This window comes from Janthinobacterium sp. C22, from assembly GCF_057919405.1.
Map to the genome: position 1 here is coordinate 6,506,159 of NZ_CP193659.1, position 56,743 is coordinate 6,562,901.

The window sequence follows — 56,743 nt, forward strand, 5'->3', positions numbered from 1 at the left end:
TCTTGCCCGTCATGATGGCGGGCTTGGCAAAGTAATAACCTTGGAAATAATCGAAGCCCAGGTCCAGGCCCGACTTGAATTCTTCGCGCGTCTCGACCTTTTCCGCCACCAGTTTCTTGTTTTCCTGCTTGAAACGGGGCGCCAGCGCTGCCAGCACTTTCGGGTCGACCGTGCTCATGTCCATCTTGACGTATTGCACCAGCGGCAACAGCTCCTGCACTTGCGACGTATCGGAGACGACGTTTTCCAGCGCGAAGGTAAAGCCATGGCCCACCAGTTCGCTGATGCGTGCGCGCACTTCCGGCGTGACGGGCATCGATTCGACGATTTCCAACACCACTTTTTCACGCGGCAGGAAGACGAAGATGTCGCTCATGATCACGTCGGCATCGACGTTGACGAAGCCGAGCGCGTCGCCGATGACCTTTTCCATGCCCAGCTGGGAAGCGTGAGCGATCACGGATGCCGTGGCGGACAGGTCGCTGGTAATGTTGGCGGGGCCGACCGGAGCGTTGCGGAATAGCAACTCATAGCCGAACAGGGCCTGGTTGCGGTCGAGGATAGGTTGTCGCCCCAGATAGAACTCGCGCACGCGCAAGGGTTTCGGGGTGATGTCGTTGCTGGAAATATCGATCATTAACTCTTCATCAATCACGTCGAGTGACACCGGCCGCGCGGCGCCCGCATCAAGGTTCACTATTGACAATACTTTAGCTGAATTTCGCCCGCGCTGTGGGTATTTTGGCAGCAATCCAGCGTATTGTCGTCAACAAATTAGGCCGCTGGCGTGTCTTGCACCACCCCGTCGACAAATAATTTCAATTCGCCCGGCGCAAACGCCGTCCATTGCTCATTCGTCGTCAGCGGCTGGGTAACGATCACGGCCACGCGGTCCTGCGGCGTCGTCACCTGGGAAAAGTCCACGCTCAGGTCTTCATCGGAGAGTTTAGCAGTTGGAAACGGATGTTGTCGCACCAGATAGTGCAAGCTGGTCGAGCAATGGGCAAACAGCGCCTCGCCGCTCGACAGCATCATGTTGAACGTGCCGTGGGCCGCGATGCCGGGCAACAGCTCCGCCAGGGCGGCATGCAGTTGCGGCAAGGCCGGCGGAGCATCGCCAAAGCGCGCGTGCAATTCCTGCAGCAGGTAGCAGAAGGCCAGCTCGCTGTCCGTGCAGCCGACGGGGCGGTAGCTGCCCGTCAGCACGGGATGGAACTCCTTCAAGTCGCCATTATGGGCAAAGACCCAGTAGCGGCCCCACAGTTCGCGCACGAAGGGGTGGCAGTTTTCCAGCGCCACCTGGCCTTGCGTGGCCTTGCGGATGTGCGCGATGACATTGCGCGACTTGATGGGATAGCGTTTGATCAGTTCGGCCACGGGCGAGGCGATGGCCGCCTGGTGGTCGACGAAATGGCGCACGCCGGCGCCCTCGAAAAAGGCGATGCCCCAGCCGTCATGGTGGGTATCGGTATGGCCGCCGCGCATGGCGAAGCCGGTAAAACTAAAGACAATGTCCGTAGGGACATTGCAATTCATTCCGAGAAGTTGGCACATGGTCTGTTTGCAGCGGGATAACACGGCCACCATACCACGCCGCCAGGCGGATTGGTATGGCGGCGATCGCCATCAGACAGCCAGAATCAGTGCAACAGGACCGGCTGGCTCATGAGGGAATCATAGCTGCCCAAAAATTCATCGATCTCTTCCATGCTGGGTTCGCTGGCGATCAGCTCCGTGACGTCGCGGCGGAAATGCTGGGCAAGGACTCCCCGATGAAAGTCTCGCGTTTGCCGCCCTTGTCGACGATTTCATAGCCGCCGAAGCGCAGGGCTTCCAGGTCGACGTCGGCGCCGAATTCCACGACGCTGTATTGCTCGCTGTTATAGATCAGGTTCATTTTGCATCCTTCGCTCAAGCAAGAGAAACTCTTGCGGTTTCAGGACAGAGGTGGGGTTCCCACGCCGCCATTTCAAGCGGCCAGGCCACCCTGCGGGCTACAGAGTTGTAACGAGATGCAAACTGCGACTGCGGTAATACCGTCAGGCAACCACGTTCAGGAAACGAGCAGGTCTGGTTCCAGCGCCAGCAGGACATCGTAGGGACTGGCCGTCAGCCAGGTGCGCAGCTGTTCGATGTGCGAGGCGTCAGCCAGGCTGATGAACAGGCGCGCGGGTGGATGGCGCAGCAGACGATTTAATGTTACACGCAATACGAGATTGCCGCTGCAGCACAGGCAACCGGGCGCGATGCGCAACAGTTGCAGTGGAAACGATGGAGAAGGGGAAATTTTCTCGGCCAGGTCGGCCAGGATGGCGTTGCCGTCAGCAAGGCCTTCGAGAATCACGGCGGCCGGCTGGCCAGGCTGCAAGGCTTGCGCGATGGCCGCCTCGCGCCCGGCGGCGCGTCCACCGCTGACCAGGGTCAGCGGCGTCGGACGCCGCACGGATGCCGTCACAGGCCTTTCTTGGCCAGCTTGCCCGGTTCGACGCCCAGCTGTTTCAGCTTGCGGTACAAATGGGTGCGTTCCAGGCCCGTTTTTTCCGCCACGCGGGTCATGCTGCCGCCTTCGCGGCCCAGGTGGTGTTCGAAATACATGCGCTCGAAGGCGTCGCGCGCCTCCCGCAGCGGCAAGTCGAATGACAGGTTGTAGCCATGGCCTTCGGCCACCGCCGGTACGGCGATGCCTGGGCGCACCATCAGCTGTTGCGGCGCGCTGCCGCCAAAGCTGGGCACGGGATGGCTGCTTTCCTCGGCCACCACGGGCGCCACGGGGCGCGGCGCCACGCTCGGCGCGCGCACGGTTTCCTGTGCCCGCGTCAAGCCTTGCTGGACTGCCTTCAGCAGTTTTTGCAGGGCAATCGGTTTTTCCAGGAAGTTCATGGCGCCGATGCGCGTCGCCTCGACCGCCGTATCGATGGTGGCGTGGCCGGACATCATGATCACCGGCATGGTCAGCAAGCCATCGCGCTGCCATTCCTTGAGCAAGGTGACGCCATCCGTGTCGGGCATCCAGATATCCAGCAATACCAGATCCGGCGCACCGGCGGCACGCGCTTCGCGCGCCTGCTGCGCATTTTCGGCCAGCTGGATAGCATGTCCTTCGTCGCCCAGAATTTCCGAGAGCAACTCACGGATACCCATTTCATCATCCACTACGAGTATGTTTGCCATTCGTGTCTTGCCTTCCTCATTTCGCCGGCCGTCGCGCACAAGATGTACGCGGCGGACAACTATGATTTTATTAGTGTTTTAAATACTAAACCAGACCCTCACGCCAGGAATTCCTGGGCACGAGTGTCGGGAGCTAACTTTAACAGCAAAATGACCACCGAAGCGCCATTGCCGTCGACCCGGTTCTCGATATCGATGCGTCCGCCGTGTTCATCGATAATTTTCTTTACCATCGCCAGGCCCAATCCCGTGCCGCGCGCCTTTGAGGTCACATAGGGTTCGAAGGCGCGCGCCAGGATTTTTGGCGCAAACCCAGGACCATTGTCGGTGATGGCCAGCCGTACGGCGATATTCACGCCGCCGTCCGCACTGCGATAATGAATTGCTTCCGTCCTTACGTCAATCCGCGGATGCGGTGAGTCCGGCGGCAGGTCGGTCATGGCGTCCTGCGCGTTCTGCAGCAGGTTATGGATCACCTGGCGCAACTGGGTCGGATCGCCCATCACCATCGGCAGATTCGGCGCCAGCTGCGGGTGGATGATGTCGCCATCGTCGCCGCGCAGGTACAGGTTCAGTATCTCTTCGATCAGCTCGTTCAGGCGCAGGGGTACGAGCACGGCCGGCGGCGTGCGCGCATAGTCGCGGAAATCGTCGACCATGCGCTTCATCGCATCGACCTGCTTGACGATGGTGGTGGTGGCGCGGCTGAGCAGTTCGGCGTCGCGCGGCTCCAGCTTGTCTTCGAGCTTCATCTGCAGGCGCTCGGCCGACAGCTGGATGGGCGTGAGCGGATTCTTGATTTCATGCGCCAGGCGGCGCGCCACTTCGCCCCAGGCGATCGAGCGCTGCGCGGAAATCACGTCGGAAATATCATCGAACACGACGATGTAGCCGCTGCCGGACTCCAGCGGCAGGCGCGAGCCGCGCGCCAGCAAGGTGATGTCATGCTCGTCGGCACTGCTGCCCAGGCGGCGCGGAATCTCGATTTGCCGCTGCCAGTGCAGGCGCTGCTGCCGGCCCGACGCCGATTGCGCGCTTTGCGCCGTGAAGGCGCTGATGATGGCGCCGCCAAACTCTTCCATTCCGGCAATCTGCGCCAGCGGCTGGCCCACCATGCTCATGCCCGAATGCTGGAGGATGCGCTCGACGGACTCGTTGCAGGTGACCAGCTTGAAATCGCCGTCGAGCACCATCACGCCGGCCGACATGTTGGCCAGCACCGATTCCAGGTGGGCCTTGGCGTTTTGCAGCGCGGCGCGGTTGCTTTCCACGGCCGTGCGCGCATCGAGCAGCTGGCGCGTCATGATGTTGAACGATTGCGTCAAGGTACCCAGTTCATCCTTGGTGGCGACGATGGGACGCGGCGACAGGTCGCCCTCGGCCACGGCGCGCGTGCCTTCCGCCAGCAGCAGCAGGGGCTGGGCCAGGTTGCCGGCGATCAGGAAAGCGCTGCCGATGGCGCCAAAGATGGCCAGCAGCAAGGTCAAGGTGAGGATTTCCATGTACATCTTGCGCAATCCCACGCGCGCGACGAAACGTTCCTTGTATTCGCTGTAGGCGGCGCGCAGCACTTCGCCATTCGTCGCCAGCTTGGGCGGCACCGCCTGCAGCAGTTGCAAATAGCGGGGCGAGACGGAGGGGCCCGGCACGGCCACCAGCACCCGCAGGCGCAGGCTGGCCGCCGTTTCCAGCGACGCCGGCAAGCCCGAGCGGAAACCGCCGCCGCCCGACTCCGTGCCATCGTCGTGCAGCTCCAGCCCGCCCTCGGCGGAGGCATAGCCGGCCGGCAAGGCCGCCTGCACCAGCATGGCCGGCGTCGGCAAGTCGGCCGCGCTGTGCGGCCCGGCGCTGGCCAGCAGCACGCCGTCGCCGCTGACGAGCATGACATTTTGCATGCCCTCTTCGCGCAGCAGGCTGGTCAGCACGGCCGGCCCGGCCACCGGGTCGGAGCCCATTTCCTCGACGGCCTTGCGGCCCCGGTGGTCGAGCTCGACCAGGGCCGCATCGAGGCCGGCACGCCCCAGCTCAATCCCCGATTCCAGCGCCGCTTCGATCTTGACGTTGAACCAGGATTCGATGGAATGGGAGACGAATTGCACGGAAACAAGGAAAATCACCAGGCCCGGCAGGATGCCGACGGCGGCGAACAGCATCACCAGGCGCGTCATCAGCTTGGAGCCGAACTTGCCGCTCTTGTAACGCGCATACAGGCGGGCCAGGGAAATACCCACCAGCGCCAGCAGGGACACGGCCACGGCCGCGTTCAGGCCCAGCAGCCAGGTGTAGTAACGGTCGAAAAAGCCGGAATTGTCGGAAGCCGACGCCAGCAGGAATAGCAGGATACTGACTATGCCGCCGCCCACCACCAGCAGATAGCGCAATGCTTGACTCACTACTCCGCCGTATACAAGAAGGTTTTTTTATTCGAAGCCAGGCGCCAGTCGCTGTTATTGAAGGCATTGACCTGTATCGGCTTGGGCAGGTAGTCGCGGTCCATGCCCATGCGCAAGGTGACGTTATACGTCTGCCCCACTTTCAGCTCGCCGCGCCGCGCCACCAGCCAGCGGCTGGGACGGCGGATCAGGAACAGTGCATCGTCGAGCGTGGGAAAGCTTTGCTGCAAGCCGCCGCCCGACACATGATATTGGCGCGTGAGCACGTTGTATGACAGCTTGCTGGTCTGGCGCGCCACGATGGCTTTTTCATCGAACCAATACCAGCGGGGCCGGGTCAGTTCGATTTCAGTCGTGAAATACAGCGGTACGCCATGCTGTACCGCATCATCGAGGTCGTGATTGAGCTCAAAGGAATATGTGGCAGCCAGCTTGTAGCCCTCTTCGCTAGCCTCGATGTAGGCACGGGTGATCTCGACCATGTCGGCGGCATGCGCGCGTGGCATGGTACATGCCAGCATCAGCAGCAGGGCCAGGAGTCGGAAGAGTCGTGTTGTCACAAGTGAGCCGGTAGTGTCCGTAGGAAAAGGTTCGACGAATCGCTCAAGCCGCATTTTTTGGAATAGCGCATAGAACAAACCGTCGTGGTCCTGCTCCGCGCTGCCAGTTGGCAACAGCTGGCCAGGCGCTGTCAATCGGGTCGCATTATTGCGCACCGCAAATGCCGCCGCCTGTGCCTCGGACTCTTGCGGCCACAATGAACAAGTCACGAACAGCAATTTACCATCGGGGCGCAGCATCTGCCACAGGTTGTCCAGAATTTTGGATGAAAGTGTTGCAAGTTGGAACGCGTCGCCCTTGCGGCGCAACCAGCGGATATCGGGATGGCGGCGCACAATGCCCGAGGCCGTGCACGGCACGTCGGCCAGGATGCGGTCGTACTGCTGGCCGTCCCACCACGCGCTCGATTGCGCATCCTGCGCCTTCAGGGTGGCGTCCAGGCCCAGGCGCTCGAGGTTTTCCGCGATGCGCGGCAGGCGCTTGGCATCCGCGTCGATGGCCGTCACCTGCACGTCGGCCAGCTCCAGGATGTGGCACGTCTTGCCGCCCGGCGCCGCGCAGGCGTCGAGCACGCGCATGCCGTCCTGCAAGTCCAGCAGCGGCGCGGCCAGTTGCGCACCGGCATCCTGCACCGAGACGACGCCCTGCTCGAAGCCGGGAATCAGCGCCACGCCGATCGGCTTGTCCAGGCGCACGGCGAACGGTCCCACCTGGCGCGCGGCAATGCCCGCATCAGCCAGCACGGCCAGATACGCCTCGACCGTGCTCTTGCGGCGGTTCACGCGCAAGGTCAGTGGCGGCACGGCATTGCCGGCCGTCAAAATGGCTTGCCAGTCGCGCGGATAGGCCAGGCGCAGCGAATCGATCCACCACTGCGGATAATTCCATTGCGCCAAAGGTTGCTGCAGGGCTGCCTCCAGCAAGGACTTGCGCTCGCGCAAGAATCGGCGCAAGACGGCATTCACCATGCCCTTGGCATGCGCCAGGTCAGGATGCGAGGTGGCCACCGTGACGGCCTGGTCGACCACGGTGAATTCTTCGTACGGCTGCTCGCCCGGCTCGGCCGACATCAAGGACAGCGCGCAGCACAGCAGGGCAGCAAGCATCGGCGGCTCCGGCGCCTTCGACGTCATCAGGCCGACCAGGGTTTCGCTGCGGCCCAGCTGGCGCATGGTGCGGTAGGAAATATCCTGGATGGCGCCGCGCGCCTGCGGGCTGGCGTTCGATTGCGCAAACACCTTGGCCAGCGCCTGCGGCAGGGCCGTGCCGGTGCGCACTTGCGCCACGGCATTGGCGGCGCCCAGCAGGCAAAACGCCAGCGAGTCGGCGCGCAAATCGGGCTGGAAGCCTGGCTGCAAGACGGGCTTCAGGTCGGGATGGTAGCTGGGACGCAATTTCGGTGCGGCAGGCGCCTGGCCTGGCGCCGGCTTGGTTTTCAATTTCAGCGTGGGGCGCTTGTTCATAGTTATCCGGTGTGGCTGCGCGCGGCGGGCTGCATGGTGGCAAAGTCGCGGCCGCGCGTCATCAATAAAGGGTCGATTGTAGCGTTTGTGGCGCCCTCTGGCCCAAGCGATTGCAGCGATACCTGTAAATTGCGGCAAAAAACCGCATATATACAAGCAGAATGCACCACGCTGATGTTTTCGCGCACCAACATGGGCATGCTGTCCTGATAATATCGTGAAATGCGCCGGCACGGGAAGCTTGCCGGCAAGCGTATTGTTCCCGGCGGCAAACCAGTATAATTAACGCAGTCTGGGCGGCTTGGGTACTTGCCGTCCGTTTTGCTTTTTGATTCATTCTATTCATTCTTAACGCGGTTCCACCGCCATCCCGCTCATGCTCGCCCAACAGAAACAAGAAATCATCGCCCTGTTCCAGGCCGCCCTCGCTCCCGTCCTGGCCGGCACTTCGCTGACGCCATCCGTGGTGCTCGAGCGACCACGCGATGCATCGCATGGCGACGTCGCCTGCAATATCGCCATGCAACTGGCCAAGCAGCTGAAACAGAACCCGCGCGAACTGGCGCAAACCATCGTGACGGCCGTGCTGGCCAACCCGGCCGGCAAGGGATTGATCGAGGCAGTGGAAATCGCCGGTCCCGGCTTCATCAACGTGCGCGTCTCCGCCGCCGCCAAGCAGGCCGTCGTAAACACCATCTTGAGCGAAGCCGGCAGCTATGGCCGCAGCACGGCAGGCGCCGGCAAGCAGGTCATCCTGGAATTCGTCTCGGCCAACCCGACCGGTCCGCTGCACGTGGGCCACGGCCGCCAGGCAGCCCTGGGCGACGCCCTGTCCTCGCTGTTCGACGCGCAAGGCTACCAGGTGACGCGCGAGTTCTATTACAACGACGCGGGCGTGCAGATCCAGACCCTGGCCAATTCCGTGCAGGCGCGCGCGCGCGGCTTCAAGCCGGGCGACGCCGAATGGCCCGAGTCCGCCTACAACGGCGACTACATCGCCGACATCGCCAATGACTTCAAGGCCGGCAAGACCGTGTCGGCCAGCGACGGCTTGCCGGCGACGGCCAACGGCGACGTGGAAGACATCGATTCGATCCGCCCGTTCGCCGTCACCTACCTGCGCAACGAGCAGGACATCGACTTGCAGGCCTTCGGCGTGAAGTTCGACAATTACTACCTCGAATCGTCGCTGTACGCGGACGGCAAGGTCAATAGCGCCGTCGAAACCCTGATCAAGGCCGGCCACACCTACGAGCAGGATGGCGCGCTGTGGCTGCGCACCACCGACTTCGGCGACGACAAGGACCGCGTCATGCGCAAGACGGACGGCACCTACACGTATTTCGTACCCGACGTCGCGTATCACCTGGTGAAATGGCAGCGCGGTTTCGTGCAGGCCATCAATATCCAGGGCAGCGACCACCATGGCACCATCGCGCGCGTGCGCGCCGGCCTGCAGGCCGTCGATATGGGCATCCCGCAAGGCTACCCCGACTACGTGCTGCACAAGATGGTCACCGTCATGAGGGACGGCGAAGAGGTCAAGATCTCGAAGCGCGCCGGCTCCTACGTGACCGTGCGCGACCTGATCGAATGGTCGGGCGGCGGCGACATCGCCAAGGGCCGCGACGCCGTGCGCTTCTTCCTGATCTCGCGCAAGGCCGACACGGAATTCGTCTTCGACGTCGACGTGGCGCTGAAAACCACCGATGAAAACCCGGTCTATTACGTGCAGTACGCGCATGCGCGCATCTGCCGCATCCTGGAAAACTGGGGCGGCGATGAAAGCACGGTCGCCGGCGTCGACTTGTCCCCGCTGACGGCGCCGACGGAAGCGACCCTGCTGGCGACCCTGGCCGCCTATCCGGAAATGCTGGCGCGCGCGCAAGCGGAACTGGGACCACACCAGGTCGCCTTCTACCTGCGCGACCTGGCCGCCAACCTGCACAGCTTCTACTTCGCCGAAAAAGTGCTGGTCGAGGACGAAGCCGTCAAGATGGCCCGCCTGGCCCTCGTCGTCGCCGCGCGCCAGGTATTGCGCAACGGCTTGGCACTGATCGGCGTGTCCGCGCCAAACAAAATGTAATCGCGAAGGTCTAACCGTCAATGAATCATGCTTCCCGCTTCTCTTCGACCCGGCGCCAGCAGGGCAATACCCTGGTCGGCATCATCATCGGCCTGGTCATCGGCCTGGGCATCGCCGTGGTGGTCGCCCTGGTGATCACCAAGGGCGCCTCGCCCTTCACCGACAAGTCGGGCAAGGCCGGCAAGTCGGCCGAACCGACGGCCGGCCAGATCGCCGACCCGAACAAGCCGATGTACGGCAACAAGGAAGCGGCCAAGGAAGCGGCGCGCGACTTCTCCAAGGAGCCGCGTGAGATCGTCACGCCGACGCAGCCTGCCGCGCCGGCGCCGGCGCCCACCACCGCGCAGCAGCCGAAGGCGCCGCCGCCGGACGCGCTGCAGGAATTGATCGGTACCTTGAAAGACAAGCCGGCGCCGAAAACGCCGGCGGCGGCACCCGCGCCGCAAGCCAAAGCCGACGCGAAAGAGGCCAAGACCGATGCAGCCAGCGACAAATGGATTTATTATCTGCAGGCCGGCGCCTTCCATGACATGTCGGACGCCGAAAGCACGCGCGGCAAACTGGCGCTGCTGGGCTTCGAAGCGGCCATCAGCGACCGCAGCACCGATGCCGGCGTGCTGCACCGCGTGCGCATCGGGCCGTTCAACCAGCTCGAAGCGATGAACCGCGCGCGTACCAAACTGTCTGAAAACGGCATCGATGTCGCCGTCGTCCGCAACCAAAAATAAGGAACCAGCATGCGTTTTCTGAAGAAAATCCTGTTCGCCGCCGCCCTGTGCAGCATCGCCCTGGGCGCGTCCGCCTCGCCGGCCGAGCCGAAGAACGGCGTCGAATACGAAACCCTGGCCGCGCCGCAGGCGACGGAGTCGGGCAAGAAAATCGAAGTGACGGAATTCTTCGCCTATTACTGCCCGCATTGCAACGTGCTCGAACCGCAGCTGGCGGCCTGGGTCAAGAAACAGGGCGACAACATCGTCTTCAAGCGCGTGCACGTGTCGCGCGACGAGAGCGTGGCGCCGCAGCAGCGCCTGTTCTTCACCCTGCAAGCCATGGGCCTGGTCGACAAGCTGCATACCGGCGTCTTCCACGCCATGCACGTGGAGCGCAACCGCCTGAACACCGACGACGCCGTCTTCGACTTCGTCGCCAAGCAGGGCGTGGACCGCCAGAAATTCATCGATACCTACCGTTCGATGGGCGTCTCGGCCCGCGTGCGCCGCGCGGACGCCATGATGCAGGGCTATAACGTGACGTTCTGGCCCATGATCGCCATCGACGGCCGCTACATCACCTCGCCTTCGCAGGCCGACCAGGGCAGCAAGTCGGCCAAGAACGAAGAGCAGCTGAACGCCCAGGCGCTCAGCGTGATGGACGTGCTGGTCGCGAAAGCCAAAGCGGAAAAGAAATAAGCATGACCACTTCCCTGGCGCGCCCGGGCATCGCCTGATGCACAGCGTTTTCATCACGGGCGCGTCGAGCGGACTGGGCGCCGCCCTGGCGCTGCAGTACGCGCGCCAGGGCGCCCAGCTGGGCTTGCTGGCCCGCCGCGGCGACACGCTGCAGCAACTGATCGCTTCCCTGCCCCACCCTGAACGCCACCGCGCCTACGCCGTCGACGTGTGCGACCACGCGGCGCTGAAACAGGCGGCCGATGACTTCATCACCCATGCCGGCCGCATCGACGTCGTCATCGCCAGCGCCGGCGTGTCCTACGGCACCTTGAGCGAACACGCGGAAGACCTCGACGCCTTCGCGCGCCTCATCGCCATCAACGTCACGGCTACCGTCGCCACCTTCGCCCCCTTCATCGCCGCCATGAAAAGCCAGGGCGGCGGACGCCTGGTGGGCATCGGCAGCGTGGCCGGTATCCGCGGCCTGCCCGGCGCCGAAGCCTACAGCGCCTCGAAGGCGGCCGTCATCAGCTACTGCGAATCGCTGCGCCTGGAATTGAAACCGGCGGGCATCAAGGTCGTCACCATCACGCCCGGCTACATCGACACGCCGATGACGCGCCATAACGCCTACCGCATGCCCTTCCTGATGCCTGCCGAAAAATTCGCCGTGCGCGCCGCGCGCGCCATCGCCGACGGCGACAGCTACCGCGTGATCCCGTGGCAGATGGGCGTCGTCGCCAAGCTGCTGCGCGCGCTGCCCAATGCCATCTACGACCGGGCCTTCGCGAATGCGCCGCACAAGGCGCGCAACTGAACCAATCACCATGACGAAGCACGCAGACCTGAACAGCGCGGCCATCGCCGCCCATTGCGCCACGGGCGCCTCCCACGTGGCCATCGAAGTGGTCGACGAAACGGGATCGACCAACGCCGACCTGCTGGCGCGCTGCGCCACCCTGGCCGGCCCCACCCTGCGCATCGCCGGCCAGCAGACGGCCGGACGGGGGCGCGCCGGACGGCCGTGGGTGTCGCAGGCGGACGCCAGCCTGATGTTCTCGCTGGCCTGGCGCTTCAAGGGGCCGCTGCACCAGCTGGTCGGCCTGCCGCTGGCCGTCGGCGTGGCGCTGGCCGAAAGCATGACGGCGCTGGGCGTGCCGGTGCAACTGAAATGGCCCAACGACCTGCTCAAGGATGGCCACAAGCTGGCCGGCATCCTCGTCGAGACGCAGCAGGCGCAGGACGACGATAGCGGCGGCGTGTGGGCCGTCATCGGCTGCGGCATCAATCTCTTGATGCCCGATGCGCTGGAACGGCAGATCGGGCGCAGCGTCTCGGCCGTGCCCTGGCTGGCGCAGATGGAGCGCAATACCCTGGTGGCGGCGCTGCTCAGCCGCCTGGCAGGCGTGCTGGCCGAATTCGACGACACGGGCTTCGCGCCGTTTGCGGAACGCTGGAACCTGCTGCACGCGTGGCAGGGCCAGCACGTGAAAATCCTCGACAACGGCCAGCTGCTGCAGCAAGGCGTGGCGGCCGGCGTCGACCACCTGGGCCGCCTGCTGCTGCGCACCGATGGCGGCCTGCAGGAAGTCATGTCCGGCGACGTGTCCTTGCGCCTGGCCGGGGAGTAAGCGCATGCTGCTGCTGATCGACGCCGGCAATACGCGCATCAAATGGGCGCTCGTCGCCGCCGACAGTGCCGTCGGCGGCTGGCTGGCCAGCGGCGCCGTCGCGCATGCGCAGATCGACACCCTGGCCGCGCAGTGGGCGCCACTGGCCATCAATGAGGCACTGCTGTCGAATGTGGCGGGCGCCGTCATCGGCGCGCGCCTGCGCGCCATGCTGCCGGTGGCACCCAGCGATTTTACCTCGCTGCCGCAGCTGGCCGGACTGAGGAACGGCTACCGCGCGCCGTCGCAGCTGGGCTGCGACCGCTTTGCCGCCGCCATCGGCGCGCACGCGCTGGCGCCTGGGCAGGCCGTCATCGTCGCCAATTGCGGCACCGCCACCACCATCGACGCCATCACGGCCGATGGCGTGTTCCTTGGCGGGATGATCTTGCCGGGACTGGGATTGATGGCCAGTTCGCTGGCGCGCAACACGGCGCAGCTGCCGCACATCGCCAGCGGCGCCATGCTGCCGGCCGGCTTTGCCGACAATACGGACGACGCCATCCTCTCCGGCTGCCTGGCGGCGCAGGCGGGCGCCATCGAACGGGCCGTGCGCATGCACGGCGCCAGCGCCTGCCTGCTGTCGGGCGGCGCCGCAGCGCGCATCGCACCGGCCCTGGCGCTGGCGGTGCCGCTGCACCTGGTGGACAATATCGTCATGCTCGGCCTGCAGGCGGCCGCGCGCGCCGGGACGGCAGGAACACAAGGAAACCACGTATGCTGAAATTCGTCTTCTGGCTGCTGGCCGGCGTCAACCTGCTGGTGCTGGCCATCGGCCAGGGTTATCTGGGCAGTTTTCGCAGCGAGACGCGCGAACCGGCGCGCCTGAAAAACCAGCTGCAGGCGGGCAAGCTCACCTTGCTGACGCAGGAGCAGGCCACGGCGCCCGCCGCGCCGCCGGCTGCCGAAGAAGCTGAGAAGCCGGCAGCGGCCGCGCCGACGCCGCCGACCACGTATGCCTGCACGGAAGTGGGCAATTTCCTGCTGGCCGACGGGCGCCGCTTCGAAGCGCAAGTGGCGGCGCTGGACCTGGGCGACCGCCAGTCGCGCCGCAACGTGGCCGGCCAGGACATTTCCAGCTACATGGTGTACATCCCGCCGCAAGGCAGCAAGGAAGGCGCCGACCGCAAGGCCGGCGAATTGAAGCAGCTGGGCGTGACGAATTACTTCATCATGAATGAAAGCAGCCCGCTGCGCTGGGGCATTTCATTGGGCGTATTCAAGTCGGAAACGAGCGCGCAAAGCCAGCTGGCATCGCTCAACAAACAGGGCGTGCACAGCGCCCGCGTCGCGCCGCGCTACAGCGCCAGCAAGCAGTTCGCCTACCAGTTCCGCGGCCTCGACGCCGCCACGCGCGCGCGTCTCGAGAAGATCAAGGCGCAGTTCCCGGAACAAGACCTGCGCACTTGTAAATAACTACCTTTGGATCACGATGGGCTTGATGCCCGTCGATTCCGGCAAATTCGCCGCCGCCCGTGCCGCCTCGGCGCGGCTGGCAAACGGTCCGCCGTACAGGCGGAACAGGTTACCGGCCTGCACCACGCCCAGGGTACCGAGCGCCGCCGCGTACGGCGCCAGGCGCGAACGGCCCGATTCAGCATTGTCGGCGCGCGAATAGGCGCCCAGCTGCAGATAGAAACCGCTGGCCAGCGCCGCCGGTGCCGGCATGGCCACCGTCGCATCGACGGGCAGCATCTGCGACGACACTTCCGGCTGCACCACGGCGCCCGTTTCCACGGGCGTGTCGATGGAGATGGCCACCACCGACGGCACCGGCTTGGGTGCCGCGCGGGCGGCCAGGATGGCGTCGATATCGGCCGGCAGCAGGCGTTCCACGACCACCTGGTGGCTGCCCTTGCCGAGGAAGCCCAGTTTCAGCGCCGCCGTGTAGGATACGTCGATGACGCGCGTGGCGTGGAACGGACCGCGGTCGTTGATGCGCACGATCACCTGCTCACCGCTGTCGATGCTCGTCACGCGCGCATACGATGGAATCGGCAAGGTCGGGTGGGCCGCCGTCATCTTGTACATATCGTAGATTTCGCCCGACGAGGTGCGCTGGCCATGGAATTTCTTGCCATACCAGGTGCCCGTGCCCTTCTGCGTGAAAGGCTCGTTGTCGGTGATCGGCGTGTACGTCTTGCCGAAGACGACGTAGGGACGGTTCGAGCGCGTCGAATACGGCTCGTTGCGCACTTCCGCGTCGGGCACGTCGCGCAGGTTGGCAGGCGGATTGTCACCCGGGCCATCGTCCTTGTAGTAGCCGCCGCGCCCGGAGCCGGCCGCCGGCAATGCCGGCAAGGTGGGATCCTGGCGCACGGGCACCTTGACCTTGCCGCCCGACGGCAGCGGCACGTTGTTCGATGCGGGCTTGTGCGGCGCGGTGCCGCAGGCGGCCAGGGTCAGCAGGACGACAAGGCTCAGCCCGCGCGTGGCGAAGGTATCGAAAGGCGCCCGCATCAGGTCTGCACCAGCTTGCGGTGGCGCTGAATGCTCATCAGGATGCCGGTGGCCACGCCCAGGGTCAGCAGCGCGGTGCCGCCATAGCTGAGGAATGGCAGGGGGACGCCGACCACCGGCACGATGCCGCTGACCATGCCCATGTTGACAAACGCATACGTAAAGAAAATCATAGTTATCGCTCCTGCCAGCAGGCGAGTGAAAAAACTGGGGGCGTTGGCGGCGATCATCATCCCCCGTCCCACCAGCAGCAAATACATCAGCATCAGAATCAGATTACCCACCAGGCCGAACTCCTCCGAATACACGGCGAAGATGAAGTCGGTGGTGCGCTCCGGAACGAATTCCAGGTGGGCCTGCGTGCCGTGCGTCCAGCCCTTGCCCGTCATGCCGCCGGAACCGATGGCGATGATGGACTGGATGATATGGAAGCCCTTGCCCAGCGGGTCCTTGGTCGGGTCGATCAGCATCATCACGCGGTCGCGCTGGTAATCATGCAGGTGCGACCAGGCGATCGGCAGGCAGGAAACAAAGGTGATCAGCAAGCCGGCCAGCACCTTCCACGACAGGCCGGCCAGGAAGATGACGGTAAAGCCGGCCGCCACCACCAGCAGCGCCGTGCCCAGGTCGGGCTGGCGCGCGATCAGGTACACGGGCACCAGCAGCAGCACGGCCGCCATCAGGAACGATTTCCAGCGCAGGGCGCCCGCATTGTGCTGGAAGAACCAGGCCAGCATCAGCGGCGTGGCGATCTTCAGGAATTCGGAAGGCTGGATGTCGATCACGCCGATATGCAGCCAGCGCCGCGCACCGAGCTTGATGGTGCCGAACAGCGCCACGGCCACCAGCAAGATCACCGACACCGTGTACACCGGCACGGCGATGCGCATCATCATCTGCGGCGTGACGTTGGCCGCCACCCACATGACGAAAAAGCACAGCAGGATATTGCGCAAATGGTCCTCGATCTTGCCGGGGATGCCGATGCTGGCCGAATACAGGGTCAGCAGGCTGGTGCACAGCAGCATCAGGATGATGATCATCAGCGGCGGATCGAACACCGCCAGGTAGGGTTTGGCGCGCCGCCACAGCGAGCGCCTCTCGTTAATGGGCATGTGCTTCCTTATTGCCTGGCAGGCGGCGCCGGGGCGGCCTGCTCGTCGGTGATTTCTTCCAGGGTGCGCACTTCGTCGACATCTTCCTTGGGCACCTTGGTGGTGTCCTTTTCCTTGTCGCTCGGGCGCTTGCCCAGCAGGTAGTAGTCGAGCGCCTTGCGCGCGATCGGCGCGGCCACGCCGGCGCCGAAGCCCGCGTTTTCCACTACGATGGCGATCGCGATGCGCGGCTTGTCGGCCGGCGCGAAGGCCGTAAACAGGGCGTTGTCGCGCAGGCGTTCGGCCAGCAGCTTGGCATTGTACTTCTCGTTTTTCTTGATGCCCACCACCTGCGCCGTACCCGTCTTGCCGCCCACCGTGTACTGCACGCCGGTGAAGATGCGCGCGGCCGTGCCGTCCTGCTCGCTGGTCACGCCCACCATGGCGCGCTTGATGATGTCGATGTTTTCCTGCTTGAGCGCGATGCGGTAGCTTTCCTTGGGCACCGTCAGGGTGCGCACGCGCGTGGCCGCGTCTTCGATGATCTTCACCAGATGCGGCTTCATCACCACGCCGTTATTGGCCAGATTGGCCGTCGCGTGGGCGATCTGCAGCGGCGTGTAGGAATTGTAGCCGGAGCCGTTACTCACCGAAATCGTGTCGCCGCCCACCCATTTTTTCTGCTGCGGCGTCTTGAAGCGGTTGCGCTTCCATTCCGTCGACGGCAGCACGCCCGTCTTTTCGTTATTCAGGTCGATGCCCGTCAGCTGGCCGAAACCGAACGGCTTCATGAAGTCGTGGATGGCGTCGATGCCCATGTCGCGGCCCAGCTGGTAGTAATAGGTGTTGCACGAGACGACGATGGACTTGTGCATGTCCACCGTGCCATGGCCGCCCACCTTGTCGTCGCGGAAGGTGTGGCCGCCGAGGATGAAGAAGCCGGGATCGGAAATCGACTGGCTCGGCGTGCGCTTGCCCAGTTCCAGCGCGGCCAGCGCCATGAAGGGTTTGAAGGTCGAGCCGGGCGCGTAGGTGCCCGACAGGGGACGGTTGACCATCGGCCGGTCCAGCGAGGTATTGAGTTCATTCCAGCTTTGCTGGTCGATGCCGTCGACGAACAGGTTCGGGTCGTAGCCTGGCTTGGAGACGTAGGCGAGGATGTCGCCCGTGGCCGGATCGATCGCCACGGCCGCGCCGCGCCATTCGCCGAACGCTTCCTCGACCACCTTCTGCAGTTCGATGTCGATCGACAGGATCAGGTTGTTGCCGGGGGTGGCCGCCGTGCGCGACAGGGTGCGCATGGCGCGCCCGCCGGCCGACACTTCCACTTCTTCGTAGCCGGTGGTGCCATGCAGCTGCTTCTCGTAGCTTTTTTCCAGGCCCTCCTTGCCGATATGGTCGGTGCCGTTGTAGTTGGCCGCGTCCTCGCCCTCTTCCAGCGCCTTGGCCTCATTGCGGTTGATGCGGCCGATGAAGCCCACCACATGCGAGGCGATTTCGCCCATCGGATACTGGCGGAACAGGCGCGCCTGCACTTCCACGCCGGGGAAGCGGAAACGCTGCGCCGTGAAGCGCGCCACTTCCTCATCCGTCAGGCGCGTGCGCAGCGGCACGCTGACGAAGTTCTTCGATTCTTCCAGCAGCTTCTTGAAGCGGCGGCGGTCCTTGACGTCGATCTGCACCAGGGTCGACAGCTCGTCGATCACCGAATCGAGGCTGGCGCTCAATTTCGACGGCGTGATTTCCAGCGTGTAGGCCGAGTAATTGCGCGCCAAGACCACGCCGTTGCGATCGAGGATCAGGCCGCGCGTGGGCACGATGGGCACCACGGCGATGCGGTTGTCCTCGGCCTTGGTCGCGTAGTCCTCGTGCTTGATCACCTGCAGCCAGATGAAGCGCGCCAGCAGCAGCGAAAAGCAGACGAAGACGAGCGCGCCCAGGATGGTCAGGCGCATGCGGAAAAAATGCAGTTCGCGCTCGGTATTTTTCAGTTCGGTCATGGCAGGCGCCCGTCAGATCGGCCGGTTATGGTCGCGGTCCACGGCGCGGCGCTGCGGCGCCAGCAGGATCCACGTCACGAAAGGCCACAGGGCGACGGCGACGAAGCTCTCGATGAAATTGAGCCAGCCGGGGAAACGGCCCGAGACGATCAGCCGCGTCAGCAATTGCAGCGCCTGCGTCAGCAGCAGCAGCGGCAGCACGTGCAGCGCCTGCGTCAGGATGGGGAACCACAGCACGCGCCGGTGCATCATGATGGCGAAATACGACAGCAAGGTATAGGCCAGCGCATTCTCGCCCAGCAGGGTCGAGTCGTGCACGTCCATCATCAGGCCCATGAAGAACGCCACGCCGATGCCGACCTTGCGCGGCTGGTGGATGCCCCAGAAGACCAGCACCAGGGCGACGAAATCGGGCACGCCGACGAACTGCCCCCATGGCAGCAGGTTCAGCAGAAAAGCGCACAGCAGGGAAAAACCGATGAACAGGGGGCTGACCGGCAGCAGGATGTAATGCGGGCGGTTCATCGTGTCGCTTCCTTCGGTGGCACGGCGGCAGGTGCTGGCGTTGTTACGGGCGTTGGTGCAGGTCCTGCCGGCGCCGCCGGTTTCGGCGCGGCGCTGGCGGGCGGCTTCGCGGCGGGGGCTGTCGCGGCGGCGGCGGCAGGCTCCTTGGCCGGGTCCTTGATCGGCGCCATCTTGCCGGCGATCTTGCGGCCCGTCTTGACTTCCTCGGCGGGTGGGCGCGGCGGAATCTCGGGCGACGTCATCAGGATGAGCAGCTGGGTGTTGCGTTCGATGCCGGCCAGCGGCTGGCACACCACGCGGCCGAACGGGCCATGCGCATTGCGCTCGACCAGGGTCACGCGCGCCACGGCCAGGCCGGCCGGGTACAGGCCGTCGAGGCCCGAGGTAATGACGATGTCGCCGATCTGGATGTCGGCGCTGGGGGCCGTGAAGCGCAGTTCCATGGTGCCGGACTTGCCGCGCCCGATGGCCACGCTGCGCACGCCATTGCGCAGCAGCTGCACGGGGATGGCCTGCTCTTCGTCCGTCAGCAAGGTCACTTCGGAGGTGAACGGGAACACGCGCGTGACCTGCCCCACCACGCCGAGATTATCGATCACGGGGCGGCCCAGTTCCACGCCATGCTGGATGCCACGGTCCAGCACGATCTTGCGCGTGGCCGAGTCGCGCGTGTCATACAGCACTTCGGCCATCATGGTCTTGACGGGCACGCGCTCGCGCGCTTCCATCAGCTTGCGCAAGTGGTTGTTTTCAACGATGTTGAGTTGCGCCTGCTGCAGGATCTGCGCCGAGGCGATCTGTTCGTGCTTCAGGTCGCGCACCTGTTTTTCCAGGGCGGACAGCGAAGAAAAGTAGTTGCCGACGCCCAGCGCCACGTCGCGCGGCACCAGGGCCGCCATCTGCACCGGATACAGCACGGTGCCGACGGCCTGGCGCACGGCCGTCAGCGCGTGCATGCGCGAATCGACCAGCAGCAGGGCGATAGAAATGCCGGCGAACACCATCATCTTGACGCGGGCGGAGGCGCCTTGTTTGAAAAGTGGCGGAGGACTGTATTCCATGACATCCAGTAATCAGGCGCAGTGCGCCAACGTGCGGGCCCCGGGCAAACGCCGGTGCCAAAACCAAAAAAGGCCGGAAACTGAAGTTCCGGCCCTTCTGTCAGATTATTCGTAGGAGAAGATCGAGCCGAGCTTGTCCATACGTTCCAGTGCCATCCCGGAACCGCGCACCACGCAGGTGAGCGGGTCCTCGGCCACCAGCACCGGCAGGCCGGTTTCCTCCATCAGCAGGCGGTCCAGGTCGCGCAGCAGTGCGCCGCCGCCCGTCAGCATCATGCCTTTTTCGGCGATGTCGGCGCCCAGTTCCGGCGGCGTCTGTTCCAGCGCGTTTTTCACGGCCGAGACGATGTTGTTCAGCGGATCGGTCAGCGCTTCGAGGATCTCGTTGCTGGAAATGGTGAACGAACGGGGGATGCCTTCGGACAGGTTGCGGCCCTTGACTTCCATTTCCTTCACTTCCGAGCCAGGGAAGGCCGAACCGATGGCCTTCTTGATGGCTTCGGCCGTCTGTTCGCCGATCAGCATGCCGTAGTTGCGGCGGATGTAGTTGACGATGGCTTCATCGAACTTGTCGCCGCCGACGCGCACGGAACCCTTGTAGACCATGCCGCCCAGCGAGATGATGCCCACTTCCGTCGTGCCGCCGCCGATGTCGACCACCATCGAGCCGGTCGCTTCCGACACGGGCAAGCCCGCGCCGATGGCCGCTGCCATCGGTTCTTCGATCAGGTACACCTGCGAGGCACCGGCGCCCAGGGCCGATTCGCGGATCGCGCGGCGCTCGACCTGGGTCGAACCGCACGGCACGCAAATGATGATGCGCGGCGATGGACGGAAGAATTTCGAGTCGTGCACCATGCGGATGAATTGCTTGAGCATCTGCTCGGTCACGGTGAAGTCGGCGATCACGCCATCTTTCATCGGACGAATCGCTTCGATATTGCCCGGCACCTTGCCCAGCATCTGCTTGGCTTCCTTGCCGACTGCCTGAATGGTCTTCTTGCCATTCGGACCGCCTTCCTGGCGGATGGCGACGACGGATGGCTCGTCCAGGACGATACCGAGGCCGCGTACATAAATAAGGGTGTTGGCCGTGCCCAAGTCAATGGCCAGATCGGTGGAGATATACCTGCGTAAAAAACCAAACATGAGTGTCCTGTAGCGCATCGAGCTGCGCAAAAGCTGTTTATGGGGAGTTTCAAAGCGGGCGCTTTCAGGCACCCTGAAAATCCATGAAGGCGATTTTTCCGGGTTTCGCTTGGCGCTTGCGCAATCTTTTCTATGCTGCGGCAGCGGTCCATCAGCGCCGGCAACGCATTAACCCGCCATTCTACCTTATAATTTGAATGCGATTTGCTCAAAAACCATGGAAAAGTGCGACTCTTGCAGCCGCGAGTTACGCGGCATTCCTCGATTTTTGTGAGCAAAATAGCAGTAAATACCCGCGTTTTATCAAAACGCCAACTTAATACTAATGCGCGGCACTCCGCGCCATTCGCCATGTCCCTGACACTCTCCGACGTAAAACGCATCGCCCACCTGGCCCAACTTGAAATGGCCGACGACCAGGCCGTCACGTCTTTGGCCCAATTGAACAAGATTTTCGCACTGGCCGAACAAATGCAAGCCGTCAATACCGATGGCGTGGCGCCCCTGAGCCACCCGCTGGCCGCCCACATGGACAATATCGCCCTGCGCCTGCGCGAGGACGTCGCCACGGAAACGAATCGCCGCGACGCCTACCAGGCCGTGGCACCGAAGGTACAGGATGGCCTGTACCTGGTGCCCAAGGTTATCGAATAAACACGCCGTTGCGCCGTTCCCGCCTTCTTGCCGAATATCAAAATAGAAACGCCATGCATACAAAATCCATCAAACAGCTGTCCACGCTTTTGCAGAACAAGGAAATTTCCGCCGTTGCACTGGCGACGCATTTCCTCGACCGCATCGAAGCGGACAACTCGAACGCCTTCCTGCACGTCGACCGTGCCCTGACCCTGGCGCAAGCTGCCGACGCCGATGCGCGCATCGCCGCCGGCACGGCCACGCCGTTGACGGGCGTGCCGATCGCGCACAAGGACTTGTTCGTCACGAAAGGCTGGCGCACGACGGCCGGCTCGAAAATGCTGGCCAACTACGCCAGCCCGTTTGACGCCACCGTGGTGGAAAAATTCCAGGCGGCCGGCATGGTCACCTTGGGCAAGGTCAACTGTGATGAATTCGCCATGGGTTCCGGCAACGAGAACTCGGCCTTCGGCGCCGTGCAGAACCCGTGGGACAAGACGGCCGTGCCGGGCGGCTCGTCCGGCGGCTCGGCCGCCGCCGTCGCGGCCGGCCTGGCGCCGGCGGCCACCGGCACCGATACGGGCGGCTCGATCCGCCAGCCAGCCGCCTTCTGCGGCATCACCGGCATCAAGCCGACGTATGGCCGCGTCTCGCGCTTCGGCATGATCGCCTTTGCCTCGTCGCTGGACCAGGGCGGCCCGATGGCCCGCTCGGCCGAAGACTGCGCCCTGCTGCTCACCGCCATGGCCGGCTTCGACGAACGCGACTCGACCAGCCTGTCGCCGGAACAGGGCGGCGTGGCGGAAGATTTTTCGCGCGACCTGGAGCAACCCCTGACGGGCTTGCGCATCGGCGTGCCGCGCGAGTACTTCGGCGAGGGCCTGGCCAAGGACGTGGAAGCGGCCGTGCGCGGCGCGCTGGCGCAGTATGAAAAGCTGGGCGCCACCCTGGTCGACATCTCGCTGCCGAATACGGCCCTGTCGATTCCCGCCTATTACATGATCGCCCCGGCCGAAGCATCGTCGAACCTGTCGCGCTACGACGGCGTGCGCTACGGCCACCGCGCGGCCGAGTACAAGGACTTGCAAGACATGTACAAGAAGTCGCGCGCCCAGGGCTTTGGCCCGGAAGTGCAGCGCCGCATCATGGTCGGCACCTACGTGCTGTGCCATGGCTACTACGACGCCTACTATCTGAAGGCGCAAAAGATCCGCCGCCTGATCGCGCAGGATTTCGACGCCGTGCTGAATGGCCCGGACGCCGTCTGCGACGTCATCATGGGCCCCGTCGCGCCGACCGTCGCCTGGGACCTGGGCGACAAGACGGACGACCCGGTGGCGAACTACCTGGCCGACATCTACACCCTGTCGACCAGCCTGGCCGGCCTGCCCGGCATGTCGATACCGTGCGGCTTCGGCGCAGGAGACAAGAATGGCAAGCGCCCCGTCGGCCTGCAAATCATCGGCAATTATTTTGGCGAAGCGAAGCTGCTGAACGTGGCCCACCAGTTCCAGCAAGTGACGGACTGGCATACGCGCAGCCCTGCCGGCATTTAAGAAAATTAAGAAAAATTCGCGCCGCCCAGGCGGCGCCACTAAAAAATAAGCGAGAACACTATGCAATGGGAAGTCGTCATCGGTCTTGAGAACCACGTGCAGCTCACGACCGAATCCAAAATTTTCAGCGGTTCGCCGATCAAGTACGGCGCCGAAGCCAACACGCAGGCCAGCCCCGTCGACCTGGCGCTGCCGGGCGTGCTGCCGGTGATGAACAAGCAAGCCGTCGACCGCGCGATCCGCTTCGGCCTGGCCGTGGGCGCCACCGTCGCGCCGCACTCGGTCTTCGCCCGTAAAAACTATTTTTATCCCGATTCGCCCAAGGGTTACCAGATCAGCCAGTTCGAGGACCCCGTCGTCATCGGCGGCGCCCTGACCTTCGGCTACGAAAAGGATGGCGAATTCGTCACCAAGACGGTGAACCTGACGCGCGCCCACCTGGAAGAAGACGCCGGGAAGTCCTTGCATGAAGACTATGCCGGCATGAGCGGCATCGACTTGAACCGCGCCGGCACGCCGCTGCTGGAAATCGTCTCGGAGCCGGAAATCCGCAGCGCCGCAGAAGCCGTGGCCTACGCCAAGGCCCTGCACTCGCTGGTCATGTGGCTGGGTGTCTGCGACGGCAACATGCAGGAAGGCTCATTCCGCTGCGACGTCAACGTCTCCGTGCGCCCCGTCGGCCAGAAGGAATTCGGCACGCGCTGCGAGATCAAGAACCTGAACTCCTTCCGCTTCATCGAGGAAGCCGTGCACGTGGAAGTGCGCCGCCAGATCGAACTGATCGAGGACGGCGGCAAGGTCGTGCAGGCGACGCGCCTGTACGATCCGGACCGCAAGGAAACGCGCGAAATGCGCAGCAAGGAAGACGCCCAGGACTACCGCTACTTCCCGGACCCGGACCTGCCGCCGCTGGTCATCTCGCAAGAATGGATTAACACGGTCAAGGCATCGATGCCGGAACTGCCGGCCGCCATGCGCGCCCGCTTCATCAGCGAATACGCGCTGCCGGACTACGACGCGCTGGTGCTGACGCAGTCGAAGGCCATGGCCACCTATTTCGTCGCCGTGGTCGAGAAGGCCGGCAAGGAAAACGCCAAGGCCGCCGCCAACTGGCTGATGGGCGACGTGTCGTCGACCCTGAACCGCGAAGGCGTGGACCTGGACGACTCCCCCGTCTCCGCCGCGCAGCTGGCAGCCATGCTCAAGCGCATCGCCGACGGCACGATCTCGAACAAGGCAGCAAAGGAAGTCTTCGCCGGCATGTGGGAAGCGAAATCGAGCGACGAGCACCTGGTCGACGCCATCATCGACGCCAAGGGCTTGAAGCAGATCTCGGACTCGGGCGCGCTGGAAGCCATCGTCGATGAAGTGCTGGCGGCCAACGCCAAGTCGGTGGAGCAGTACCGCGCCGGCAAGGAAGCGGCGATCAATGCGCTGATCGGCCAGGCCATGAAGGCGTCCAAGGGCAAGGCCAACCCGGCCCAGCTGACGGAACTGCTGAAGGCCAAGCTGGCGGGATAATTTTCACTCGCCCCAAAAAAGACGCTGCGGCGTCTTTTTCGCCTGTCGGATCTCTTCATAAACAAGCTTGTCTACGTTTCATGTCACGCCTGACGGGCGTTTATACGCTACTGAAAATTAAAGTATACATTTTTGTCTACAAGGTTTAATCTAGCCCTATTGAATTTCAGGCAAGAGGAAAACCGCATGACCAAGACGCACGACATTCCGAAACCAACGGCAGCCGAACTCGATCTGCTGCAGGCGCTGTGGCCGCTGGGCGCCGCCACAGCCAAGCAGGTGCACGAGGCGATGGCGCTGGCCAAGCCGGCCATCACCTATGGCACCGTACTGCGCCTGATGCAGATCATGCATGGCAAGGGCTTGCTGATCCGCGACGAAAGCCAGCGCTCGCACGTGTATGCGCCGGCCCAGGCCCAGGACAGCCTGCAGACGAATTTGCTCAAGGAATTGATGCAGAAGGCCTTCGCCGGTTCAGCCAAGGCGCTGGTGCTGGCGGCGCTGCGCACGGGCGTGTCGCGCGCCGAACGCGAGGAAATCGAAAAAATGCTCAAGGACGATCCATCATGAACGGCTTCGTGCCGGCGCTGGGATGGACCCTGCTGCACTTCCTGTGGCAAGGCTTGCTGATCGGCTGCGCCACGGCGCTGGCGTGGGCGGCCCTGCGCAATGCGCGTCCCGAGGCGCGCTACGCCGTCGGTTGCGGCGCCCTGCTGACCTGCCTGGCATGGCCGGCGGCGGGCTTGTATCTGCGCCTGGCCGGGGCCGATGCGACGGGCGCGCTGTTCTCCAGCGCCTTGCTGCCGGCCGCCCTGCTGGCGCCCGACAGCCTGCCCGACCTGGAGCTGCTGCTGCGCGCCGTCGTCGGCGTGTGGGCCCTGTGCGCCGCCGTGCTGGCCGTGCGCATGGCGCTGGGCATGCTGTGGATAGAGCGCAGCGCCAGGAACACGGGCACCGCGCATGCAAAACTGCAGACAAGGCTGTCGCGCATGGCGCACGATGCCGGCGTGGCGCGGCCCGTGCGGCTGCGCGTGCTCGACAACATCGCCAGTCCGCTCACGGCCGGCATCTGGCGCCCCATGGTGCTGGTGCCCGCGGCGCTGCTTACCGGCATGCCGCCGCACCTGCTCGATGCGCTGCTGGCGCATGAACTGGCGCACATCCGGCGCCACGATTATCTGCTCAACCTGCTGCAAAACGCCATCGAGGCGCTGCTGTTCTTCCACCCTGCCGTCTGGTGGATTTCACGCGGCGTGCGCCTCGAACGCGAACATATTGCAGATGATTTCGCAGCAAGACAACTGGGCGAACCGCGGCGTCTGGCTCTTGCACTCTCGGAACTGGAACGTCTCCAGTTCTCAACCCACCACCTGGCCCAGGCGGCCAACGGAGGAGATCTTATGTCACGTATCAAACGATTGCTGCACCCCGCACCACAAGCCCTGAACTGGAAGGCGGCCGTACCGCTGCTGGCATTGGCCGGCGCCTGCCTCGGCATCTACGGCCAGGCCGTCGCCGCCGACAGCGCACCCGTACTGGAGCGCCGCCCCGTCATCGACTTTGGCGTGTGCGGCAAACCGGTCTACCCGGCCGCATCGCTGCAGGCGAAGGAAGAGGGTACGGTCAACATGTCCTTTGACGTGAGTGCCGCCGGCAAGGTAACGGGTTCGAGCGTGGTCAAGAGCAGCGGCCATCCAGCCCTCGACGAGGCGGCGCGCAGCGGTATCGCCAAGTGCACGTTCAAGCCGGCCCTCGCTGGCGGCAAGCCGGTCAGCGCCAGCGTCAAGGTGCAATACGTCTGGCGCCTGAACTAATGTCTGCGCGGCGGCAGGCAGCAGCGCTACCGCCGCCGCTTGCGGGTATGATCATGGATTCTTCCACGCACCTGTGAACACGCCATGAACAAGATCAAAACCGGCCTGGTCGGCTACGGCTTTGCCGGCTCCACCTTCCACGCTCCCGTCCTGTCCACCATCGATGCCCTGGAACTGGCGGCCGTCGCCTCCAGCAAGCCCGAGCTCGTGCACAAGGATTGGCCGCACGCGGCCGTGTATGCGGAAGCGGCGCAGCTGTTTGCCGATCCATCCATCGAACTGGTCGTCATCGCCGCACCCAACGAGGCGCATTTCAGCCTGGCGCAAGCGGCCCTGCAAGCGGGCAAGCACGTGGTGGTCGACAAGCCCTTCACCATTTCCAGCGCCGAAGCACAGAGCCTGATCGCGCTGGCGAAAGAGCGCCAGCTGGTGCTCAGCGTGTATCACAACCGGCGCTGGGATGGCGACTTCCTGACCCTGAAAGCGCTGCTGGCGCAAGGCACCCTGGGGCGCATCGCCAGCGTCGAATCGCACTTCGACCGTTTCCGCCCCGAGATCCGCCAGCGCTGGCGCGAATCCGGCGCGCCGGGCGGCGGCTTGCTGTACGACCTGGGTCCGCACATGCTGGACCAGGCCATGCAGCTGTTCGGCAAGCCGGAAAAACTGTATGCCGATATCGTCCTGCAGCGCGATGGCGCGCAAGCCGTCGACTACATGCACATCGTTTTGTATTACGAGCGGCTGCGCGTGGTGCTGCAAGCGGGCTGCCTGGTGAAGGCGCCGACGGCGCGCTTCGCCGTGCATGGCGACAAGGGCAGTTTCGTGAAATTCGGCCTCGATCCGCAGGAAGATGCCCTGAAGGCGGGCGGCAGGCCGGGCCAGCCCGGCTGGGGCGTTGACCCCGTGCGCGGCGCGCTGCACCTGGACACGCAGCCGGACGGCCATTGCGAACACCTCGAAATGCAGGCGGGCCGCTACCAGGACTTTTACCAGGGCATGGCCGACGCCATCCGCCACGGCGCACCGGCGCCCGTGGCGGCCGAGGATGCGGCAGCGACGATACGCCTGATCGAACTGGCGCTGCAAAGCGCCGCCGAAGGGCGCGTGCTGGCGGTGAGCTGATCGGGCTGCCGTCGCCGCATCAAGGCCGGCCCTGGTTCGTTCCCGCCGGCCAGACCAGCTCCACGCGCGCGGAACTGCCCGCCTTGACCTGCACCTTGCGCTCCAGCGTCTTGCCCGCCAGGGTGGCGCGCAGGCTGTAGCTGCCCGGCGGCAGTTTCGCCAGCAGGAAGGGGCCGCTGGCCGTCGCATCCAGCACCGGAGCGCCCTTGGCGTCGCGTATTTCCAGCTTCACGTCGGAGGCAAATTCCGCCTTGCCCGCCGCCTGCACGGAAAACACGAGACTCAAAGGCCAATGCCGGCTGGCGCTCTTGATGGCCGTCGACTCATCGAGGCCGATGCCGCCGCTCAGGTACTCCACCGCCCCGCTCTTCTGCACGGGCGGCAGTGCGCCGTCGGTTTGCGCCTGCGCCGCACTTCCCAGCAACAGCCCGGCGGCCAGCATCGCCGCCGCCAAGCCCAGGGTACCGCATCTGTTCAATGCCATCTCACTCTCCTCATGTCGGTTGAATCAAGATAGGAAGCGCAGCTTAAACAGGACTTAGCCCCACATCAACGCCGGCGCATGGCGTCGGCGATCTTCTGGTCCGTCTTGTACTGGCTCAGCGCATATACGGCCCAGATCGTCGCTGGCAGCCAGCCGATCAGGGTAATTTGCAGGATCAGGCAAATGATGCCGGCGATCGGACGGCCGATCGTGAAAAAGGTCAGCCATGGGAGTAACAGGGCAATCAGCAAGCGCATCGTTCGTTCCTTGAGTATTCCCCTGTGCCGCGGGGACCGGGCCGGCATGCGCCGGCGGTAAATTCAGTTAATCCGATTATAACGATACCCGGCCCTCACGCCTGCACGGGTGCCAGCAGTTTTTCCATCCAGGCCAGGATGGCGGCAAAGATCGCCTCGCGGTTCACCTCATTGAAATTCTCGTGATAGTTGGCCGGATAAAAATGATAGTCGAGCAGGCCATCGGGCACGCTGCGCAGCAGGCTTTCCGTGGCGCGGCTGTCGGCCAGCTTGTCGTCGCCCGCCACCGCGGCGAACAGGGGGAAACGCCAGTCTGACAAGCCGCCCGCCAGCGCCTTTTGCGCCGACGTCAGCGCATGGGCGAAACGCACCGACGCGGCACTGGCGCGGATGCCATCGCGCTCGTCCTGAAAATGGCGCGCGGTGATGGTCTGGTCATGCGTGAGCAACATGGTCAGGTTACCCAGCGGCACTTTCATCGTCGGAAAGCGCTGCGCCAGCCAGCCGGACAGCATCTGCAGCACCTTCGGCACGGGTATCGCATTCACGTAATACGGCGATGAAATCACAAATCCCTTGATGGCCGGGTCGCCCGCAAAGCGCCACAGCCCCAGGTGCGTGGCGATCAGACCGCCCATGGAGTGGCCCATGACGAATACGGGCACGCCCGGATACGTCTGCTTGACCCAGGCGAGGAACAGCTCCTCGTCGTCGAGGAAGGCGTCGAACGAGGGGATGTCGACCTTGCGCTTGCCGTCGTGGCCCACCATGTCAAAGCTGACGGTGGCGATGCCGTGCTGGCGGAAGTATAGCGCCGGCGTGACGTAGTCGCCCGCATGCGCCATGCCGCCGTGGATCGCCAGGATCACGGCGCGCGGGGCTGTGGCGGCTGCCAGATGTGGATGGGCCGCTCGACCCGGTCGCTGCACAGCAGGCTGGCCATCTTGTCTTCTGAAAAACGCATCGCTGCTCCTGTCATGCCCTGTCACGCCTTCAGATGATCGATCAACTGGCGCGCATACAGGGGTAATTCACTGAACTGGCGCACGCAGATCGTCAGATTGCGTACCGACCAGGGATCGGATAATTCCAGGCAGCGCAGCGCCATCGTCTGCTGGCAGCGGCTGGCCGCCGCCAGCGGCACCACGCTGATGCCCACGCCGCTGGCCACCATGCGGCACACGGCATCGAAGCTGCGCAGGCGCACGCGCACCTTCAAGGGGCGTCCCAGGCGCGCCGCATGCATGCCCAGGTACTGCTGCATCGCGCTGTCGTCGGCCAGGCCGATGAAATCGTGATCCAGCAGCGTGGAGAACGCGACGACGCCATCCTGGCCCAGGGCGCGGTGATGCACGCCGTCGGCCGCGGCGATCACCACCAGCCGGTCGGGGCGGAACAGAAACGTCTGCAAGCCGCGCATGTCGACCGAGTCGGACACGATGCCCATGTCGGCCAGCCCTTCCGAGACGGCCTTGACGATATCGTAACTGAGGCGCTCTTCCAGGTCGATGGTCAGGTTCGGATGACGGTCGAGAAAAGCGCCTAGCGCCTCGGGCAAAAATTCGCTGAGCGCGGCCGTATTGCACAGCAGGCGCAACTGCCCTTTCAAGCCGCGTGCAAATTCGCCGAGTTCGCCACGCATTTTCTCCATTTGCAGCAATACGAGGCGCGCGTGATGCAGCAAGGTCTGGCCCACGGGCGTCGGCTCCACGCCGCGCCGCCCGCGCAGCAGCAGGGGCATGCCCAGCATCTCTTCCATGCCGCGCACGCGCGCGCTGCTCGACGCCAAGGCGAGATGGCTGCGCGCGGCGCCCGCCGTCAGGCTGCCCGCTTCCACCACGTTGACGAACAGCTGCAAATCGACCAGATCAAAGCGCATGGCGGCTCCCCTTTTCACCATCTTACCAGCCTTCGTATTTTACTGAGGCTGACTCAAAATAATCCACCTTGGCGAAACCGCCCAGCGCGCGCAGAATCCACGCAATTCACTGTGGAATAGAAAAAATGGAGACGTCATTCCTGCTGGCCGTCGGGGCCAGCTTCCTCGTCGCTGGCTTCGTCAAGGGCGTAGTCGGATTGGGCTTGCCGACGGTGGCCATGGGCACGCTCAGCCTCGTCATGCCGCCCGTGCAGGCGGCGGCCCTCCTGATCGTGCCGTCGATGGTGACGAATGTCTGGCAGCTGGCGGCCGGCCCCGGCCTGCGCGCCCTGCTGCGGCGCCTGTGGCCCATGCTGGCGGGCGTCATGGCCGCTACCGTGGCGGGCGGCGCCCTGCTGCCGGCCGACAGCGGTGCCTGGGCCGGCGTCGCGCTGGGCGTGGTGCTGATGCTGTACGCGCTGGCCGGCCTGTTTTCGCTGCAGCTGCGCGTACCGGCGCGGCACGAAGCGTGGCTGGGGCCATTGGCGGGCGCGGCGACGGGACTGGTGACGGCCGCCACGGGCGTGTTCGTGATCCCCGCCGTGCCGTATCTGCAGGGACTGGGCCTGGCGCGCGATGCGTTGGTGCAGGCGCTGGGCCTGGCCTTTACGGCATCGACCGTGGCGCTGGCGGCCAGCCTGGCCCTGCACGGCGACTTCAGCCTGGGCGCAGCCGGCGCTTCCGCGTATGCGCTGCTGCCGGCGCTGGCCGGCATGCTGGCCGGTCAATGGCTGCGCGGACGCATCGCGCAGCTGGTATTCAAGCGCTGCTTTTTTATCGGCCTGTTCGCCCTGGGCCTGCATGCGGTGGTCAAACCATGGCTGGCGTGATCCAAGTAACGGCTTTGGGAGAGCATGCGCTGTCGGCCTGCATCGACGGGCAGCAGGTGGCCATGCTCGATTTCAGTCCCTGCGGGGCGCAAGCCACGCTCAATATGCTGTTCGTGAAACCGCCGTTTCGCCATCGCGGCGTGGCCAGGGCATTGATGCGCGAAATCCAGCGGCGCTATGCGCAGGTGCGCTGGGTCAATCGAGGCCGAGAATGGACGCGACCGACAGTTCGAGCTGCTCGACCAGTTCCGGCTGCATGAATTGATACTCGTCGGGGATATCGAGCACGTGGATGGTCTTGTGCTCGAGCAGGCGGCCAAACTGCGCGCGCAGGCGCGACTTGTGCTTCTCCTCCATCACGAAAATCACCTCGCACCAGGCCAGGTCATTCGCATTGACGGGATGGCGCGCGTTCGAGCTGGTGCCGCCCGAACGCACGGACAGGGCGGGATGGCTGCGCCATACCCGCTCCGCCGTGGGACTGCGCCACTGGTTGCGGCTGCAAACGAACAGGACGTTCAAGCGCGCCTGAGCCTTAGATACCGTAGCGCGCGCGGTAGGCGGAGACAGCTTCTTTATGTTTCAGCAGTTCCGGATCGGCGCCCGCGCCGTTCAGGTAGCCGAACAAGTCGTCCAGGTTGCCGATCGAGATGACGGGGATGCCGTACTGTTTCGACACTTCCTGCACCGCCGAACTTGGCGACAGCTGGCCGTCCGGGCCCGAGCGCTCCATGCGGTCCAGGGCGATCAGCACGGCGCATGGCTCGGCGCCGGCGGCGCGGATCATGTCCACCGATTCGCGCACCGAGGTGCCGGCCGAGATCACATCGTCAATGATGACAACTTTGCCATGCAACTTGGCGCCGACGATGGTGCCGCCTTCGCCATGGTCCTTGGCTTCCTTGCGGTTGAAGGCGAACGAGGTGTTGCGGCCCTTGCCGGCCAGCGCCACGGCGGTGGCCGATGCCAGGGTGATGCCCTTGTAGGCGGGGCCGAACAGCATGTCGAACTCCACGCCCGAGTCGAGCAGGGTCTGCGCGTAGAACTGCGCCAGCTCGGCCAGGGTGGCGCCGTCGTGGAACAGGCCCGCATTGAAGAAGTACGGCGATGATCGCCCGGCCTTGGTGGTGAACTCGCCGAACCGCAAGACTCCCTTGGATACTGAAAACGCGATAAACTGCTGGCGTAAATTATTCACATTAGCCTCATTTTTTAAAAGTGCCTGTATTTTAATCCGCGCGCAGCGGCGAGACAATCGCCATGCCGCGCCCGCCGGCCCCGTCCAGCGCCCTTTTCACTTTCGACCTATGCCAAAAATTATCTCCGCCAACCTGAACGGCATCCGTTCCGCCGCCAAAAAAGGCTTTTTCAACTGGATGGGCACGCAGACGGCCGATTTCATCTGCGTGCAGGAATTGAAGGCGCAGCTGCCCGACATGACGCCTGAATTCCTCAACCCGCACGGCTACCATGGCCATTTCCACTATGCCGAGAAAAAGGGTTACTCCGGCACGGGCGTGTACAGCAAGGTGGAACCGGACGCCGTGCATATCGGCTTCGGCAGCCCCGAATTCGACGCCGAAGGCCGCTACGTGCGCTGTGATTTTGGCAACCTGTCCGTCATTTCCGTGTACTGCCCCTCCGGCTCGTCCGGCCCGGAGCGCCAGGAAGCCAAGTTCCGCTTCATGGAACTGTTCCTGCCGCACCTGCTGGAATTGAAGGCGCTGGGCCGCGAAGTGGTCATCTGCGGCGACTGGAACATCGCCCACCATGAAATCGACCTGAAAAACTGGAAGGGCAACAAGAAGAATTCCGGCTTCCTGCCGGAAGAGCGCGCATGGCTGACACGCGTCTTCGACGAAGTGGGCTTCGTCGACGTGCACCGCGGCCTGGACAAGCGCGAAGACCAATACACGTGGTGGAGCAACCGCGGACAAGCCTACGCGAAGAACGTGGGCTGGCGCATCGATTACCACGTCGCCACGCCAGGCATCGCGGCCCAGGCGCATACGGTCAGCGTCTACAAGGACGAGCGGTTTTCCGATCACGCGCCGCTGATCATCGACTACACGCTCAAGGGCTGATCTTTGACACGTCGCGGGTGTTGTCGGCTTACACGCTTCGCGCTAAGCCGACCTACGCCCGATCTGGCGTAGGTCGGATTAGGGCCGCAGGGCCGTAATCCGACAACATGGTTGACGCGCCAATCAATGGGGGTGTCTGGTTATGCCAGCATGCGCCGGCTTTCAAAATGGCGCGCCTCGCCGCTCAAGGGGTCGGTGAACTCGATCGCGCGCGCCAGCAGCTGCAAGGGCTGCGACATGTCGTCTTCCTTGCACGGCAGCGCCACCGGGTAAAACGCATCGTTGACGATGGGGATGCCCAGCGATGCCAGGTGCACGCGCAGCTGGTGCTTGCGCCCCGTGTGCGGCTGCAAGCGGTACAGATTCACGCCGCCGCGCTCTTCGATCACGTCGATGACGGTTTCCGAATTCGGCTCGCCCGCTTCCTCGCGCATGAGGAAAAACTGCGCGCCCTCGACCATGCGGCTGCGGTAGGTGAATGGAAAATCGCGGCCCGCCAGCACGGGCGCCAGCGCCTCGTACGTCTTGCGCACTTCGCGGCGCTGGAACAGCGACTGATAAGCCCCACGGCTGGCGATCTGGCGCGAAAAAATCACCACGCCGGCCGTCTCGCGGTCGAGGCGGTGGATCGGCGTCAGCTCGGCGCAGTCCAGGTTTTTCTTCAGGCGCGTCAGCAAGGTCTCCTGCACGAAGCGCCCGCCTGGCGTCATGGGCAGGAAATGCGGCTTGTCGACGACGATCAGATGCTCATCCTGGAACAGGATCTCCTCGTGAAAAGGGATCGGCGTTTCCCGTTCCAGCTCGCGGTAGTAAAAAATGCGCATGCCGCGCTTGTACGCGCTGTCAGGCGTCAGCACGGCGCCGTCGCCATCGACCACTTCGCCGCGCGCCATGCGGTCCCGCCATTGCGCGGCGCTGATGTGCGGGTAGCGCTCGACCAGGAAGGCGAGCATGTCCGGCCACTGCCCCTCCGGCAGCCACAGGTAGCTGGCTGCCACGCCGTCGCGCATGGGCAACGGTGCGGCGGCGTGACGCTTGGCCATCCTAGCGCTGCGCGATGGCGTTGCTGCGGTACGGCGGCAAGGCGTCCACGCTGACGCCCTTGCTGCGCGCATACAGGGGCAGCACTTGCGCCATGTGGCTGTTCATCTGCGAGATGCGGTCCTTGCCCGACGGGTGCGTCGAGAGGAATTCCGGCGGCGCGCCCTTGCTCACTGCCGCCATTTTCTGCCACAGGATGACGCCGGCGCGCGGGTCGAAACCGGCGCGCGCGGCCAGATCCATGCCGATCAGGTCCGCTTCGCGCTCGTCGTCGCGCGAAAACTTCAGCATCACGCCCTTCGCCGCCATATTCGTGGCGGTACTGGTCAGATTCGGGTCAACGCCGAGCCATGCCGACAGGCCCGCGCCGGCCAGCTTGGCGCCCACGGCGGCCAAGTTACCCTTGCCCGCCTGCGCCTGCGAGTGTTCGCGCAAGGCGTGGGAAATCTCATGGCCCATGACGATGGCCACTTCGTCGTCGGTCAGATTCAGCTTGCTGATGATGCCGCTGTAAAAAGCGATCTGCCCGCCCGGCATGCAAAAGGCGTTGACCTCGTCCGAGTTGAGCAGGTTGACCTGCCAGTTCCAGCTGGCCGCCGCCTCGTTCCAGCGCGTGGCGAACGGGATGATGCGCTGGGCGATGGCGCGCAGACGTTTCACTTGCGGGTCACTGTCGGGCACCAGCGCATTTTTTCCTTTGCCTCGTTGACCAGCTGCATATACTGCTGCTTCGACTGTGCATTGAAATCGGCGCCGCCGGCAAAGATGCGCGACGTCGACAAGGGACGCACCTCGATGCCATCCTGTACCGTCGCCTGCTGGGCGTGGACGGACAGGGGCGCCAGCGCGGTGGCCGCGCACAGGCTGGCCAGGACGGTGTAACGTTTAAGGGATATTGGTGCCATTGGCAGACCTCCATGGAGCGATTTTAGGCAGCATCATCATGGCCGGAAAGGCCAGGAAGAAGCACACGATGAAAAACGAGAACCAGCCCAGCTCGGCGACCAGAAAGCCCACCGAGGCATTGATCAGGGTGCGCGGCACGGCGCTCAGGCTGGAAAACAGGGCATATTGCGTGGCCGTGTAGCGCGGGTCCGTGGTGCGCGACAGGAACGCGACAAAGGCGGCCGCGCCCAGGCCCAGGCTGGCGAAGGCTTCGAAGCCGATCACGGCGCTGAGCAGCATGGTATTCGGTCCCACCTGCGCCAGCCAGGCAAAGCCCAGAATGGCGATCGCCTGCAGCGCGCCAAATACCCACAGGCCCCGGTTGATGCCCAGCTTGAGCATCCACACGCCGCCCACCACGCCACCGGCCAGGCTGGCCCAGAAACCCGTGGTGTTGGCGGCCAGGCCGATCTGCGTCATGCTAAAACCCAGGTCCAGATAAAACTTCGTCGCCAGCGCCGTCGCCATGCTGTCGCCGATCTTGTAGAGTAATACGAAGGCGAGGATCCACATTGCGTTACGCCAACCATCGCGCGCGATGAATTCCTGGAACGGCAGGATGATCGCTTCGCGCATCGTCTTCGGCGGCGAGCCGTACACGGTCGGCTCCCTGATCAGCAAAGTGCACACGAGACCCGGCAGCATGAAGGCGGCCGTGATCCAGAAGACGGGCTGCCACGGCATGCGGTCGGCCAGGATCAGCGACAGCGCGCCCGGCACCATGCCCGCCACTTTATACGCGTTGACGATGACGGCCGCGCCCAGGCCCTGTTCGTTATCGGACAGGATTTCGCGCCGATAGGCGTCGATGACGATGTCCTGGCTGGCCGACAGAAAGGCCACGCCGCCGGCGGCGGCCGCGATCAGGCCGATCTGCGTGAGCGGGTCCAGCATGCCCATGCCGCCGATGGAAAAGAACAGCGCCACTTGCGTGAGCGCCATCCAGCCGCGCCGGCGTCCCAGTCCCAGGATGCGGTAGCGGTCCATCAGGGGCGCCCACAGGAATTTCCAGATGTAGGGGAACTGCACCAGCGCGAACAGCCCCAGCGCCTTGACGTTCAAGCCCGACTTGGCCAGCCATGCCTGCAGCAGGTACAGCAGGATGAACAGGGGCAGGCCGGAACTGAAGCCCAGCACCAGCACGGCCAGCATGCGGCCATTGGCATAGGAACGCCATCCTGGCGCCGGGCTGACATTCATCAATGCACCGCTTTTTTACGCAGGCGGAAGACGGCCAGGTCGCCGCGCAGGTTGGGCAGCACGGAGACCATCTTGCCTTCGGCCAGGGCCACGCAGTCGATCACTTCCAGGCCGCATTCCTCGGCCAGCTCGCGGAAGTCGTTGATGGTGGCGCAGCGCACGTTGGGCGTGTCGTACCATTGGTAAGGCAGCGACTTCGACACGGGCATGCGGCCTTTCAGCAGTGCCACGCGGTGCGGCCAGTAGGCAAAGTTGGGAAACGAGACGATGGCCTCGGCGCCCACGCGCACGATGTCGCGCAGCAGCGGCTCGACCTGCTTCATCATCTGCAGCGACGACAGGCACAGCACCGTATCGAAGCTGTTGTCGCCGAAGATGGCCAGGCCCTTTTCCATGTCCTGCTGGATCACGTTCACGCCGCGCAGGGTGCTGGCCAGCACCTTGTCGTCGGCGATCTCGATGCCGTAACCGCTGCACTCCTTGTCGCTTTGCAGGTACTGCAGCATCACGCCTTCGCCGCAACCCACGTCCAGCACGTGCGCGTTGTCCGGCACCCAGTGGGCGATGAAGGCCAGGTCGGGGCGCAGCGCGCTCAATTCGTCAAAAGTCATGCTGTCTCCTTCGCGCCCTGGCGGACGGCGGTGTTCTGTACTGCGGCGGGCGCGCCCGCCCCGATGTCGTTCCAGACCTGGCCATAATAGGCGCGCACCATGTTCATGTAGCGCGGATCTTCCAGCAGGAAGGCGTCGTGGCCGTGCGGCGCGTCGATTTCCGCATACGTGACCTGGCGGCGGTTGCACACCAGCGCCTCGACGATCTCGCGGCTGCGCTCGGGCGAGAAGCGCCAGTCGGTGGAAAACGAGGCGAGGAAGAACTTGGCCTTGGTGCCCGACAGGGCCTTGGCCAGGTCGCCGCCATGCGCGCGCGCCGGATCGAAATAGTCGAGCGCCTTGGTGATCAGCAGATAGGTGTTCGCGTCGAAGTACTCGGAGAACTTGTCGCCCTGGTAGCGCAGATACGATTCGATCTCGAAATCGATGCCGAAGCCGAATTTGTAGTCACCCGTCTGCGCCGCGTCACGCAGCTTGCGGCCGAATTTCTCGGCCATGTCGTCGTTCGACAGATACGTGATGTGGCCCACCATGCGCGCCACGCGCAAGCCGTTCTTCGGCACCACGCCGTGCGCATAAAAATCGCCGCCCCGGTAATCGGGGTCGGACAGGATGGCCTGGCGCGCCACGTCATTGAAGGCGATGTTCTGCGCCGACAGCTTGGCCGTCGAGGCGATCACCACGCAGTGGCGCAGCCGTTCGGGAAACATGATGCTCCACGCCAGCGCCTGCATGCCGCCCAGCGAACCGCCCATCACGGCGGCGAACTGCTTGACGCCCAGTTCATCGGCCAGGCGCGCCTGGGCGCTGACCCAGTCTTCCACCGTGACGACGGGGAAGCTGGCGCCATACGGCTTGCCGGTGGCGGGATTGGTGTGCATGGGGCCCGTCGAACCGAAGCAGGAGCCGAGGTTGTTGACGCCGATGACGAAGAATTTGTCCGTGTCGAGCGGCTTGCCGGGACCGACCATATTGTCCCACCAGCCCGTGCTCTTCGGTTCGTCCGCGTAGACGCCGGCCACGTGGTGCGAGGCGTTCAGGGCGTGGCAGACCAGCACCGCGTTCGATTTGTCGGCGTTCAGGGTGCCGTAGGTTTCATACATCAACATATAGTCCCGCAGCGATGCGCCGCTTTGCAGCTGCAGGGGTTGCGCAAAATACATGGTTTGCGGCGAAACGATTCCAATGGATGACATGTGTGTCGGTTTATAAAAGGGGGCGGCCCCACGGGCCATGGTCGATGCAGCACCGCGATGATAGGTACTGCAACTTTAACATCAGGACACCTCTTGCCGCGCGCGATGTGTCCTGATGCCTAAGGTGACAGTTTACATGAGCTGAAGTTGATGGACGGCTTCCGCGATCACATTTGGTTCCATGGAACGCATAATTTTGCGCATTTGTGGCGCAATCAGCCCCAGATCGCTGTTGAGGATCTCTTGCTTGACCGCCAACAGCTGGGCCGGATGCATGGAAAACTCGCGCAAGCCCATGCCCAGCAGCAAGCGCGTGAGCTTCACGTCGCCCGCCATCTCGCCGCACACGGCCACGTCGATGCCCGCCTTGTGACCGGCCGCGATCGTCATCGAGATCAGCTGCAGCACGGCCGGATGCAGCGGATTGTACAAATGCGCCACTTCGTAGTCGACCCGGTCGATGGCCAGGGTGTACTGGATCAGATCGTTCGTGCCGATCGACAGGAAATCCATGCGTTTGACGAACATGGGCAGCGCCAGCGCGGCGGCCGGAATCTCGATCATGGCACCCACTTCGACCTCGTCGTCGAACTTGACGCCCTCCTCGCGCAGGCTGGCCTTCGCCTGCGCGATCATGGCCAGCGACTGGTCGATCTCGAACGCATGCGCCAGCATCGGGATCAGGATGCGCACCTTGCCGAAGGCCGAGGCGCGCAAAATCGCCCGCAGCTGCGTCAGGAACAGCTGCGGCTCGGCCAGGCAGTAACGGATGGCGCGCAAACCCAGGGCGGGATTCAAGGCCGTATGGTCGGACTGGTCGAGCGGCTTGTCGGCGCCGATGTCGAGCGTGCGGATGGTGACGACTTTTCCCTTCATCGACTGCACCGTGTTGCGGTAAGCCTCGAACTGCTCGTCCTCGGTGGGAATCTTGTGGGCGCGGCCCATGAACAGGAATTCGGAGCGGAACAGGCCCACGCCGCTGGCGCCCGACTCCAGCGCAAACGCGCAATCTTCGGGCAATTCGATATTCGCCAGCAGGGTGACGGGCGTGCCGCACTTGGTCACGGCCGGCGTCTTTTTCAGCTTGCCCAGCTTCTTGCGCGCGCTGCATGGCCGTCTGGCGCTCGCGGTACTGTTCCAGCACCAGCGCGCTGGGGTTGGCGATGACGACGCCCGCGTCGCCGTCGATGATCAGCCAGTCATCCTGCTCGATCAGCATCGACGCCTGCGACATGCCGACGGCGGCGGGAATATCGAGGCTGCGCGCGACGATGGCCGTGTGCGAGTTCTGCCCGCCCACGTCGGTGATGAAACCGATGAAGGAGCGGTCGCGGAACTGCAGCATGTCGGCCGGAGAAATGTCATGCGCGACGACGATCATCTGCGCCATCAATTCGTCTTCGGCCGCGGCCTTGGGCAATAGCTGTTCCGTGCCCAGCAAGACTTTCAATACGCGCTCGGCCACCTGCTGGATGTCGGCCTTGCGTTCGCGCAGGTACGGATCTTCGATTTCGTCGAACTGCGCCGACAATTCATCGATCTGCGTCAGCAGCGCCCATTCGGCGTTGTAATGGCGCTTGCGGATGATGTCGAGCGGCGCTTCGGAAATCATCGGGTCCGACAGTATCAGCGCATGCACGTCGATGAACGCGCCCAGCTCCGTAGGCGCATCCTTGGGCAGCTCGTTCCACAGGGTCTGCAGTTCCTTGTGGACGGTGGCGATGGCGCTTTGCAGGCGCTGGACTTCGGCTTCGATCTGTTCCTGGGCGACCAGGTAATGTTTGACGTCAAGGGCGGCCGGCGCCAGCAGATGCGCGCGGCCGATGGCGATGCCGCGGGAAACCGGGATGCCGTGGAGCGTGAAAGATGCCATGGGTTGACCTGTCGGAATGCGGCTGCGGCTGCGTTCGGCGGGCATTACTCGCCTTCGCCAAACCTGTCATTAATCAGGGCGGTGAGCGCATCGACACATGCCTGCTCATCATCGCCCTCGGCTTCCAGGGTCACTTTCGCGCCCTTGCCGGCGGCCAGCATCATCACGCCCATGATGGACTTGGCGTTGATGCGGCGCGCGTTGCGGGTCAGCCAGACGTCGCTCTTGAACTTGGCGGCGAGCTGGGTAAATTTGGCGGAGGCGCGTGCATGCAGTCCCAGCTTGTTGATGATTTCGAGTTCTTTTTGAATCATTTTTGTATGGTCTCTATCCCTGAATGCACTGCATTGTTGCCAGCCCTAGCTATAAAACCCGCCGCCTTCAGGGCGGCGGCCATGTCACTCTTTACTCGCCCACGCGGATGCGGTTATCGACGCGCACGGCGCCGCTTTGCGCACCGGCCAGCGCCATCTCCACCACTACGTCGAGCGTGTCGCGGCGATACGTGATGGCGCGCAGCAGCATCGGCAGGCTGATGCCGGCGATGACTTCCACCCTGCCCGCATCGGCCAGCTTGTTGCAGCAGTTCGACGGCGTGCCGCCCTTCACGTCGGTAATCACCAGCACGCCGGAGCCGTCGTCGAGGCGGCAGATGGCTTCCGAGGCCAGCTTTTGCACTTCCGCCAGGTCCTGATCGGCGACGACGTCGATGGCTTCAAACCGTTCCGTTGGCCCGCGAAACACATGCGCGCAGGCGGCGATGAAAGCCTGTCCCAGCGGTGCATGTGTCATGAGCAAAATCCCTACCATAGTCATTTCACCTTCTAGCGCTGCTGCGCTTGCGCAACGCCATGCTCGACGGCGTCGACAAACATGGCTGCCACGTCAAAACCCGTCTGCTGCATGATTTCCTGGAAGCAAGTCGGGCTGGTGACATTGACTTCCGTCAGATAGTCGCCGATCACGTCCAATCCTACCAGCATCAGGCCACGCGCGGCCAGGATGGGGCCCAGCTTTTCTGCGATTTCCAGGTCGCGCGCCGTCAATGGCTGCGCCACGCCCGTGCCGCCGGCCGCCAGGTTGCCCCGCACTTCGCCCGCCTGCGGGATGCGCGCCAGCGAAAACGGCACCGGCTTGCCGCCGATGACGAGGATGCGCTTGTCGCCCTTGACGATGTCGGCGATGAAACGCTGCGCCATGATGGTCTGCGCGCCGTTCTCGCTCAAGGTCTCGATGATGGCGCCCAGATTCAGGCCATCGGCCTTGACGCGGAAGATGCCCGTGCCGCCCATGCCGTCGAGCGGCTTGAAGATGACGTCCTGGTGCTTGGCGTGGAAGGCGCGCAGGCGCGCCTCATCCGACGTCACCAGGGTCGGCGACGTGAATTCGGAAAACTGGGCAATGGCCAGCTTTTCATTGTTGTCGCGGATGGCGGACGGCTTGTTGAAGATGCAGGCGCCCTGCTTTTCCGCCAGTTCCAGCAAATACGTGCCGTACACGTATTCCATGTCGAACGGCGGGTCCTTGCGTTCGATGATGGCGTCCAGCGCCGACAGGCGCATTTCCTGGGTGGAAACGACCTTGTACCAGTCGTGTTCATCGCCCGTCAGCTCGATGTGGTTTACCCGTGCCGTGACGATGCCTTCTTCCAGCGCCATGTCCTTCTGTTCGAAGGCGTAGACGGCGTGGCCGCGCCTGGCCGCCTCGCGCATCATGGCGAAGGTGGAATCTTTGTAAGTCTTGAAGCCTGCCAGCGGGTCGGCAAGGAATGCAATTTTCATGGTGCGTCCAATCGGGGAGCCTGATAAGGAATGCTTGATTCTAGCCGAGATCGCCAGGCGCAGTGGTCACCGCGCCCGGCAAGCTGCAGGGAGGGATCAATACACCTCGGGATTCGGGTCCGTGCGCTCCATTTCCAGCGACGCGGCCAGCAAGGCCAGGCGCGCCACCACGCCATACACGTAGAAACGGTTCGGCGCGGCCGTACCCGGCTTGGCCTTCAAGTCCGGCACGGCATGCTGCTGGGCAAACGCCAGCGGCACGTACTGCGAGCCGGGCGCATTCAGGTTCTGGTCCACGCCCTTCTCCGCGTGCACGCGGTAGAAACCGCCCACCACGTAGCGGTCGATCATGTAGACGACGGGTTCCGCCACGGCATCCTTGATGCTCTCGAAGGTCGGCACGCCTTCCTGGATGATGACGTCAGTGACCACTTTTCCGTCCTTGACGATGGACATCTTGTCGCGCTGCTTGCGCGACAGGTCGCGCACTTCGCTGGCGTCGCGCACCGTCATGATGCCCGTGCCATATGTGCCCGCATCGGGCTTGACGATGACAAACGGCTTTTCCTTGATGCCGTATTCCTTGTATTTCTTGCGGATCTTGGCCAGCAGCACGTCGACGCTGGCGGCCAGCGCGTCTTCGCCCTCGCCTTCCTGGAAATTGACGTCGCTGCACTTGGCGTGGAAGGGATTGAGCATCCACGGGTCGACATCGATCATCTTGCCGAATTTTTTCACCACTTCATCGTAGGCCGTGTAGTGGTTGCTCTTGCGGCGCAAGGCCCAGCCCGCGTGCAAGGGCGGCAGCAGGCTTTGTTCATGGATGTTTTGCAAGATATCGGGGATGCCGTCCGACAAGTCGTTATTCAGCAGGATCGTACACGGGTCGAAATCCTTCAAACCCAGGCGGCGGCCATTGTTCAGGCGCACGAGGGGTTCGATGACGAGCATGTTGCCATCTGGCAACGCCAATGGCGTCGGCTGGGTGATGTCGGGCGACCACGAACCGAAGCGCACGTGCAGCCCCGTCTGGCGGAAGATTTGCATCAATCGCGCCACGTTCTGCAGGTACTGCGGCGTGGTGTTGTGCAATTCCGGCACGATCAGCAGGTTGCGGGCGTCCGGGCAATACTTGTCGATGGCGGCCATGGCCGCCTGCACGGACAGGGGCAGCATTTCCGTGGCCAGGTTATGGAAACCGCCAGGGAACAGATTGGTATCGACGGGCGCCAGCTTGTAGCCGGCGTTGCGCAAGTCTACCGAGCAATAGAAGGGCGGCGTGTGCTCTTGCCACTCCATGCGAAACCAGCGCTCAATGGCCGGCGTCGCGGCCAGAATCTTTTTTCGAGGTCGAGCAGCGGTCCGGTCAGGGCCGTGACGAGATGGGGAACCATAGTTACATCCTTAAATTATGTGCAGTATTCAAAAAGCACACAGAACTGCCGACTATATTACCGTGTAAGTACCCCAAGTCGGGGCAAAAGCCTTGTTTTAAAGACCTTTTCCATTCCCACAACGAAAAAAGGCACCTCGATGAGGCGCCTTTTCAGACAAGGCACGCCGCGCCGGGGCGCTGGCATGCCAGATCATTGTTATTTAGCCATGATACGCTTGCTCGCCATGGCTGGTGATGTCGAGACCTTCGCGCTCTTCTTCTTCCGGTACGCGCAAGCCGATGACGATGTCGACCAGTTTATAGGCGACGACGGAGACCAGGGCCGACCACAGGATGGTGGTGCCGACCGCTTGCGCCTGCACCCATACCTGATGGCCGATCGAGTACGGGTCGGCCGACATCTTGTTGGTGACAAAGTCGAAGATGCCCTGACCGCCCAATTGTGGTGCAGCAAACACACCCGTCAGCAAGGCGCCGAGGATGCCGCCCACGCCATGCACGCCGAACACGTCGAGCGAATCGTCGGCGCCGATCAGGCGTTTCAGACCATTCACGCCCCACAGGCAGACGATACCGGCCAGCAAGCCGATGACCAGACCACCCATCGGGCCGACAAAGCCGGCCGCCGGGGTGATCGCCACCAGGCCGGCCACGGCGCCCGATGCGCCACCGAGCATGGAGGGCTTGCCTTTGCTGATCCACTCGCCAAATACCCACGACAGGGTGGCGGCGGCAGTGGCCAGCAAGGTGTTGACGAAGGCCAGGGCTGCCACGTCGCCCGCTTCCAGCGAGGAACCGGCATTGAAACCGAACCAGCCCACCCACAGCAGGGAAGCGCCGATCATGGTCATCGTCAGCGAGTGCGGTGCCATCGATTCGCGGCCGTAGCCAACGCGCTTGCCGATCATGATCGCGCCCACCAGGCCGGCGACGGCGGCATTGATGTGCACCACGGTGCCGCCGGCAAAGTCCAGCGCGCCTTTTTGCCAGATCCAGCCCGCTTTCAGGGCTTCGCTGGCCGAGGTGGCGGCATTGGTGATCAGGTCAGGACCGGTCCAGAACCACACCATATGGGCCGCTGGCAGGTAGGCAAACGTGAACCACAGGACGACGAAGGCCAGCACGGCGGCAAACTTGGCGCGCTCGGCAAAGGCACCGACGATCAGTGCGCAGGTGATGGCGGCAAACGTGCCCTGGAAGGCGACGAAGACGAACTCGGGAATGACGACGCCCTTGCTGAACGTGGCGGCGGCGGCAAACGTGCCCTTGGCCGGGTCCCAGATACCGTTCAGGAACAGGCGGTCGAAGCCACCGAAGAAGGCGGTTTTTTCCGTGAAGGCGACCGAGTAGCCGTAGATGCACCACAGCACGATGACCAGCGCGAACACCATGAACACTTGCATCAGCACCGACAGCATGTTCTTCGAGCGCACCAGACCGCCGTAGAACAGGGCCAGGCCGGGGATGGTCATCAAGATCACCAGCAAGGTGGAAATCATCATGAAACTGGTATCGCCCTTGTTGGCGACGGGCGCGGCGGCTGGCGCGGCAGCGGCCGGGGCCGGCACGGCGGCAGCCGGTGCCGTTGCGTCAGGCACGGGCGTGACGGCGGGCGCGGCGACGGCCGCGGTCGTGGCCGCTTCCGTCTTGGCAGGGGCATCGGCAAAGCTCGGCGCGGCGACGCCAAACGCACACAGACAGGCAAACCCAGCTAGCAATTTTGTTATATTTTTACGCATCAATATTCCCCTTAGAGCGCTTCGTTGCCGGTTTCACCGGTACGGATGCGGATGACCTGTTCCAGGTTGTAGACGAAAATCTTGCCGTCGCCGATTTTACCGGTACGCGCCGCGCCTTCGATCGCTTCGATGGCCTGGTCGACAATGGCGTCATCGACGGCCGCTTCAATCTTGGTCTTGGGCAAGAAATCAACGACATACTCGGCGCCACGGTAGAGTTCCGTGTGGCCTTTCTGGCGGCCGAACCCTTTGACTTCGGTAACGGTAATGCCTTGCACATTGATAGCCGACAAGGCTTCGCGTACTTCGTCCAGTTTGAACGGTTTAATGATTGCAGTAATCATTTTCATGGCAGTCTCGCTTAAAAGGTTTTGGATACGGTCAGCACGAGACCGGATTTCGCCAGATTCTTGCCATTCGGTGCCAGCGACGTGATATTGGCTTTGACGTAGGCCAAGGCGACAGTTGCCACGCCAAAATCCTTGGTGACGCCCAGCTTGTAATCGGTATAGCTGAGGGCATCGTTATGTTCGACTTTCTGGCGGCCCACATGCAAGTTCAGCAGATAGCCTTCGTACATATCGATATTCGCGCCCACGTCGAGGTAGCCGCTGTTCTTGCTGTCGGCCACGCCGAACAGATTGGTGGTCGAGTGCGAGTACTTGATGTAGGCCGGGCCATAGCCGAGCTGGCCGTACAGCTCGAAGGTGTTCGCATTCGTGCTCAAGCCATTCGATGGGTAGAAGTAATACAGGCCGCCCACGTCATAGGTAAAATCCTTGCTGATCTCGCCCCGCTTGCCGGCATAAATATCCCATTCCAGGTTCGTATCGCCGCCGCCGTCCTTGATCCATTTGATGCTCGACAGCCAGGTTCCCACGTACAGGCCCGTCGGATTGTGGGTATAGTCGGCGCCGCCGCTGATGGCAGGGTCGAGACGGCTTTGCGACACGCCACGGTAGCGGTAGTCGCTGGTCAGCGCCACGTTGTAGCTCACCACGTTATCAGGTACGGCAGCAGCAGGCGCCGCCACCGCATCCTGGGCCATGGCGCTGCCGCTCAAAGCGGTCATGGCCAGCGTCAACGCTGCAGCTAAAGTCATGTTCTTGGACAGATTCTTCATGGCGATTCCCTTTTATTGAACTTTTAAAGCGGTTGAGGTTTAAAATCTTGGCTGGAGATCACAAAGCGTTCATACCTTCTTTAGCAGAATACGTGCCAGCTCTCTTGCCACCTTGACAGGTGCGTTTCCGGCCATACATACCCTGCAAGCCGCTGGGCATGCGGGAATACGCTGCTGAAGCGTTGTGGATTTGCCTATTTTCGCACCAGATTAACACCGCTGTGCACCGCAATGGTGCGATGCACATGCCGCACCATAAAAGGACTGAACATGGACATGAATACCTTCTTTAACGACTTGCAAGGCAAGATTCACCAAGCCATCGAGAACTCGCCTGCCAAGGATATCGAGAAAAACGTGAAATCGATGATGACCCAGGGCTTCGCCCGCCTCGATCTCGTCACGCGCGAGGAATTCGATATCCAGGCGCAAGTGCTGACCAAGACCCGCGCCAAGCTCGACGCACTGGAATTGCGCCTGATCGAACTGGAAACGCGCCTGAACGAATCGAAGGCCAAGGTGTAAGGTGCCGTCAGCGAGGCGCCGTTATTGACGGCCTTGCTGGCATACCTCAAGCCTGACGGCATTTCAAGCGCTAGACTGATCCTGCCCGCCCCAGGGCACAGGGGAGTCTGATGAGTCTGGCCGTCCTGAAAAGCCGCGCCCTGGCCGGCATGGAGGCGCCCGAGGTAAGTGTCGAAGTCCACCTTGCCAATGGCTTGCCTTCCTTTACCATAGTCGGCCTGCCGGATACGGAAGTGAAGGAATCGCGCGACCGCGTCCGTGCCGCGCTGCAAAACTGCGGCTTCGAGATGCCGGCGCGGCGCATCACGGCCAACCTGGCGCCGGCGGACCTGCCCAAGGAATCAGGCCGCTTCGATCTGCCCATTGCCTTGGGCATCCTGGCTGCGTCCGGCCAGTTGCCGGGCGACCAATTGCACCACTACGAATTCGCGGGCGAACTGTCGCTCTCAGGCCAGTTGCGCCCCATCCGCGGCGCCCTGGCCATGACCTTTGCCATGCAGCGCAGCCCGGCGGGCACGCCGCGCGCCTTCATCCTGCCGCAGGCGAATGCGGATGAGGCGGCGCTGGTCAGCGATGCCTGCATCTATCCCGCTCACAGCCTGCTCGAAGTCTGCGCGCATTTTGCCGCGCACGCCGGCCACACGGCCCTGCAACGTCATCAGCCCATGCTGGCAGCGCACGTTTCTCCGTACCCCGACTTTGCCGACGTGCAGGGCCAGCAGCAGGCGCGGCGGGCGCTGGAAGTGGCGGCCGCGGGCGGCCATAACGTGCTGATGGTGGGACCGCCGGGCGCGGGCAAGACCATGCTGGCCAGCCGCTTCCCCGGCGTGCTGCCGCCCATGAGCGATGAGGAAGCGCTGGAATCGGCCGCCGTGCATTCGCTGGGCGGCCACTTCAAGGTGGAACACTGGAAACGCCGCCCCTACCGCGCCCCGCACCAGACGGCGTCCGGCGTGGCCCTGGTGGGCGGCGGCAACGTGCCGCGCCCGGGAGAAATCTCGCTGGCGCACTGCGGCGTGCTGTTTCTCGATGAAATCGCTGAATTCCAGCGCCGGGTGCTCGATGTGCTGCGCCAGCCTATGGAATCGGGGGTGATCAGCATTTCGCGCGCGGCCCGCCAGGCCGAGTTTCCTGCCCGTTTTCAACTGATCGCCGCCATGAATCCCTGCCCGTGCGGCTATCTGGGCCACGCTTCGGGACGTTGCCGCTGCACGCCGGACGCCGTGCTCCGTTATCACAACCGCCTGTCCGGCCCGCTACTCGACCGTATTGACCTGCAAATCGAAGTGGCCGCCATGGCGCCGGCGGCCCTGGGCCGGCACGCCGGCGCCGGCGAAAGCACGCAAGCCATCGCCACGCGGGTAGCGGCTGCCTTTGCCTTGCAGCTGGCACGCCAGGGAAAAGCGAACCAGAGACTGAGCAACACGGAAATCGAACAGCATTGTCGCCTGGAAACGCACGGCGAACAGCTGCTGCATGGCGCCATGGCGCGCCTGCACTGGTCGGCGCGCACCTACCACCGGGTACTACGCGTGGCGCGCAGCATCGCGGATCTGGCGGGCAGCCCCGCCATTACGCAAGCGCATGTTGCCGAAGCGATCCAGTACCGGCGCGTGCTGCGCGAGATATGAGGCGGCCAATGGCCAACGCCACGCGTGCGCGATTGCGCGCGGTTGGCGGCGCTGCTACCATCTGCTGATGAAAAAACCATCACTTGCCCTCTTTCTGGCTACGCTCGCGGCCGCCAGCGTCTTGTCCGCCTGCAGTCCGAAATTCGACTGGCGCGATTATCGCAGCCCTGACGCCCAGTTCACGGCCTTGTTTCCAGGCAAGCCGGCCGTGCTGACACGCGAGATCGATCTCGATGGCAAGAAAGTCAGCCTGACCATGACAGCCAGCGAAATCGATGGCAATACCTTCGCCATCGGCAGCGCCGTGCTCGACAGCGCCGAACAGGCGCAAGCGGCCTTGCCCGCCATGCAGACTGCCCTGTTAAAAAATATCAACGGCACCGTGCGCAGCGAAAAATCGGCATCGGCGGCCAGCAGCACGGCTGCCGGAAGGCAACAGCGCAGCTCGCTCAGCATCGAGGCCAGCGGCACGCAGCAAGGCAAGCCTGTCTTGCTGGTCGGCCGTTTTGTGGCGCAGGATAAACGGATTTTCCAGATCATCATTCTCGGTGAAGAAAGCAAGCTGTCACGTGACACCATCGATACCTTCATGGACTCGGTAAAACTGGAGTGAGACTTAACGATCGCTTAAACGGGTGTTTTCACGGTGAGCAAGCTCTTGTAAATGCGTGCGTTGTCCAACAGATGGCTGTATCCGGCTTGCAAATGTGCAATCCGGGCAATCGGACGGCCTGTGCGACATTTCAAGTCGTGATATTGTTTCGACACTAACAACAAGTTTCAGAAAGCGCTTATGTTGATCTCATTCAAATCCAAATCCTCCCCTGAAGTGCTGATGTACCAGGAACATGCCCAGCGCATCCTCGACCTCCTGCACAAGAACCCAACGCGCGGCGTCATCACGCCAGCGGAAGCGGGCGATGCATTGGCCCTGCTGGAAAAAGAAGTCGCGGAAAGCAAACTGCATCCGGAAAATGACGTCGAACACGATGCGCATACGCCGGAAACCTTGGAAGATGGCGAAACGGGCGCCCATGCGCGCGCGCAAAAAGTCCATTTTTCGCAGCGCGCCTATCCCTTGATGGAAATGCTGCGCTCGGCCAAGGCGGAAGGCGAAAGCATCACCTGGGGCATCTAGTCCGATGAACGCTGCAGACGAAAAAAACCCCGCTGATGCGGGGTTTTTTTATATAACAAGCCTGACGATAACCTACTTTCACACTGGTTGCAGCACTATCATCGGCGCAAAGTTGTTTCACGGTCCTGTTCGGGATGGGAAGGGGTGGGACCAACTTGCTATGGTCATCAGGCATAACTTTTTCAACAGCCTGCTCCCAACGGGGCAGCAAACCATCTGATCTGAGGTGGCGAATTATACCGTAGGTCAGCTTGGCGCGCAAGCGCATAAGCCTCCCCTCGAACGCCAATAATGTTGTCGGATTACGCGCTGCGCGCTAATCCGACCTACCCGGTATGGTTGATGCTGGCCGATGTCCGTCGGCGCAGGTCGGCGTAGGTCGGCTTAGCGCAGCGTAAGCCGACAGCACCAGCGGCGCATCCAACCGCCAGACGAAAAAAACCCGACCATGGCTGATCGGGTTTTTTTAGGTGAAACAGCCGGGGGCTGTTTCACCAAATAACAAGCCTGACGATAACCTACTTTCACACTGGTTGCAGCACTATCATCGGCGCAAAGTTGTTTCACGGTCCTGTTCGGGATGGGAAGGGGTGGGACCAACTTGCTATGGTCATCAGGCATAACTTGTACCGGCATTTGTCCTCAGTGGAGCGACAAAGCCATGAATCTGGAAGAAGCGGATTATTTAGAATTTTGGGTAATGATTGCGATCAACAACTTCGCAACATGTACTTTCTTATCCTCTGTACCTGCTAAGGTTATAGGGACAAGCCGTACGGGCAATTAGTACTGGTTAGCTTAATGCATTACTGCACTTCCACACCCAGCCTATCAACGTCCTGGTCTCGAACGACCCTTCAAAGAGCTCAAGGCTCTGGGAAATCTCATCTCAAGGCAAGTTTCCCGCTTAGATGCTTTCAGCGGTTATCTCTTCCGAACTTAGCTACCCGGCAATGCCACTGGCGTGACAACCGGTACACCAGAGGTTCGTCCACTCCGGTCCTCTCGTACTAGGAGCAGCCCCCTTCAAATTTCCAACGCCCACGGCAGATAGGGACCAAACTGTCTCACGACGTTTTAAACCCAGCTCACGTACCACTTTAAATGGCGAACAGCCATACCCTTGGGACCGGCTACAGCCCCAGGATGTGATGAGCCGACATCGAGGTGCCAAACTCCCCGTCGATATGAACTCTTGGGAGGAATCAGCCTGTTATCCCCAGAGTACCTTTTATCCGTTGAGCGATGGCCCTTCCATACAGAACCACCGGATCACTATGTCCTACTTTCGTACCTGCTCGACTTGTCAGTCTCGCAGTTAAGCACGCTTATGCCATTGCACTATCAACACGATGTCCGACCGTATCTAGCGTACCTTCGAACTCCTCCGTTACACTTTAGGAGGAGACCGCCCCAGTCAAACTGCCTACCATGCACTGTCCCCGATCCGGATAACGGACCAAGGTTAGAACCTCAAACAAACCAGGGTGGTATTTCAAGGTTGGCTCCACGAGAACTAGCGTCCCCGCTTCAAAGCCTCCCACCTATCCTACACAGATTGGTTCAAAGTCCAATGCAAAGCTACAGTAAAGGTTCATGGGGTCTTTCCGTCTAGCCGCGGGTAGATTGCATCATCACAAACATTTCAACTTCGCTGAGTCTCGGGAGGAGACAGTGTGGCCATCGTTACGCCATTCGTGCAGGTCGGAACTTACCCGACAAGGAATTTCGCTACCTTAGGACCGTTATAGTTACGGCCGCCGTTTACTGGGACTTCAATCAAGAGCTTGCACCCCATCATTTAATCTTCCAGCACCGGGCAGGCGTCACACCCTATACGTCCACTTTCGTGTTTGCAGAGTGCTGTGTTTTTATTAAACAGTCGCAGCCACCAGTTTATTGCAACCCTTTCACCCTCATGGAGTAAACCAATCAAGCTACCGGGGCGTACCTTTTCCCGAAGTTACGGTACCAATTTGCCGAGTTCCTTCTCCCGAGTTCTCTCAAGCGCCTTAGAATACTCATCTCGCCCACCTGTGTCGGTTTGCGGTACGGTCTCGTATGACTGAAGCTTAGAGGCTTTTCTTGGAACCACTTCCGATTGCTTCGTGCACAAGTGCACTCGTCCCATCCCCTTGAATTCCGTACCCGGATTTGCCTAAGTACCTTCTATGAGACAGAAACTGACTATTCCAACAGTCAGACAACCTTCCGCGATCCGTCCCCCCATCGCATCATACGACGGTGCAGGAATATTAACCTGCTTCCCATCAGCTACGCATCTCTGCCTCGCCTTAGGGGCCGACTCACCCTGCTCCGATGAACGTTGAACAGGAAACCTTGGGCTTACGGCGTGGAGGCTTTTCACCCCCATTATCGCTACTCATGTCAGCATTCGCACTTCTGATACCTCCAGCATCCTTTACAAGACACCTTCGCAGGCTTACAGAACGCTCTCCTACCATATCCAATAAAGGATATCCGCAGCTTCGGTGACTGGCTTAGCCCCGTTACATCTTCCGCGCAGGACGACTCGATCAGTGAGCTATTACGCTTTCTTTAAATGATGGCTGCTTCTAAGCCAACATCCTGACTGTTTTAGCCTTCCCACTTCGTTTTCCACTTAGCCAATCTTTGGGACCTTAGCTGGCGGTCTGGGTTGTTTCCCTCTTGACGCCGGACGTTAGCACCCGACGTCTGTCTCCCAAGCTCGCACTCATCGGTATTCGGAGTTTGCAATGGTTTGGTAAGTCGCAATGACCCCCTAGCCATAACAGTGCTCTACCCCCGATGGTGATACTTGAGGCACTACCTAAATAGTTTTCGGAGAGAACCAGCTATTTCCAAGTTTGTTTAGCCTTTCACCCCTACCCACAGCTCATCCCCTAATTTTTCAACATTAGTGGGTTCGGACCTCCAGGGCGTGTTACCGCACCTTCATCCTGGCCATGAGTAGATCACTTGGTTTCGGGTCTACACCCAGCGACTGATCGCCCTATTCGGACTCGATTTCTCTGCGGCTTCCCTATGCGGTTAACCTTGCCACTGAATGTAAGTCGCTGACCCATTATACAAAAGGTACGCAGTCACGGAACAAGTCCGCTCCTACTGTTTGTATGCACACGGTTTCAGGATCTATTTCACTCCCCTTCCGGGGTTCTTTTCGCCTTTCCCTCACGGTACTGGTTCACTATCGGTCGATTACGAGTATTTAGCCTTGGAGGATGGTCCCCCCATATTCAGACAGGATGTCACGTGTCCCGCCCTACTTGTCGTACGCTTAGTACCACCGGTCCGATTTCACATACGGGGCTATCACCCACTATGGCTCCCATTTCCAGGGGATTCTGTTATCGGTCCGACTATCACGTACAGGCTCTTCCCATTTCGCTCGCCGCTACTTTGGGAATCTCGGTTGATTTCTTTTCCTGCAGCTACTTAGATGTTTCAGTTCGCCGCGTTCGCCTTGCATACCTATGTATTCAGTATGCAATACCCTAAAAGGGTGGGTTGCCCCATTCGGAAATCTGCGGATCAAAGTGTGTTTGCTCACTCCCCGCAGCTTATCGCAAGCTACTACGTCCTTCATCGCCTGTAATCGCCAAGGCATCCACCATGTGCACTTATTCGCTTGTCCCTATAACGTTAGCCTCTTCATTCTTTCGAACGAAAAGAGCGCTACAGGGATAAGAAAGTACAACGTTGTTGCTTGTTTGTTGATACATACAATCATTACCCATCGATCTGCGTTTTACGGCAAACCGATCAATAAATAATCTTTACTTCTTCCAGATTGTTAAAGAACGAAACAGCTTTGATCGCTAAAAGATCAAACCTAAACCTGACTGGCTTACGTTTGCACTTTCGAGTAAAACTTTGGTGGAGGATGACGGGATCGAACCGACGACCCCCTGCTTGCAAAGCAGGTGCTCTCCCAGCTGAGCTAATCCCCCTGTGGGTATTACATACTGGTAGGTCTGGCTGGACTAGTGTCCACCTTACCCCGGGTTTGTTTTTACTGGTAGGGCTGGTTGGACTCGAACCAACGACCCCCGCGTTATCAACACGGTGCTCTAACCAGCTGAGCTACAGCCCCAACGCGGAACTACTACGACTACTGTTTCTTCTTAATTAAACAGCCGATAAGTGTGAACATTTGATGCGTGAACCATTTACATGATTCGTGCAAACTCTAGAAAGGAGGTGATCCAGCCGCACCTTCCGATACGGCTACCTTGTTACGACTTCACCCCAGTCACGAATCCTACCGTGGTAAGCGCCCTCCTTGCGGTTAAGCTACCTACTTCTGGTAAAACCCGCTCCCATGGTGTGACGGGCGGTGTGTACAAGACCCGGGAACGTATTCACCGCGACATGCTGATCCGCGATTACTAGCGATTCCAACTTCATGCAGTCGAGTTGCAGACTACAATCCGGACTACGATACACTTTCTGCGATTAGCTCCCCCTCGCGGGTTGGCGGCGCTCTGTATGTACCATTGTATGACGTGTGAAGCCCTACCCATAAGGGCCATGAGGACTTGACGTCATCCCCACCTTCCTCCGGTTTGTCACCGGCAGTCTCATTAGAGTGCGCTTTCGTAGCAACTAATGACAAGGGTTGCGCTCGTTGCGGGACTTAACCCAACATCTCACGACACGAGCTGACGACAGCCATGCAGCACCTGTGTACTGGTTCTCTTTCGAGCACTCCCCGATCTCTCGAGGATTCCAGCCATGTCAAGGGTAGGTAAGGTTTTTCGCGTTGCATCGAATTAATCCACATCATCCACCGCTTGTGCGGGTCCCCGTCAATTCCTTTGAGTTTTAATCTTGCGACCGTACTCCCCAGGCGGTCTACTTCACGCGTTAGCTGCGTTACCAAGTCAATTAAGACCCGACAACTAGTAGACATCGTTTAGGGCGTGGACTACCAGGGTATCTAATCCTGTTTGCTCCCCACGCTTTCGTGCATGAGCGTCAATCTTGACCCAGGGGGCTGCCTTCGCCATCGGTGTTCCTCCACATATCTACGCATTTCACTGCTACACGTGGAATTCTACCCCCTCTGCCAGATTCTAGCCTTGCAGTCTCCAATGCAATTCCCAGGTTGAGCCCGGGGATTTCACATCAGACTTACAAAACCGCCTGCGCACGCTTTACGCCCAGTAATTCCGATTAACGCTTGCACCCTACGTATTACCGCGGCTGCTGGCACGTAGTTAGCCGGTGCTTATTCTTCAGGTACCGTCATTAGCAAGGGATATTAGCCCTCACCGTTTCTTCCCTGACAAAAGAGCTTTACAACCCGAAGGCCTTCTTCACTCACGCGGCATTGCTGGATCAGGCTTTCGCCCATTGTCCAAAATTCCCCACTGCTGCCTCCCGTAGGAGTCTGGACCGTGTCTCAGTTCCAGTGTGGCTGGTCGTCCTCTCAGACCAGCTACTGATCGATGCCTTGGTAGGCTTTTACCCTACCAACTAGCTAATCAGATATCGGCCGCTCCACGAGCATGAGGTCTTGCGATCCCCCACTTTCATCCGTAGATCGTATGCGGTATTAGCGTAACTTTCGCTACGTTATCCCCCACTCCAGGGTACGTTCCGATATATTACTCACCCGTTCGCCACTCGCCACCAGAGCAAGCTCCGTGCTGCCGTTCGACTTGCATGTGTAAGGCATGCCGCCAGCGTTCAATCTGAGCCAGGATCAAACTCTTCAGTTTAATCTCTGTTACTTTGCCGTTTTACCGGCATGGTCGAACTATTTAACTAGTTCAAACCCCTCGCATTGCGAGGTGTTTGCTCACTCAAAAAACTGACAGGCTACTTCCGAAGAAGTATCCTATTTCATTATTTCTTGTGAACATTTGATATTTTAAGTTATACGCCAATCCGAAGATCGACGCTGCACTTACATCAAATGCCCACACTTATCGACTGTTAATTGTTAAAGAACGGTATTCGGTACTGCTTATTTGCCACTCTCGCGCTATCGACAAAGCGTTGTGTTTGTCAGCTGCGAAGAAGGAAGAGTATGAAGCGTTTCGGCTAATTCGTCAACCTTCTTTTTACTACCCAGCCCCGGAAGGCCGTCCCTTTTTGTGCCGCAAACTAGTGCGTCTCATCGGGGAGGCGAATCATATCAAAGACCGTCGAAGTTTGGCAAGCGCTTTTCCAGGAAAGCGTGCATGCCTTCTTTTTGTGCAGGCGTGCCGAAGGCGGCCTGGAACAAGCGGCGCTCGTAGGCGACGCCATCGGTCAAGGTCGTCTCAAAGGCGCGGTTGACGCAATCCTTGATCATCATGGCCACCGAGGACGGCATGGCGGCGATGGTCTTGGCGGCAGCCAGCGTTTCTTCCAGCAACTTATCGGCCGGCACCACGCGCGACACCAGGCCGATGCGTTCCGCCTCGGCGGCATCGATGGTACGCGCCGTCAACAGCAGATCCATGGCCTTGGCCTTGCCGATGGCGCGCGGCAAACGCTGCGTACCGCCCGCGCCTGGCGTGACGCCGACCTTGATTTCCGGCTGGCCGAATTTGGCGCTGTCGGCAGCGATCAGGAAATCGCACATCATGGCCAGTTCGCAGCCGCCACCGAGTGCATAGCCAGCCACCGCACCCACCACCGGTTTGCGCACGCGCAAGATATGTTCCCAGTTGCGGCTGATGTAGCCCTGAGTAAAGGTATCGGGATACGTGTAATCGGCCATGGCGGCGATATCGGCGCCGGCGGCAAAGGCTTTTTCGCTGCCCGTGAGCACGATACAGCCGATATTGTCATCCGCATCGAACTTGAGCAGGGCGTCGCCCAGCTCATTCATCATATTGTCGTTCAAGGCGTTCAAGGCCTTGGGGCGGTTCAGGCGGATGATCGCCACCTTGTCCTGGATATCGATGATCAGGTCTTCGTATTGCATAGTGTCTCCTCTCGATGAACGGTGCGACGATTGTAGCGGCTAAAGGCAGCGGCGCGGCAGGTGCGCTGCTATTATTGCGAGCCTGATCACCTTTCATCGAGCAGCGTATTTTCTCCTCCTTCCTCCAATATTGCGCCAGCCACCTGCGCGGCGACGGCAGCGCCGCCAGCGTCAATTTCCGCCGCCTGTGGTTCAGCAACGGCCTCAACTGCTTCGGCGCGCAGATCACCTCGCTGGCCCTGCCCCTGTGCGCGGTATTGTTACTGCATGCGACGCCGGAACAGATGGGCGTGCTGGTTGCCCTGCAGGCGCTGCCGTTCGCCCTGTTCGGCTTGCCCGTCGGCGTGCTGCTGGACCGGCGCAGCAAGCACCCGAT

53 protein-coding genes, 2 tRNA genes, 4 rRNA genes and 4 pseudogenes (2 of these 63 cut by a window edge) are annotated in these 56,743 nt (G+C 62.1%); 21 read left to right on the forward strand and 42 right to left on the reverse strand.

The window, feature by feature from the left end; genetic code table 11:
* From ACRHIG_RS30525 to ACRHIG_RS30565, 9 genes and pseudogenes are all read right to left on the reverse strand, one after another.
* Positions 1–637 carry the beginning of an EAL and HDOD domain-containing protein gene (locus ACRHIG_RS30525; protein ID WP_034784728.1) on the reverse strand. 644 nt of this gene lie to the left of the window's left edge, so only the first 637 of its 1,281 coding nucleotides appear in the window; the start codon lies at positions 635–637; its stop codon lies beyond the left edge, outside the window.
* A 137-nt stretch (positions 638–774) separates the two neighbouring features.
* Positions 775–1,554: a class II glutamine amidotransferase gene (locus tag ACRHIG_RS30530; RefSeq protein WP_489628925.1), complete on the reverse strand. Its 780-nt coding sequence runs from the start codon at positions 1,552–1,554 to the stop codon at positions 775–777.
* An 86-nt stretch (positions 1,555–1,640) separates the two neighbouring features.
* Positions 1,641–1,897, reverse strand: a pseudogene (locus ACRHIG_RS30535) (BTH_I0359 family protein).
* Positions 1,898–2,053: 156 nt separating this feature from the next.
* Entirely contained in the window at positions 2,054–2,455 is a 402-nt protein-coding gene (locus ACRHIG_RS30540) for a GTPase (protein WP_489628926.1), read from the reverse strand.
* Positions 2,452–3,171: a response regulator gene (locus tag ACRHIG_RS30545; protein ID WP_034749318.1), complete on the reverse strand. Its 720-nt coding sequence runs from the start codon at positions 3,169–3,171 to the stop codon at positions 2,452–2,454. The genes ACRHIG_RS30540 and ACRHIG_RS30545 overlap by 4 nt, the downstream gene beginning before the upstream one ends.
* A 98-nt stretch (positions 3,172–3,269) precedes the next feature.
* Positions 3,270–5,564: a sensor histidine kinase gene (locus ACRHIG_RS30550; RefSeq protein ID WP_489628927.1), complete on the reverse strand. Its 2,295-nt coding sequence runs from the start codon at positions 5,562–5,564 to the stop codon at positions 3,270–3,272.
* Entirely contained in the window at positions 5,564–6,178 is a 615-nt protein-coding gene (locus tag ACRHIG_RS30555; protein ID WP_489630897.1) for a DUF4390 domain-containing protein, read from the reverse strand. Before ACRHIG_RS30555 ends, ACRHIG_RS30550 begins: the two co-directional genes overlap by 1 nt.
* Positions 6,179–7,588, reverse strand: a pseudogene (gene rsmB, locus ACRHIG_RS30560) (16S rRNA (cytosine(967)-C(5))-methyltransferase RsmB); the annotation flags it as partial. It lies immediately after the preceding gene.
* A gap of 2 nt (positions 7,589–7,590) precedes the next feature.
* Entirely contained in the window at positions 7,591–7,782 is a 192-nt protein-coding gene (locus ACRHIG_RS30565; protein ID WP_475416766.1) for a hypothetical protein, read from the reverse strand.
* Between the two features lie 182 nt (positions 7,783–7,964).
* Between ACRHIG_RS30565 and argS the strand changes: the two genes are divergently transcribed.
* The 7 genes from argS to ACRHIG_RS30600 are packed head-to-tail and all read left to right on the forward strand — an operon-like array spanning position 7,965 to position 14,151.
* Entirely contained in the window at positions 7,965–9,674 is a 1,710-nt protein-coding gene (argS, locus tag ACRHIG_RS30570) for an arginine--tRNA ligase (RefSeq protein WP_489628928.1), read from the forward strand.
* A gap of 20 nt (positions 9,675–9,694) precedes the next feature.
* Positions 9,695–10,402: an SPOR domain-containing protein gene (locus ACRHIG_RS30575; protein WP_475416764.1), complete on the forward strand. Its 708-nt coding sequence runs from the start codon at positions 9,695–9,697 to the stop codon at positions 10,400–10,402.
* A 9-nt stretch (positions 10,403–10,411) separates the two neighbouring features.
* Positions 10,412–11,083, forward strand: coding sequence for a thiol:disulfide interchange protein DsbA/DsbL (locus tag ACRHIG_RS30580; protein WP_489628929.1), 672 nt, complete (start codon positions 10,412–10,414; stop codon positions 11,081–11,083).
* 37 nt (positions 11,084–11,120) lie between these two features.
* A complete protein-coding gene (locus ACRHIG_RS30585; RefSeq protein WP_489628930.1) occupies positions 11,121–11,882 on the forward strand; it encodes an SDR family oxidoreductase in 762 nt (253 codons plus the stop codon).
* A gap of 10 nt (positions 11,883–11,892) precedes the next feature.
* Complete coding sequence (locus ACRHIG_RS30590; protein WP_489628931.1) at positions 11,893–12,696, forward strand: biotin--[acetyl-CoA-carboxylase] ligase; 804 nt, start codon at positions 11,893–11,895, stop codon at positions 12,694–12,696.
* Positions 12,697–12,700: 4 nt separating this feature from the next.
* Complete coding sequence (locus ACRHIG_RS30595; RefSeq protein ID WP_489628932.1) at positions 12,701–13,459, forward strand: type III pantothenate kinase; 759 nt, start codon at positions 12,701–12,703, stop codon at positions 13,457–13,459.
* Positions 13,453–14,151, forward strand: a complete 699-nt coding sequence (locus ACRHIG_RS30600) for an SPOR domain-containing protein (protein ID WP_489628933.1) — start codon at positions 13,453–13,455, stop codon at positions 14,149–14,151. The genes ACRHIG_RS30595 and ACRHIG_RS30600 overlap by 7 nt, the downstream gene beginning before the upstream one ends.
* On the opposite strand, the gene ACRHIG_RS30605 is transcribed toward ACRHIG_RS30600, so the two are convergent.
* The 6 genes from ACRHIG_RS30605 to ACRHIG_RS30630 form a co-directional block, all read right to left on the reverse strand.
* On the reverse strand, positions 14,152–15,195 hold the full coding sequence (locus ACRHIG_RS30605; protein ID WP_475416758.1) for a septal ring lytic transglycosylase RlpA family protein: 1,044 nt from the start codon (positions 15,193–15,195) through the stop codon (positions 14,152–14,154).
* Entirely contained in the window at positions 15,195–16,310 is a 1,116-nt protein-coding gene (rodA, locus tag ACRHIG_RS30610) for a rod shape-determining protein RodA (RefSeq protein ID WP_436520050.1), read from the reverse strand. Before rodA ends, ACRHIG_RS30605 begins: the two co-directional genes overlap by 1 nt.
* A gap of 8 nt (positions 16,311–16,318) precedes the next feature.
* On the reverse strand, positions 16,319–18,289 hold the full coding sequence (mrdA, locus tag ACRHIG_RS30615) for a penicillin-binding protein 2 (protein ID WP_489628934.1): 1,971 nt from the start codon (positions 18,287–18,289) through the stop codon (positions 16,319–16,321).
* Between the two features lie 12 nt (positions 18,290–18,301).
* Positions 18,302–18,814: a rod shape-determining protein MreD gene (gene mreD, locus ACRHIG_RS30620; protein ID WP_035824494.1), complete on the reverse strand. Its 513-nt coding sequence runs from the start codon at positions 18,812–18,814 to the stop codon at positions 18,302–18,304.
* A complete protein-coding gene (gene mreC / locus ACRHIG_RS30625; RefSeq protein WP_489628935.1) occupies positions 18,811–19,875 on the reverse strand; it encodes a rod shape-determining protein MreC in 1,065 nt (354 codons plus the stop codon). Before mreC ends, mreD begins: the two co-directional genes overlap by 4 nt.
* Before the next feature lie 105 nt (positions 19,876–19,980).
* Positions 19,981–21,024: a rod shape-determining protein gene (locus tag ACRHIG_RS30630; RefSeq protein WP_010393186.1), complete on the reverse strand. Its 1,044-nt coding sequence runs from the start codon at positions 21,022–21,024 to the stop codon at positions 19,981–19,983.
* 351 nt (positions 21,025–21,375) lie between these two features.
* Here ACRHIG_RS30630 and gatC point away from each other — a divergent pair, with 351 nt between their 5' ends.
* From gatC to ACRHIG_RS30660, 6 genes are all read left to right on the forward strand, one after another.
* Entirely contained in the window at positions 21,376–21,678 is a 303-nt protein-coding gene (gatC, locus tag ACRHIG_RS30635) for an Asp-tRNA(Asn)/Glu-tRNA(Gln) amidotransferase subunit GatC (protein ID WP_076568266.1), read from the forward strand.
* A 53-nt stretch (positions 21,679–21,731) separates the two neighbouring features.
* Positions 21,732–23,216, forward strand: coding sequence for an Asp-tRNA(Asn)/Glu-tRNA(Gln) amidotransferase subunit GatA (gene gatA / locus ACRHIG_RS30640; RefSeq protein ID WP_489628936.1), 1,485 nt, complete (start codon positions 21,732–21,734; stop codon positions 23,214–23,216).
* A 45-nt stretch (positions 23,217–23,261) separates the two neighbouring features.
* Complete coding sequence (gene gatB, locus ACRHIG_RS30645; protein ID WP_489630898.1) at positions 23,262–24,737, forward strand: Asp-tRNA(Asn)/Glu-tRNA(Gln) amidotransferase subunit GatB; 1,476 nt, start codon at positions 23,262–23,264, stop codon at positions 24,735–24,737.
* A gap of 186 nt (positions 24,738–24,923) precedes the next feature.
* Complete coding sequence (locus ACRHIG_RS30650) at positions 24,924–25,307, forward strand: BlaI/MecI/CopY family transcriptional regulator (RefSeq protein ID WP_489628937.1); 384 nt, start codon at positions 24,924–24,926, stop codon at positions 25,305–25,307.
* Positions 25,304–26,551, forward strand: coding sequence for a TonB family protein (locus ACRHIG_RS30655; RefSeq protein ID WP_489628938.1), 1,248 nt, complete (start codon positions 25,304–25,306; stop codon positions 26,549–26,551). The genes ACRHIG_RS30650 and ACRHIG_RS30655 overlap by 4 nt, the downstream gene beginning before the upstream one ends.
* 84 nt (positions 26,552–26,635) lie before the next feature.
* Positions 26,636–27,673 (forward strand): oxidoreductase, encoded by a 1,038-nt coding sequence (locus ACRHIG_RS30660; protein ID WP_489628939.1) that lies wholly within the window; start codon positions 26,636–26,638, stop codon positions 27,671–27,673.
* Positions 27,674–27,692: 19 nt separating this feature from the next.
* Here the strand turns inward: ACRHIG_RS30660 and ACRHIG_RS30665 are convergent, their stop codons facing one another.
* The 4 genes from ACRHIG_RS30665 to ACRHIG_RS30680 form a co-directional block, all read right to left on the reverse strand.
* Positions 27,693–28,157 carry a carboxypeptidase-like regulatory domain-containing protein gene (locus tag ACRHIG_RS30665; RefSeq protein ID WP_489628940.1) on the reverse strand — a complete coding sequence of 155 codons (465 nt, stop codon included), beginning with the start codon at positions 28,155–28,157 and terminating at the stop codon, positions 27,693–27,695.
* Positions 28,158–28,222: 65 nt separating this feature from the next.
* Complete coding sequence (locus tag ACRHIG_RS30670) at positions 28,223–28,414, reverse strand: YqaE/Pmp3 family membrane protein (RefSeq protein ID WP_070222801.1); 192 nt, start codon at positions 28,412–28,414, stop codon at positions 28,223–28,225.
* Between the two features lie 95 nt (positions 28,415–28,509).
* Positions 28,510–29,283, reverse strand: coding sequence for an alpha/beta fold hydrolase (locus ACRHIG_RS30675; protein ID WP_489628941.1), 774 nt, complete (start codon positions 29,281–29,283; stop codon positions 28,510–28,512).
* A gap of 116 nt (positions 29,284–29,399) precedes the next feature.
* Entirely contained in the window at positions 29,400–30,293 is an 894-nt protein-coding gene (locus tag ACRHIG_RS30680) for a LysR family transcriptional regulator (protein ID WP_070222806.1), read from the reverse strand.
* Between the two features lie 125 nt (positions 30,294–30,418).
* Here ACRHIG_RS30680 and ACRHIG_RS30685 point away from each other — a divergent pair, with 125 nt between their 5' ends.
* A complete protein-coding gene (locus ACRHIG_RS30685) occupies positions 30,419–31,162 on the forward strand; it encodes a sulfite exporter TauE/SafE family protein (RefSeq protein ID WP_489628942.1) in 744 nt (247 codons plus the stop codon).
* The gene (locus ACRHIG_RS30690) at positions 31,150–31,422 is read left to right on the forward strand and encodes a GNAT family N-acetyltransferase (RefSeq protein ID WP_475418344.1); all 273 of its coding nucleotides are present in this window, start codon (positions 31,150–31,152) and stop codon (positions 31,420–31,422) included. Before ACRHIG_RS30685 ends, ACRHIG_RS30690 begins: the two co-directional genes overlap by 13 nt.
* Here ACRHIG_RS30690 and ACRHIG_RS30695 read toward each other — a convergent pair.
* Positions 31,358–31,684, reverse strand: a complete 327-nt coding sequence (locus tag ACRHIG_RS30695) for a low molecular weight protein tyrosine phosphatase family protein (protein ID WP_489628943.1) — start codon at positions 31,682–31,684, stop codon at positions 31,358–31,360. The genes ACRHIG_RS30690 and ACRHIG_RS30695 overlap by 65 nt on opposite strands.
* A gap of 13 nt (positions 31,685–31,697) precedes the next feature.
* Positions 31,698–32,360, reverse strand: a complete 663-nt coding sequence (gene pyrE, locus ACRHIG_RS30700) for an orotate phosphoribosyltransferase (RefSeq protein ID WP_475416746.1) — start codon at positions 32,358–32,360, stop codon at positions 31,698–31,700.
* Between the two features lie 109 nt (positions 32,361–32,469).
* On the opposite strand from pyrE, the gene ACRHIG_RS30705 reads away from it, so the two are divergent.
* Positions 32,470–33,246: an exodeoxyribonuclease III gene (locus ACRHIG_RS30705; protein WP_436544100.1), complete on the forward strand. Its 777-nt coding sequence runs from the start codon at positions 32,470–32,472 to the stop codon at positions 33,244–33,246.
* Positions 33,247–33,386: 140 nt separating this feature from the next.
* Here ACRHIG_RS30705 and ACRHIG_RS30710 read toward each other — a convergent pair whose 3' ends face one another.
* The 14 genes and pseudogenes from ACRHIG_RS30710 to ACRHIG_RS30775 all read right to left on the reverse strand — a co-directional run bounded on the left by ACRHIG_RS30710 (position 33,387) and on the right by ACRHIG_RS30775 (position 46,151).
* Positions 33,387–34,289, reverse strand: coding sequence for a pseudouridine synthase (locus ACRHIG_RS30710; RefSeq protein ID WP_489628944.1), 903 nt, complete (start codon positions 34,287–34,289; stop codon positions 33,387–33,389).
* 1 nt (position 34,290) lies between these two features.
* Positions 34,291–34,968 carry a M48 family metallopeptidase gene (locus ACRHIG_RS30715; RefSeq protein WP_489628945.1) on the reverse strand — a complete coding sequence of 226 codons (678 nt, stop codon included), beginning with the start codon at positions 34,966–34,968 and terminating at the stop codon, positions 34,291–34,293.
* Positions 34,944–35,192, reverse strand: coding sequence for a hypothetical protein (locus tag ACRHIG_RS30720; protein ID WP_489628946.1), 249 nt, complete (start codon positions 35,190–35,192; stop codon positions 34,944–34,946). Before ACRHIG_RS30720 ends, ACRHIG_RS30715 begins: the two co-directional genes overlap by 25 nt.
* Positions 35,173–36,432 (reverse strand): AmpG family muropeptide MFS transporter, encoded by a 1,260-nt coding sequence (locus ACRHIG_RS30725; protein ID WP_475416743.1) that lies wholly within the window; start codon positions 36,430–36,432, stop codon positions 35,173–35,175. Before ACRHIG_RS30725 ends, ACRHIG_RS30720 begins: the two co-directional genes overlap by 20 nt.
* Entirely contained in the window at positions 36,432–37,043 is a 612-nt protein-coding gene (gene metW / locus ACRHIG_RS30730; protein WP_475416742.1) for a methionine biosynthesis protein MetW, read from the reverse strand. The genes ACRHIG_RS30725 and metW overlap by 1 nt, the downstream gene beginning before the upstream one ends.
* Positions 37,040–38,239, reverse strand: coding sequence for a homoserine O-succinyltransferase MetX (gene metX / locus ACRHIG_RS30735; RefSeq protein WP_489628947.1), 1,200 nt, complete (start codon positions 38,237–38,239; stop codon positions 37,040–37,042). The genes metW and metX overlap by 4 nt, the downstream gene beginning before the upstream one ends.
* A gap of 132 nt (positions 38,240–38,371) precedes the next feature.
* Positions 38,372–40,112 (reverse strand): annotated as a pseudogene (gene ptsP, locus ACRHIG_RS30740) (phosphoenolpyruvate--protein phosphotransferase).
* 44 nt (positions 40,113–40,156) lie between these two features.
* Complete coding sequence (locus ACRHIG_RS30745; protein WP_010393142.1) at positions 40,157–40,426, reverse strand: HPr family phosphocarrier protein; 270 nt, start codon at positions 40,424–40,426, stop codon at positions 40,157–40,159.
* Positions 40,427–40,517: 91 nt separating this feature from the next.
* The gene (locus ACRHIG_RS30750) at positions 40,518–40,922 is read right to left on the reverse strand and encodes a PTS sugar transporter subunit IIA (protein WP_029496035.1); all 405 of its coding nucleotides are present in this window, start codon (positions 40,920–40,922) and stop codon (positions 40,518–40,520) included.
* A gap of 14 nt (positions 40,923–40,936) precedes the next feature.
* Complete coding sequence (gene gshB / locus ACRHIG_RS30755) at positions 40,937–41,893, reverse strand: glutathione synthase (protein ID WP_489628948.1); 957 nt, start codon at positions 41,891–41,893, stop codon at positions 40,937–40,939.
* Positions 41,894–41,989: 96 nt separating this feature from the next.
* Positions 41,990–43,287: pseudogene (gene gshA, locus ACRHIG_RS30760) on the reverse strand (glutamate--cysteine ligase).
* Positions 43,288–43,489: 202 nt separating this feature from the next.
* Positions 43,490–45,028 carry an ammonium transporter gene (locus ACRHIG_RS30765; protein WP_489628949.1) on the reverse strand — a complete coding sequence of 513 codons (1,539 nt, stop codon included), beginning with the start codon at positions 45,026–45,028 and terminating at the stop codon, positions 43,490–43,492.
* A gap of 11 nt (positions 45,029–45,039) precedes the next feature.
* Positions 45,040–45,378, reverse strand: a complete 339-nt coding sequence (locus ACRHIG_RS30770) for a P-II family nitrogen regulator (protein ID WP_010393464.1) — start codon at positions 45,376–45,378, stop codon at positions 45,040–45,042.
* A gap of 11 nt (positions 45,379–45,389) precedes the next feature.
* On the reverse strand, positions 45,390–46,151 hold the full coding sequence (locus tag ACRHIG_RS30775; RefSeq protein WP_475416737.1) for a TorF family putative porin: 762 nt from the start codon (positions 46,149–46,151) through the stop codon (positions 45,390–45,392).
* Between the two features lie 270 nt (positions 46,152–46,421).
* Between ACRHIG_RS30775 and ACRHIG_RS30780 the strand changes: the two genes are divergently transcribed.
* The 4 genes from ACRHIG_RS30780 (at position 46,422) to ACRHIG_RS30795 (ending at position 49,445) form a co-directional block, all read left to right on the forward strand.
* Positions 46,422–46,676, forward strand: a complete 255-nt coding sequence (locus ACRHIG_RS30780) for an accessory factor UbiK family protein (RefSeq protein ID WP_489628950.1) — start codon at positions 46,422–46,424, stop codon at positions 46,674–46,676.
* A gap of 110 nt (positions 46,677–46,786) precedes the next feature.
* The gene (locus ACRHIG_RS30785) at positions 46,787–48,307 is read left to right on the forward strand and encodes a YifB family Mg chelatase-like AAA ATPase (protein ID WP_489628951.1); all 1,521 of its coding nucleotides are present in this window, start codon (positions 46,787–46,789) and stop codon (positions 48,305–48,307) included.
* A gap of 67 nt (positions 48,308–48,374) precedes the next feature.
* The gene (locus ACRHIG_RS30790; protein WP_489628952.1) at positions 48,375–48,920 is read left to right on the forward strand and encodes a hypothetical protein; all 546 of its coding nucleotides are present in this window, start codon (positions 48,375–48,377) and stop codon (positions 48,918–48,920) included.
* A 180-nt stretch (positions 48,921–49,100) separates the two neighbouring features.
* Entirely contained in the window at positions 49,101–49,445 is a 345-nt protein-coding gene (locus ACRHIG_RS30795; protein ID WP_475416734.1) for a DUF1840 domain-containing protein, read from the forward strand.
* Positions 49,446–49,504: 59 nt separating this feature from the next.
* On the opposite strand, the gene rrf (ACRHIG_RS30800) is transcribed toward ACRHIG_RS30795, so the two are convergent.
* The 7 genes from rrf (ACRHIG_RS30800) to ACRHIG_RS30830 all read right to left on the reverse strand — a co-directional run bounded on the left by rrf (ACRHIG_RS30800) (position 49,505) and on the right by ACRHIG_RS30830 (position 56,367).
* Positions 49,505–49,617 (reverse strand): 5S ribosomal RNA (gene rrf, locus ACRHIG_RS30800).
* 333 nt (positions 49,618–49,950) lie between these two features.
* Positions 49,951–50,063, reverse strand: a 5S ribosomal RNA gene (gene rrf, locus ACRHIG_RS30805).
* 144 nt (positions 50,064–50,207) lie between these two features.
* Positions 50,208–53,082, reverse strand: a 23S ribosomal RNA gene (locus ACRHIG_RS30810).
* Positions 53,083–53,322: 240 nt separating this feature from the next.
* Positions 53,323–53,398, reverse strand: a tRNA-Ala gene (locus tag ACRHIG_RS30815).
* A gap of 66 nt (positions 53,399–53,464) precedes the next feature.
* Positions 53,465–53,541 (reverse strand) — tRNA-Ile (locus ACRHIG_RS30820).
* Between the two features lie 100 nt (positions 53,542–53,641).
* Positions 53,642–55,171: ribosomal RNA gene (locus ACRHIG_RS30825) — 16S ribosomal RNA — on the reverse strand.
* Together the 16S, 23S and 5S rRNA genes with 2 tRNA genes alongside form the textbook arrangement of a ribosomal RNA operon.
* Positions 55,172–55,590: 419 nt before the next feature.
* Complete coding sequence (locus ACRHIG_RS30830; RefSeq protein ID WP_489628953.1) at positions 55,591–56,367, reverse strand: enoyl-CoA hydratase; 777 nt, start codon at positions 56,365–56,367, stop codon at positions 55,591–55,593.
* A 185-nt stretch (positions 56,368–56,552) separates the two neighbouring features.
* Between ACRHIG_RS30830 and ACRHIG_RS30835 the strand changes: the two genes are divergently transcribed.
* On the forward strand, positions 56,553–56,743 hold the 5' end (the start) of the coding sequence (locus tag ACRHIG_RS30835) for an MFS transporter (protein WP_489630899.1). It continues 1,003 nt past the right edge of the window; 191 of the gene's 1,194 nt are visible here — the first part of the coding sequence; it begins with the start codon at positions 56,553–56,555; the stop codon falls past the right edge of the window.

Coding starts and splice junctions, on each gene's coding strand:
- ACRHIG_RS30530 (WP_489628925.1), bottom strand. CDS start 1,554: ATGTGCCAACTTCTCGGAATGAATTGCAATGTCCCTACGGACATTGTC.
- ACRHIG_RS30545 (WP_034749318.1), bottom strand. CDS start 3,171: ATGGCAAACATACTCGTAGTGGATGATGAAATGGGTATCCGTGAGTTG.
- ACRHIG_RS30555 (WP_489630897.1), bottom strand. CDS start 6,178: ATGCGGCTTGAGCGATTCGTCGAACCTTTTCCTACGGACACTACCGGC.
- ACRHIG_RS30565 (WP_475416766.1), bottom strand. CDS start 7,782: ATGTTGGTGCGCGAAAACATCAGCGTGGTGCATTCTGCTTGTATATAT.
- argS (WP_489628928.1), top strand. CDS start 7,965: ATGCTCGCCCAACAGAAACAAGAAATCATCGCCCTGTTCCAGGCCGCC.
- ACRHIG_RS30575 (WP_475416764.1), top strand. CDS start 9,695: ATGAATCATGCTTCCCGCTTCTCTTCGACCCGGCGCCAGCAGGGCAAT.
- ACRHIG_RS30580 (WP_489628929.1), top strand. CDS start 10,412: ATGCGTTTTCTGAAGAAAATCCTGTTCGCCGCCGCCCTGTGCAGCATC.
- ACRHIG_RS30585 (WP_489628930.1), top strand. CDS start 11,121: ATGCACAGCGTTTTCATCACGGGCGCGTCGAGCGGACTGGGCGCCGCC.
- ACRHIG_RS30590 (WP_489628931.1), top strand. CDS start 11,893: ATGACGAAGCACGCAGACCTGAACAGCGCGGCCATCGCCGCCCATTGC.
- ACRHIG_RS30595 (WP_489628932.1), top strand. CDS start 12,701: ATGCTGCTGCTGATCGACGCCGGCAATACGCGCATCAAATGGGCGCTC.
- ACRHIG_RS30600 (WP_489628933.1), top strand. CDS start 13,453: ATGCTGAAATTCGTCTTCTGGCTGCTGGCCGGCGTCAACCTGCTGGTG.
- ACRHIG_RS30605 (WP_475416758.1), bottom strand. CDS start 15,195: ATGCGGGCGCCTTTCGATACCTTCGCCACGCGCGGGCTGAGCCTTGTC.
- rodA (WP_436520050.1), bottom strand. CDS start 16,310: ATGCCCATTAACGAGAGGCGCTCGCTGTGGCGGCGCGCCAAACCCTAC.
- mrdA (WP_489628934.1), bottom strand. CDS start 18,289: ATGACCGAACTGAAAAATACCGAGCGCGAACTGCATTTTTTCCGCATG.
- mreD (WP_035824494.1), bottom strand. CDS start 18,814: ATGAACCGCCCGCATTACATCCTGCTGCCGGTCAGCCCCCTGTTCATC.
- mreC (WP_489628935.1), bottom strand. CDS start 19,875: ATGGAATACAGTCCTCCGCCACTTTTCAAACAAGGCGCCTCCGCCCGC.
- ACRHIG_RS30630 (WP_010393186.1), bottom strand. CDS start 21,024: ATGTTTGGTTTTTTACGCAGGTATATCTCCACCGATCTGGCCATTGAC.
- gatC (WP_076568266.1), top strand. CDS start 21,376: ATGTCCCTGACACTCTCCGACGTAAAACGCATCGCCCACCTGGCCCAA.
- gatA (WP_489628936.1), top strand. CDS start 21,732: ATGCATACAAAATCCATCAAACAGCTGTCCACGCTTTTGCAGAACAAG.
- ACRHIG_RS30650 (WP_489628937.1), top strand. CDS start 24,924: ATGACCAAGACGCACGACATTCCGAAACCAACGGCAGCCGAACTCGAT.
- ACRHIG_RS30655 (WP_489628938.1), top strand. CDS start 25,304: ATGAACGGCTTCGTGCCGGCGCTGGGATGGACCCTGCTGCACTTCCTG.
- ACRHIG_RS30660 (WP_489628939.1), top strand. CDS start 26,636: ATGAACAAGATCAAAACCGGCCTGGTCGGCTACGGCTTTGCCGGCTCC.
- ACRHIG_RS30665 (WP_489628940.1), bottom strand. CDS start 28,157: ATGGCATTGAACAGATGCGGTACCCTGGGCTTGGCGGCGGCGATGCTG.
- ACRHIG_RS30670 (WP_070222801.1), bottom strand. CDS start 28,414: ATGCGCTTGCTGATTGCCCTGTTACTCCCATGGCTGACCTTTTTCACG.
- ACRHIG_RS30680 (WP_070222806.1), bottom strand. CDS start 30,293: ATGCGCTTTGATCTGGTCGATTTGCAGCTGTTCGTCAACGTGGTGGAA.
- ACRHIG_RS30685 (WP_489628942.1), top strand. CDS start 30,419: ATGGAGACGTCATTCCTGCTGGCCGTCGGGGCCAGCTTCCTCGTCGCT.
- ACRHIG_RS30690 (WP_475418344.1), top strand. CDS start 31,150: ATGGCTGGCGTGATCCAAGTAACGGCTTTGGGAGAGCATGCGCTGTCG.
- ACRHIG_RS30705 (WP_436544100.1), top strand. CDS start 32,470: ATGCCAAAAATTATCTCCGCCAACCTGAACGGCATCCGTTCCGCCGCC.
- ACRHIG_RS30710 (WP_489628944.1), bottom strand. CDS start 34,289: ATGGCCAAGCGTCACGCCGCCGCACCGTTGCCCATGCGCGACGGCGTG.
- ACRHIG_RS30720 (WP_489628946.1), bottom strand. CDS start 35,192: ATGGCACCAATATCCCTTAAACGTTACACCGTCCTGGCCAGCCTGTGC.
- ACRHIG_RS30725 (WP_475416743.1), bottom strand. CDS start 36,432: ATGAATGTCAGCCCGGCGCCAGGATGGCGTTCCTATGCCAATGGCCGC.
- metW (WP_475416742.1), bottom strand. CDS start 37,043: ATGACTTTTGACGAATTGAGCGCGCTGCGCCCCGACCTGGCCTTCATC.
- metX (WP_489628947.1), bottom strand. CDS start 38,239: ATGTCATCCATTGGAATCGTTTCGCCGCAAACCATGTATTTTGCGCAA.
- ACRHIG_RS30745 (WP_010393142.1), bottom strand. CDS start 40,426: ATGATTCAAAAAGAACTCGAAATCATCAACAAGCTGGGACTGCATGCA.
- ACRHIG_RS30750 (WP_029496035.1), bottom strand. CDS start 40,922: ATGGTAGGGATTTTGCTCATGACACATGCACCGCTGGGACAGGCTTTC.
- gshB (WP_489628948.1), bottom strand. CDS start 41,893: ATGAAAATTGCATTCCTTGCCGACCCGCTGGCAGGCTTCAAGACTTAC.
- ACRHIG_RS30765 (WP_489628949.1), bottom strand. CDS start 45,028: ATGCGTAAAAATATAACAAAATTGCTAGCTGGGTTTGCCTGTCTGTGT.
- ACRHIG_RS30770 (WP_010393464.1), bottom strand. CDS start 45,378: ATGAAAATGATTACTGCAATCATTAAACCGTTCAAACTGGACGAAGTA.
- ACRHIG_RS30775 (WP_475416737.1), bottom strand. CDS start 46,151: ATGAAGAATCTGTCCAAGAACATGACTTTAGCTGCAGCGTTGACGCTG.
- ACRHIG_RS30780 (WP_489628950.1), top strand. CDS start 46,422: ATGGACATGAATACCTTCTTTAACGACTTGCAAGGCAAGATTCACCAA.
- ACRHIG_RS30785 (WP_489628951.1), top strand. CDS start 46,787: ATGAGTCTGGCCGTCCTGAAAAGCCGCGCCCTGGCCGGCATGGAGGCG.
- ACRHIG_RS30790 (WP_489628952.1), top strand. CDS start 48,375: ATGAAAAAACCATCACTTGCCCTCTTTCTGGCTACGCTCGCGGCCGCC.
- ACRHIG_RS30795 (WP_475416734.1), top strand. CDS start 49,101: ATGTTGATCTCATTCAAATCCAAATCCTCCCCTGAAGTGCTGATGTAC.
- ACRHIG_RS30830 (WP_489628953.1), bottom strand. CDS start 56,367: ATGCAATACGAAGACCTGATCATCGATATCCAGGACAAGGTGGCGATC.